The organism is Ruegeria sp. BB7 (assembly GCF_056539365.1).
The window spans coordinates 964,271-1,014,675 of sequence record NZ_JBQFUV010000001.1; the positions used below are offsets into that span (position 1 = coordinate 964,271).

A 50,405-nucleotide genomic window follows, 5' to 3' on the forward strand; every position below is an offset into this window, starting at 1 on the left:
GCGCCGTCGGAACTATTACGAGCCCGCCCATACGCCGACCATGGAACCTGAGCATCTGACGAAGCGCCCATTGGTACGTGTCGATCCACGTGAGGATCTAACGAGCCTGGGCGCTGTCGAGCAGGTTGAGATTGCACCGCCCGTCCGTCCGGTGCCGGCAGGCGGCAACACAACGCCTTATGGTATGGAAGTCACCGATTTCGAACTACATGGCATGACCGAAGCCCTGCTGAAGTCCAGCGACTATGCCGCGCGCAAAGTCGCCATCGAGAAATGGAACACCGAAAACAGTGTAATCAAAAAGGGCATCGCTTTTTCACCAGTCAAGTTCGGCATTTCTTTCACGCTGACGCACCTGAACCAGGCCGGGGCACTGGTGCATGTGTATCAGGATGGCTCGGTCCACCTGAACCATGGCGGTACCGAAATGGGTCAGGGTCTTTTTCAGAAGGTTGCGCAGGTGGCCGCGTCGCGCTTTGGCATCCCGCTGGAGATGGTCAAGATCACTGCCACCGATACGGCCAAGGTTCCCAACACGTCGGCAACGGCGGCATCCTCGGGCAGTGACTTGAATGGTATGGCGGTCAAAGCCGCCTGTGATACGATCCGCATCCGGATGGCCGACTATCTGGCCGAACGGCATCAGGCTGATCCATCGACGGTCGTCTTCTCGGATGGCCACGTATCAGTTGGCGACGAACGCTATACCTTCGCAGAAGCTGCAGCACTGACCTATCAAGGCCGGGTCAGCCTGTCGGCGACCGGATACTACAAAACGCCGAGAATCGAATGGGACCGGATCAAAGGCCGCGGTCGTCCGTTCTTCTACTTCGCTTATGGCGCATCAATAACCGAGGTTGCCGTCGATACTCTGACCGGCGAGAACCGCATCCTGCGCACGGATATCTTGCATGACGCGGGCGCATCTCTGAACCCGGCGCTGGACATCGGACAAGTCGAAGGCGGTTACGTACAAGGCGCGGGCTGGCTGACGACCGAAGAACTGGTCTGGGACGGCAAGGGCAATCTGCGGACCCACGCGCCCTCGACCTACAAGATTCCGGCCTGCTCGGACCGGCCTGATATCTTCAACGTCGCGCTTTGGCATGGTGAGAACCGCGAAGACACGATCTATCGCTCAAAAGCGGTGGGTGAACCGCCCTTTATGCTTGGCATATCGGCATGGCTGGCGCTGTCCAATGCGGTGGCGGCCTGCGGTGACAGCTACCCTGCATTGGATGCGCCAGCAACTGCCGAGGAAATCTGGCGCGGCGTCCAAAGGGTAAAAGGAGGAACCTGATGGGATTTGATCGAGAGGCTTTGAGGGAGGCGGTCAAAACCCACGGGAAAGTCACTCGGGTGGTCATCGCTGCCATCAAGGGGTCCTCCCCGCGCGAAGTCGGCGCCGCCATGCTGGTTTGGGAGAACGGGCAAAGCGGGACTATCGGAGGCGGCACGCTGGAATACCAAGCAACAGAGGCTGCACGATCCCAAACCGCGCCAGCCAAGCTGACGCATCATGCCCTTGGGCCTGATATGGGCCAATGCTGCGGCGGCGTGGTCTCACTACTGAGCGAGGTTTATAACCTAGAGGCCGTTGATGCGCTGGACGATACAGTTATCGCGCGGTCTCAGACATGCAAAGACATGCCCCTGTCGGATAAACGCCTGCAGGCAGCGGCGCGAGGTCAGGGCATCGCGCCGGAACCGCAACTGGTGGACGGTTGGATGGTGGAACCGGTACATAAACCCACCCGTAATTTGTGGATCTGGGGCGCAGGCCATGTCGGCCGTGCGTTGGTGGATGTTCTGTCCCCACTGCCCGATCTTGCAATCACATGGGTCGATACCGGGCCGGCACGGTTTCCGGGTGCGATTCCAGCCGGAGTGACTCCGGTGCCAGCCGCAAAACCAGCCGAACTGGTCCGTCACGCGCCACGCGATGCCGAGCATCTAGTGCTGACTTATTCACACATTCTGGATTTAGAGCTGTGCAACCGGCTGCTTTCGCATGATTTTCGCTTTGCTGGCCTGATCGGCTCGGCTACGAAATGGGCGCGATTCCGATCGCGGCTAGCGACACTTGGGCATTCGCCCGAACGGATCAGCCGGATCACCTGTCCAATCGGCGAACCCGGTTTGGGCAAACACCCGCAGATGATCGCCGTTGGCGTCGCAGCGCAGCTCTTGCGCCCGGCCCGACATAACGAATTGAAGAAGGACCTGAGCGCGTGACTACTCCACTGTTAAGCTTGCAAGGGCTGACCAAGGCCTATCCCGGCGTCGTGGCCAATGATCAGGTGTCTTTCGACATCGGTGAAGGCGAAGTTCACGCCCTGCTGGGTGAAAACGGCGCGGGGAAATCCACGCTGGTAAAAATGATCTACGGTCTGGTGAAGCCCGACAGCGGCACGATGCTGCTGCGTGGACAACCCTTTTCGCCACCCGAGCCCCGTGCGGCACGGGCCGACGGGATTGCAATGGTGTTCCAGCATTTCTCGCTATTCGACGCGTTGAACGTGGCCGAGAATATAGCGCTGGGAATGGAGAACCCTCCACCGATGAGCGATCTGGCCTCGCGTATCCGCGAAGTGTCTGAGACTTACGGCTTGCCTCTGGACCCGTATCGCACGGTTGGCGACCTGTCCGCCGGTGAGCGTCAGCGGGTCGAGATCATCCGCTGCCTACTGCAGGACCCCAAGCTGCTGATCATGGATGAGCCAACCTCGGTTCTGACCCCGCAAGAGGTCGATATCCTTTTTGAAACGCTGAACAAATTGCGGTCCGAGGGGACCTCGATCCTGTATATCTCGCACAAGCTGGAAGAAATCCGCACCCTGTGTGACCACGCCACGATCCTGCGGCTTGGCAAGAATGTGGGTGAATGTGTTCCATCCGAGACCTCAGCACGCGACATGGCCGAGATGATGGTCGGTTCGACCCTACAGACGCCAGAGCGTTCGGGCCGTGAGTTCGGCGAGGTCGCACTGGATGTCAGCGGGTTGTCTGTACCGTCTCCGTCGGAATTTGGAACCACCTTGAAAAACGTCCACATGACGGTGCGAAAAGGCGAAGTACTAGGTATCGGCGGTGTTGCCGGTAACGGCCAGGACGAATTGCTTGGTGTTTTGTCGGGTGAAATCCCGACAACCGCCGACGCGATCAAGTTCAACGGGCAGCAGATCGGTAAATTCGGCCCAACCGCAAGGCGAAAGCTGGGTATTTTGACGGCACCAGAGGAACGTCTGGGCCACGCGGCTGCTCCGGACATGAGTCTGACCGAGAACGCCCTGCTGACCGGGTCGGTGCGTGAAGGGTTGGAAAGCAACGGCTTCCTGAAATGGGCTGAGACAAAAAGCTTTGCTGAAAAGATCATCAGCGCCTTCGATGTCCGAACGCCAGGGCCAGAGAATGCAGCCCGGTCGCTGTCCGGCGGCAACCTGCAGAAGTTCGTGATCGGTCGCGAAGTGCTGCAAAACCCTGACGTGCTGGTGGTGAACCAGCCAACATGGGGTGTGGATGCTGCGGCTGCGGCCTCGATCCGGCAGGCCATTCTGGATCTGGCCGCCAAGGGAACGGCGGTGATCTGCATTTCGCAGGATCTGGACGAGTTGATGGAAATATCGGACAGCTTTGCCGCGTTGAACGAAGGTCGCCTGAGTGCTCCGCGTCCTACCACCGGCCTGACGGTTGATGAAATCGGCCTGATGATGGGTGGCGCGCACGGAATGGAGGTGGCGCATGTGTGATCTGTGGTGCCGCCTTCGGCGAGAGTATTTGGAAAAAGATGAAAAACGCTGGGGGATGAGGGGATGATTGTGTTGGAGAAACGGCCTCAGCCATCCAAGGCGTGGTCTTATGCCACCCCATTGGTCGCGGTTCTGGCAACGATGTTTTTTGGTGGCGTGTTGTTCGCCATTCTGGGCAAAAACCCAATTCAGGCCATCGGCACCATCTTTTGGGAGCCCCTGTTTGGTGAATTTGCCTTTTACTACCGTCCGCAATTGTTGGTGAAGGGTGCGCCGTTGGTGTTGATCGCGATAGGCCTGTCGCTCGGTTTCCGTGCGGGTATCTGGAATATCGGGGCCGAGGGCCAATACATCATGGGGGCCATTTTCGGCGCGGGCGCTGGTCTGGCCTTTTACCCCTTGGATGCGTGGTACATTTTCCCGATTATGGTGATTGCGGGCGCGCTTGGTGGCTGGCTCTGGGCAAGTATACCGGCCCTTCTGAAGGTCCGCTTTGGCACTAACGAAATCCTCGTCTCGCTGATGCTGGTTTATGTGGCCGAGCAGATGCTGGCCTCGGTCTCGCTGGGGCTGCTGAAGAACCCCGAAGGGTTCGGCTTTCCTGGCTCACGCAACCTGCAATCCTATGACAGCGCACATAATGCTGAGCTGATTGCTGGATCGGGGATGCATTGGGGTGTTGTCACGGCTCTGATCGCCGTAATCTTTGCCTATGTTCTGCTGAACCGGCACATGCTGGGATTTCACATCCGTTTGACGGGTGAGGCACCCCGCGCGGCTAAATTCGCCGGTGTGAACCCTGCCCGCCTAATCCTGTTCTGCCTGGGTCTGTCCGGCGCACTGGCGGGTCTGGCCGGGATGTTTGAAGTCTCTGGCCCGTCGGGCGTGGTCAGCATCGACTTTAACGTGGGCTATGGCTTTACCGCGATCATCGTGGCCTTTCTGGGACGCCTGCACCCGGTGGGTATCTTGCTGGCCGGGGGCCTGATGGCGCTGACCTATATTGGCGGTGAAATCGCGCAATCTCAGCTGGGCCTGCCTGCCGCTGCAATTCAGGTGTTCCAGGGTATGCTCCTATTCTTCCTGCTGGCTTTCGATCTTCTGACAAACTACCGCATCCGTGCGGCCCGTAGCGAGGTAGCGTGATATGGACCTTGGTGAGATTAACCCCGTCCTTTTGGTCGCCTCGCTGATGGTGGCGGCAACCCCCCTGCTGCTGGCCGCGATCGGAGAGCTGGTCGTCGAGAAAGCAGGCGTCCTGAACCTTGGCGTCGAGGGTATGATGATCGTCGGCGCGATCAGTGGCTTTGCAATCTCGGTCGAGACCGGCTCGCCCTGGTTGGGCTTTATAGCGGCCGCTATAGGCGGAGCCGTCTTGTCACTGCTCTTCGTACTGCTAACGCAAGTTGCGCTGGCCAATCAGGTGGCAAGTGGCCTTGCCCTGACCCTCTTTGGCTTGGGCTTCAGCGCCCTTCTGGGTCAAAGCTATGTCGGGATCAAACCGCCCAGTATGGGCGACATCCATATCCCGTTGATCAGCGATATTCCGGTGATCGGTCCAATCCTGTTCCAGCATGACCCGATCCTCTATGTCGGCATTGCTTTGACAGCCGCGGTCTGGGCAACATTGAAATACACCCGCGTCGGTCTGATCCTGCGCGCGGTTGGCGAAAACCACGATGCCGCTCACGCATTGGGCTACAAGGTCATCAAGATCCGCGTCCTGGCGATTCTGTTTGGTGGCGCGTGCGCGGGCCTTGGCGGCGCCTATATCAGCCTGATCCGCGTCCCACAGTGGACCGAGGGCATGACCGCCGGTGTTGGCTGGATCGCTTTGGCCCTGGTGGTGTTTGCCAGTTGGAAGCCATGGCGGGCCCTGCTGGGTGCCTATTTGTTCGGCGGTATCACCGTGTTGCAGCTTAATTTGCAGGCAGCGGGCGTTGCCATCCCTGTCGAGTATCTGGCAATGTCGCCCTATATCATCACGATCCTTGTGCTTGTGATCCTTTCGGCCGACAAGAGCAGCGCACCTGCCTCACTGGGCCGTATTTTCCACGCCTCGCACTAGACGGGGCCAACTGAACCAACTTGGGGAGTAACCACATGAAATTCACAACACTTTTGACAAGCGCCGCCATGGCGCTGGGTCTGGCGACAGGTGCCATGGCCGAAGACAAGACCAAGGTCGGCTTTGTCTATGTCGGCCCCGTGGGCGACGGCGGCTGGACCTTTGAGCACAACAAGGGCCGACTGGCCGTCGAAGAAAAATTCGGCGGCAAGGTGGAAACCGTGTTCGTAGAATCGGTGCCCGAAGGCCCCGACGCAGAGCGCGTGATGACTCAGATGGCGCTGGAGGGCGCTGACCTGATCTTCACCACCTCGTTTGGTTACATGGACCCTACCATCAACGTGGCCAAGAAGTTCCCGAACGTGAAATTCGAGCACGCCACCGGCTATAAGACCGCCGACAACGTGTCGGTCTATTCGGCGCGCTTCTATGAAGGTCGCGCAGTCCAGGGCCACATCGCAGGAAAAATGACCGAGTCGAACATCATCGGCTATATCGGGTCTTACCCGATCCCCGAAGTGATCCGGGGTATCAACTCGGCCTATATTCACGCCAAGAAAGTGAACCCGGATGTCGAGTTCAAGATCATCTGGGCCTACACATGGTTTGATCCTGCAAAAGAAGCCGACGCCGCCAGCGTTCTGATTGAACAAGGCGCGGACGTGATCCTGCAGCACACCGACTCGACCGCACCGCAGGCCGCCGCACAAGAGGCTGGCAATGTGATCACCTTCGGTCAGGCTTCGGACATGAGCGAGTACGCACCGCATCCGCGTGTGTCATCGATCATCGACAACTGGGCACCCTACTACATCGCGCGGACCCAGGCCGTCATGGACGGTTCGTGGGAAACCGTGAACACATGGGACGGAATTGCCGAGGGCATGGTTGAAATCGGCGAAATCTCGGACGCTGTTCCTGCCGACGTCAAGGAAGAAGCGCTGGCACTGAAGGCCGCGATGGCAGCAGGTGAGTACCACCCCTTCACCGGCCCGCTCAAGAAACAGGACGGCAGCGACTGGCTGGCTGAAGGCGAGACCGCCGATGACGGAACGCTGGCAGGCATGAACTTCTATGTTGAAGGGCTGGAAGGCGAAATTCCGCAGTAAAACCTGCTCCGAAAATCATCAGAGAGGCCCGCATGTTCTTGCGGGCCTTTTTTGTTCTCATTTGAAAGTTAAATCTGGAACCGTCGCCACCATGAGAACTGGATGCTGCGCGTGCATTTGGCAGTTCTGAGCCCGTAGCCGACCTTGGAGTAGAGGGGTGAAGCTTGTTGTTTAGCGCACCAAGCTAGGAGACAATGGCAGTGCTGTGATACAAGAGGACTGAACGCTCGGTACAAGGCTCCCTGCGCTCATTGTGTCCTATCGGTCTAAGGTTTCAGTACCGAGCTGGTTCATTACGCTTTTTTTGACAAGAAAGTGTCTCAGTATGATTGAGTTCAGCAGGTCTCCACTTTTAGATAGTGTTGCTGCTTGGCTGATGGGGTGCGGTCTTCGCGATACTAAGGCCGAAGATGTGGTGCAAGGCTTTGGCAACCGTCTGGTTACCGCTGGTGTCCCTGTAGCTCGGATCAACGTCGGGGGCATGGTCCTGCACCCAATTTTTGGCGCCTTGAATGTGCTTTGGACGGTCCGCGACGACCAAGCCAAGGCCGAACTTACGCCCAGAGACCAGCTTGCGACACCTGGATTCCGCAATACACCGTTTTTCGATTTGGCGCATAACGGCGGTTCCTATAGGCGTTACAAATTGGAGGATGGGACCGTCGAGAACAGTTTTCCGATCCTGGAAGACCTTCGTTCAGATGGTGCAACGGATTATCTGGTTCAATTTGAAAGCTATCATCGCGATGACGCTAGCCGCTGGTCGGATTTTCCGCCTGGAATGGAGGGCGTTATGATGTCGATTTCTACACGACGTATAGGCGGATTTAGCGACTCTGAAATCAACTATATCCGAGCACTCATGCCTGCCCTTGCGCTGGTTATAAAAAACGCTCAATCGCGCATTCTTGCGCAAGGTCTCATGGATGCCTACCTGGGAAGCTACTCTGGAAACCGTGTCCTGGATGGCGTAATTGAGCGCGGCGATGGAGGGGCAATCGACTGCATTTTGTTTTATTGCGACCTAAGAAACTCCAGTCGGATGGCAGAAAACATGCCATTGAACAGATATCTTGCGTTAATTAACGACTATTTTGATTGCACGGCCGGGGCAGTAGAAGATCACGGCGGTGAGATCCTTAAATTTATCGGCGACGCGGTTATGGCAATCTTCCCAGTGGACGAAAAGTCGAGGCCGGCAGTCGACATGAGCCGTGCCGCATTGTCTTCAGTGTTGGAGTGCTTAGCTCGCGCGAGGGAAAAAAACATCACCTGGCAAAAGCACGGCGGCAGAATTGAATTTGGAATTGCCTTACATCGGGGTTCCGTAATGTATGGAAACGTCGGCACGGAACGTCGGCTGGATTTCACCACGATTGGCCCGGCGGTAAACCAAGTCAATCGGCTTGAGGGTCTGTGTAAGTCTCTAAATACACCTTTGGTAATGTCCTCGGAATTCGCAGCAGATGTTGCAACGCGGCTTGAGCCCTTGGGGCGGCACCAGTTAGCAGGTATGTCACAATCAACACAGGTCTTTACTCTTCCAGAGTTCGCACCACCGGTCGATAAAAGTAGCTCAATCAATCGATCCAAATGAACGATTTATTTGATCTTAAGTTAGTCACTTCGGTTTTCTGCAACAAATAATGAACGACTGCTTTGTCCGGGTAGCTGCGGTCAACGATAACTAGTGCTGCAACCGCAGCGAACATCCACTGTGTGGTCAGCCTTTCCAGAGACCCGAAAGCATCGGCCAGCAAACAACTAAAACTGCGGGCGTTTCGATATCCAGTTGCCGGCGGGTCAACTCATCAGCCGATTGACCCGCCGTAGTAGACAAAGCTTTAGGACGTTGAAATCAATGCCCCGTCAGCACTAGCGTGTTCACCGGCATCAGGATCAGGCGCAGACGCAGACCAGCAGCATGCACGACGCCGATCGTATCGATCACATGCAGAACCGCAGTCTGCCAAAAGCCAAGCTCCTCATGCTCCAACCGTTCATGATTGTCGGTATAGACATTGGCCAAACAGTTGCTGCCCGGCGGGATGTCATCAGCCATGTTCTTATAGAGCGGCTCCATGTACACCAATATCGAGCCCGGATTGGTGTTGGATTGCACGTCCCGCAACTCGTCCGAAGGGCGGATTTGGCCAGAGGGGATCACATCCTGCACCTCGACCACGACCATCGGAATCACGGTGAAAGGTTTGGTCATGCAGCCCAGCTCTCCGATCATGCCGGGTTTGATGACCTGAGCTGACATCTGGTTAAACGCAGCCTGGAACCGGTTATGACCGGAATGCGACGGCACCAGAATACCCGCAGGGCGCAGCAGAGGGCTGACATAGTCACCGACCTGAAGGCCGAACTGTTCAACCCGACCTGTCACTCCGGCACTGATCACGGTCTTTTCCAGTTCGGTCAGCGCCGCGTCCAATTGCGCATTGGCGCTGGCCAACTGAGCGGGGATCAATTCCTCGATCTGCTGCACGACTGCGGCACGTTGGGACTCGGCAGCTCGCAATTGAGCCTCACGCTCTGCTACCAGATTTTCCAAACGGTCGATCTCGGCCAAGCGCACAGCGCTGGAGCCTTCGTCACGCAGGGTGGTGTTGCGCTCCAAATCTTCCAGAGACTGATCCAGCGCAGCGCGGGCCCCAGCTATGCCCGCCTCAGCTTCGGCCAGATCGGTCTGGGCCACCTTGAGAGACGCCTGAACCTGCGCAATCTCGGCATGTGCGGCTTCGACCATGGCGGTTTGGGTGAAATCTTCGATCCGGAAGATTGGCTGCCCGGCCACGACCTGCTGATTATTAGAAACATAAACCTCGGAAACACGCCCGCCCAACTGCGGCAGGATCGTAACGGTGCGGAAGTATGAGGCCGCCGTTTTGCTGGCGGGATGAAAATAAAACAACGTAGTGATCACGGTCAGCGCCAGAATGGCGCAGGTGGTCAGCCCCCAGCGCAGCTCGTACCACATGGTGAACAGCGTGATCTCATGCCCGATCCGCTTACCCTGCACATAGCGGCGAAATAAATAGTCAGGCAGCACCGTCACCAGGGCGCACATCAATGTCTCAAGCATATCTTACTGCTCCTGCTGCGCCGTAGGTTCGGTGGTCTGGGTGGGGGCGGGATCTTCCGGGCGCTGATTGCCCAAAGATCGGATCGCATCCGCAATAGCCCTAAGCGGCGCGCCAACATCGGGAAACTGGAACCCGGCCACCAGAATAGCGGCAACCCAAAACAACCCGTTATGGGTGAACAGCGCCAGCAGGGCCAGAATGCCGACCAACTGAAACTGAGGGTGATTGGATTCATGCGCGATTTTTTCGGGGATCGAATGCAGGGTGAAATATCCCACCCCGATCAGAACGATCACCAAAACGGTAAAAACAAACATGAACGTTAAAAGAAAATCACTGCCGTCCGCCTGGGTCACGTAGGACGGAATATGCCCCGTGGCCATCGGGTGTAAATCTGCGGTACTCACCCTACCCTCCTGTTTATGATTGTTCCTCTTTGGATGGGTTGATGCCTAAATTCAAGCCTGCTTAAAGTTGTGAATACAATTTGGACACGTTCACCAGACTGGCAGTCAAGGCGCAGGGCGCCCGCTCAATTGAGGCTATATGATTGATTTCCTTATCATAGGCGGAGGCATCGCCGGACTCAGCGTCGGGGCACGCCTATCACATCACGGACGCGTAGCCCTTATTGAAGCGGAGGATGCCCTTGGCTATCACACGTCCGGTCGATCAGCTGCCATGTTCGAGGAAAGCTATGGCCCGCCTTCGGTGGTTGCACTGAACAAGGCCAGCGCGGCTTACCTGCGCCACCAGAACGGCGGATATCTTACACCACGGGGTATATTACTGATCGGTCGCAAAGATCAGCGCCCGGACTTTGAACATGATGCCACAATGCTGAACATGCAGATTTTACCTGCGGAAGAGGCATTAACCCGCGTCCCGATACTGGACGCCAATAAGGTTGCCCATGCGGCCATCAGCACCTCTGCCTTCGATATCGATACAGACCGGTTGATGCAGGATTTCGCCCGGATCATCCGCACAAATGGAGGCGAGATCGTGACCAAGGCCAGGGTCATTTCCATCCGCAAGGACAGCCACTGGGTTGCCGATGCCGGTCGAGTTTTCGAAGCCCGAAATCTGGTCAATGCCGCAGGGGCTTGGGTGGATGAGATCGCGGTATTGGCTGGGATTGCACCAATCGGAATCACACCAAAACGTAGGTCGATGGCGCGCCTGCCGGCACCGGGTGGGTATGACGTCAGCGGCTGGCCAATGTTGTTTGGCGTCAACGAGGCGTGGTACGCCAAGCCAGATGCGGGAAAATGGATCGTTTCCCCATCCGAGGCTGACCCCGTGCCGCCGCAGGATGCCTATGCAGATGACATGGTGCTGGCCGAGGGTTTGGCCCGCTACGAAGAGATGGTCACCGAGCCCGTCACCCGAGTAGAAACAAACTGGGCCGGGCTGCGCAGCTTTGTATCTGACGGAACATTGGTGCTTGGCCCCGATCCGGCCGATCCCTCGTTTATCTGGTCTGCGGGTCAGGGTGGGTACGGGTTCCAGACCTCTCCGGCCGCGTCACAGTTGGTTGCAGACCTCACAACAGGCGCGACACCCGAACTAGACGCCGAAACCATAGCCGCCCTCAGGCCGGAAAGGTTACGCCGATGAGCAAGAGAACCCTGCCTTCAAACGCCAGCGTGGCCACCGAGGGTCACGACGGACGGCTGATTGCCCCCGCTGCCACCCGCAATGCCGAGGCGCTGTGCGACCTGCTGCAGCACTGGGCCCCAAAAACCGGGCAGGCACTGGAAATCGCAAGCGGCACTGGCCAGCACGTCAGCGCCTTTGGCCGCTCCCTTCCTGACCTTTACTGGCAACCAACTGAAGTTGACCCCGAGCGCCGCGCTAGTATCAACGCCTACACCGCTGATTTGCCCAATGTCGCTGCCTCGGTCATGCTGGACGCTACGGCGCAGGGATGGCACGAGGGCTTCATAGGTCAGAACCTGATTGTTCTGATAAACTTGCTACATCTGATCAGCTGGCCAGAAGCTCAGACGCTGATATCCGAGGTCGCACAAGCGTTAGCTCTTCGGGGGCGCTTTATCCTCTATGGGCCTTTCAAACGGTCGGGCCAACTGACAAGCGACGGTGACCAGAGGTTCCATGACGCGCTGGTTCAGCAGGACCCCGAGATTGGCTATAAGGATGATAGGGACATCGCCAGTTGGATGGCCGCCCAAAACCTAACTATCCTCAAGGTGGTCGAAATGCCTGCGAATAATCTGGCCTTTGTCGTGGAAAAATCTGGCACCTGATCAAGATCAAGGATCGGATTAACGCATTGCATCACATTCCGCTTATCGAATACTAAATGGAATGATGACATGAGCTGGCAGGACAAGATCAAAGACACGCGCAATGGTCTGCGCAACCTCAACGGCGCGATACCTGACGCCACCCGCGCTTTCGGAGCGCTGGGTGCGGCCGTCAAACAAGGCGGAACGCTGGATTACAAGACCAAAGAGTATGTCGCGTTGGGCATGTCTATTGCGATCCGGTGTGAACCCTGCATCACTTTGCATACCGAAGCCTTGATCAAGGCAGGCGCATCCCGTGAAGAGTTCTCGGATGTATTGGCCATGGCCATTCAGATGGGTGGTGGTCCTTCGATGATGTATGCTGCAAAAGCGTTGGAGTGTTTTGATGAATTGAACTCCTAAAAAGGCTTGGCAAACGCAGGTCATCCCAGGGCGGCTACGTAAAGTCCCGCCCTTTTCTGCCGTCCTTTAAACTTTTGAATTCAAAAATTTGCCAAACTCAAGCCAACTTTGCTGAACGCATCAACGAGTTTGAATTCGGTGCGCGATGATGACTTTTTCGCGCTTTCTTGCTAGAATGCGCAAAGAGGTGTAGCCGCGATGAAACTCATACTAGCTATACTGTTAACGCTGTATCCCGCACAGTTACTGGCCCAGGATGATCCGATCAGGGGCAGATTTCACTGTGACGTTCTGGCCAATCGATTTGTACCCTCTGACAATGACCAGACAATTTCCAAGGGCGAGCTTCCTGAAAGTTACGCGCCCGGCACGACTCTGATCGTTGACTATACGCATGACCCGGCAAGCGGCCTGACGATCTATCTCGGGGAGCCGAACCGGGTGAATATCCTGATCGAGGAGCCATTTCCCGAATCCAGTTTCAAAGGGATATCAAAGATTACCCGCAAGGCAGAATACCGTTCGACCTTTAGCGAGGTATCTCTTGGTAAGTTTTCGGTGAACTACAAAGGCGCCGACCAATTGAACATCAAACGATCCTGCAGCGCCGGATGGTCAGGCCACTACGTTCAGACCTATGTCAGCGGACGTTTCTCTCAGGTCGTTTCGCTAAATTGCCGCCCCTTGGTAAACGCGACCGAGGACTTACTGGCGCGCTTGAAGCTGTACAACTAGGCAACACTGGCATGTTGTGACAGGCGGGAAACCTGCCTGACTCCAAAAGCATAAGGCCCCGGACTTATCCGGGGCCTTTGTTTGTTTAACCGTCCTTGCGGATGGTTTCGTTCTTTGGATCGTAGGGGCTGTCGCAGGTGACGACCGCATTCCACAGTTTATCCTGAATCTTGACCTTCAGCTTGGTGCCTTCGACCGCCAGCTCAGGCTTTACGTAACCCATACCGATGGACTTCTCGAAAGCGACCGAGTAACCGCCCGAGGTCAGACGCCCAACGCGTTCACCTTCCGGTGTGTACAGAGCCTCGCGGCCCCACGGGTCGGCATCGTCTGGGCCGTCGATCAGCAGAGTGCAGCATTTCACGCGCACGCCGGTCTCTTCCAGCTTGGCCTTGCCGTTGAAGTCCTTGGACAGGTCGACAAAACGCGGCAGGTCGGCTTCCAGCGGGCTCGCGTCGCGGCCCAGCTCGGTGCCGAAGGCGCGATAGGATTTCTCCTGACGCAGCCAGTTCTGCGCGCGCGCACCGACCAGCTTCATACCGTGCTTCTCACCGGCTTTTTCCAGCAGGTCGAACAGGTAGTTCTGCATCTCGATCGGGTGGTGCAGTTCCCAACCCAGCTCACCGGTATAAGCCACGCGGATCGCGTTGACCGGACACATGCCCAGTTCGATCTGACGGGCCGACAGCCACGGGAAGCGCTTGTTGGACAGAGCGGTTTCCGGATCGGCGTCTTTGATGACCTCTTTCAGAACGTCACGCGACTTGGGTCCGGCGATGGCGAAGACGCCCCACTGAGTGGTCACATCCTGGATCTCGATGTAACCGAACTCCTCCATCTTGTCCTCGGCCGCTTTGCGCAGATAGTCGGCGTCGTACTCGGTCCAGGCACCGGCGGAGACGATGTAGTAGTTGTTCTCGCCGTTGCGGACGATGGTGTATTCGGTGCGGGTGGTGCCGTGCGACGTCAGCGCGTAGGTCAGGTTGATACGACCGACCTTGGGCAGCTTGTTGCAGGTGAACCAATCCAGGAATTGGGTCGCACCGGGGCCTTTGACGACGTGCTTGGTGAATGCCGACGCGTCGATCAGACCAACGCCTTCGCGAACCGCTTTGGCTTCTTCGACGGCATATTGCCACCAGCCGCCACGGCGGAACGAGCGGCTTTCCTTGTCGAAGTTGTCCGGTGCATCGACGGGACCGAAATAGTTCGGACGTTCCCAACCGTTGACCCAGCCGAACTGCGCGCCACGGGCTTTCTGACGTTCATACGCCGGAACGGTGCGCAGCGGACGGCAAGCTTCCCGTTCTTCGTCGGGGTGGTGCAGGATGTAGACGTGCTCATAGCACTCTTCATTCTTGCGCGCCGCGAACTCGGTGGTCATCCAGTTGGACGAGTAACGCTTAGGGTCCAGCGACGCCATATCGATCTCAGCTTCGCCATCGACCATCATCTGCGCCAGATAATAGCCGGTGCCGCCTGCGGCGGTGATACCGAACGAGAAACCCTCGGCCAGCCACATGTTGCGCAGACCCGGAGCCGGACCAACCAACGGGTTGCCGTCGGGCGTGTAGCAGATCGGGCCGTTGAAATCGTCCTTAAGACCGGATTCAGCACAGGACGGCACACGTTCAGCCATTGCCATGTACTGATCGGCGATCCGGTCCAGATCCAACGGGAACAGGTCGGCGCGGAAACTGTCCGGCACGCCATGTTCGAACTGCGCGGGCGCGCCGTGTTCGTAAATCCCCAGAATCCAGCCGCCGCGCTCTTCACGCGCGTAGGATTCGTTATCGGCGTCACGCACAACGGGGTGCTCGGGGTTACCGGCTTCGCGCCATTTGACCAGCTCGGGGTCTTTGTCCATGACGATGAAGGTGTGCTCCACCGGGATGGCAGGCATCTTGATGCCTAGCATCTTGGCGGTGCGCTGCGCGTGGTTGCCCGATGCGGTAACGACATGCTCGGTGGTGATCACCACCTGCTCATCTGACGGAACAAGGTTGCCGCCCTTTTCGACCATCTTGGTGCAGGTGACTTCCCAATGGGTGCCGTTCCAGTGGAAGGCATCAGCCTGCATCTTGCGCACGATATCGACACCGCGCTGGCGGGCACCCTTTGCCATCGCCTGGGTCACATCGGCGGGGTTAATATAGCCGTCTTCGGTGTGGTAGATCGCGCCCTTCAGGTCCGAGGTCTCGATCAGCGGCCAGCGTTCCTTGATCTGCTCAGGCGTCAGCCATTCGTAGGCGACATCGCAGGTCTCGGCGGTGGACGCATAGAGCATGTATTCATCCATACGCTCCTGCGTTTGCGCCATACGCAGGTTGCCGACCACAGCAAAGCCCGCATTCAGGCCGGTTTCTTCCTCAAGCGTCTTGTAGAAGTCGACCGAATACTTATGGATGTGGGTCGTCGCGTAGGACATGTTGAACAGCGGCAGCAGACCCGCCGCATGCCAGGTGGACCCGGACGTCAGCTCGTCCCGTTCGATCAGCATCACATCATCCCAGCCCGCCTTGGCCAGATGATAGGCGATCGAGGTCCCGACGGCGCCACCGCCGACGACCAGTGCTTTGACTTGGGTTTTCATATGCCCGCTCTCCGGATTGAGTCTGTTTGGCAAGGTTTATGCCCAAGCCCGCAGAAATCCGCCAAGTCCATCCGACGCAAAAAAGCGCAAAACCGACGTAAGGCATGCCATTCTGGGCGTTTGTTCAACTGGCATCTGTCTTAATTGAGTATTTCTGAAAAGATGAAGGGAAAATGCGGCTTCATCTTTGGCACAAATTCTTCCTTCGAAGGATTGCAGTTCAGAGGATCTTTCCGGGGTTCATGATATTGTCCGGATCCAGCGCGGCTTTGATGGCCGCCATATATCGGGTCGCAGCACCAAGTTCCTTTTCGAGGTATGGCCGCTTGCCCTGACCGATACCATGCTCACCCGTACAGGTTCCCTCCATCGAGATTGCCATGTCATTCAACCACCCGACAAACCCGTCGGCACAGGCGACTTCGTCTGCATCCTCCATGTCAATCAGCAGCAAAGTGTGGAAATTTCCGTCGCCGACGTGCCCGACGACAGGCGCAATCAGGCCTAGCTTTTCCGCCTTTAACTGCGTTGCAGTGACACATTCCGCCAGACGCGAGATCGGAACGCAGACATCTGTGGAAATTCCCCGCGTGCCGGGGCGTAGTTGAAGGCAGGCCCAATACATATCATGCCGGGCCTGCCATAATTTGTTGCGTTCTTCGATGGTAGAGGTCGCGGCAAAGTCTGAACCTCCAAAATCGTCTGCAATTTGGCCAAAGGTCTCGGCCTGTTCGACAGCACCAGTTTCCGAGCCGTGGAATTCCAGAAGCAACAGTGGCGTTTCCGGTAAGTTAAGGCCGGAGTACGCGTTAGCGGCTTTTACCGACAACTCGTCCAGCAGCTCGATCCGGGCTACGGTCACACCGTACTGAATCGTCATCATAACCGCCTGACAGGCTGCATCGACTGACGAAAAGGAACACCGGGCGGAGGTGATCGCCTCGGGGATACCCTGCAGACGCAATGTGAGTTCGGTGATGATTCCCAACGTGCCTTCCGCCCCAACCAGAAGGCGGGTCAGGTCGTACCCGGCAGACGATTTCCGCGCCCGATGACCGGTGCGGATAATCTGCCCGTCCGGCATCACCGCCTCAAGGCTGAGGATGTTGTCTTTCATCGTTCCATAGCGCACCGCATTGGTGCCTGACGCCCGTGTCGCGGCCATCCCACCCAATGACGCGTTGGCCCCCGGATCGATTGGAAAGAACAGGCCCTGATCACGCAGATGGGTGTTCAGATCTTCGCGTGTCACTCCGGGTTGCACGACACAGTCAAGATCACCGGCATGTACGGCCAGCACCTTGTTCATCTGTGTCAGATCGACTGAAATCCCGCCCGCAGGAGCATTCACGTGCCCTTCCAGCGAAGTACCGGTGCCAAAGGCAATTACGGGCACCTTATGCTGAGCGCAGGTTTTGACGATCTCAGACACTTCTGCGGTTGAATGAGGGTATACCACCGCGTCCGGCGCCTGATTATTGATCCAGGTGGTGGTATGACCGTGCTGTTCGCGGGTCGCCTGACCAGTTTGCAGGCGATCGCCGAACTTCTGCTTGAGGATACCGATAGCCGTTTCAATTCCGGCCTCGTTTCGCGGTAACGCAGCTGCCTGCACCATCTTGATACCCTCTTATTCGCCCAGCGCTATGCCTTCACGGCGCGGATCAGCACCACCGATCAGGACTTCGCCGATCTCAATCGCGTGCAGACCCGAGGTCAGGTCACGTGCGTTCACCTCAAAACCCAGTTCGATCAGTGCATCCGAGAGCCCCTCGGCCGCTGTGCCCTGTTCGACGTCATATGTACCGAAGCGATTGACCAGATGCGGCAATGACAGCGCCTGCTGCACGTCCATATCCCAATCCGCCCAAGCGATGATCGACTTGGCCACATAGCCAATGATGCGGCTGCCTCCGGGTGATCCGATGGCCAGCACCGGCACATCATCCTGCATCACGATCGACGGGCTCATTGAGGAACGCGGGCGTTTACCCGGCTCAAGCCGGTTGGCAATCGGAATGCCGTCACTGTGGGTTTTGAACGAGAAATCCGTGAGCTCATTATTCAGCAGAAACCCGTTGGTCATCAACCGCGAACCAAAGCCGTTTTCGATCGTCGTGGTCATGGACAGCACATTGCCATATTGATCCACGATCGAGATATGCGAGGTCGAGGGCAGTTCCAGCGAAACATCATCCGCCCAGTTCAAAGCGTGATCAAACTCCGGATTGCCCGGTGCAACCTTGTTCAATGCGCCGTCACCGTCCAGTAGCTGACCACGCTCGGACAAGTAGCCCGGATCGAGCAGGCCCTGCGTGGGCATGGGGACAAAATCGTGATCGGCCATGTACCGCCCCCGATCGGCAAAGGCCAAGCGTGAGGCATCACCGATCAAACGCCAGGCATTGGCATCCTCTGGCCCCATCGCCGCCAGATCAAAGCCATCCAACATGCCCAGAATCTGCCCGACAGTCAGCGCGCCAGACGATGGTGGTCCCATGCCGCAGACCTCATAGGCGCGGTAGGCCGCACAGACCGGCTCACGCTCGATCACCTGATAGAGCGCCAGATCAACACCGGACAAAACACCGGGGTTCCCCGGCGCGTTCCGTACAGTGCCTACGATACCAGCGGCGATCTCACCACCATAGAACCCGGCAGACCCTTCACTGGCCAGAACACGCAATGTTTCGGCATAGTCAGGATTCATGAGGCGCTGCCCCTGCTGCAACGGCTCACCGCCGGGCAAAAAATACTCGGCCGTCACCGGAAAGCGTGACAGGCGTTCGGCGTCTGCTGCAACCAGAGTGGCCAGACGTGGAGAAACAAGAAACCCCTCGTCCGCAAGTGCTATTCCATCCTCGAACAGGCTGGGCCAAGGGCTACGGCCCCAGCGACGGTGTGCCTCTTCCAGCAGCGCCGGTGTACCGGGCGTACCAACCGAAAGGCCACCGACCACTGCGTCATAGAATTTCAAAGGCTCTCCGTTTTCATTCTGAAACAGCCGGTGGTTCGCCTCAAGTGGCGCCGTCTCGCGCCCATCGAGCGTGGTCAACTTGCCGGTTGCGGCGTCATACCAGACCAGAAATGCCCCACCACCAAGGCCAGATGACTGCGGTTCAACCAGCCCCAGCACAACCTGCACTGCAACCATCGCATCCGCAGCCGAACCACCGGCCCGCAACACCTTGGCCCCGGCCTCGACGGCCAGAGGATTGGCCGCTGCAACCATCCAGTTTTCAGAGGTAACCGGCTGCCCGGTCATCTTTGCCTCTAGCGAGGCGATCACTTCTTCGGTCAGGCCCTGCACCTGCCCGTCCGTGGCGCCTTCGGGGGCAACCGCATCCGCAGTTTCCTGTGCGAATGCTGCGCCGCCAAAGGTCAGGGCCGTAACAAAAACTCCCGAAATCAGATTTCGTTTCATCGTATCCTCCTGAAAACTGGTCCTGCGGCGCTGATGCGTCACAACATGGATGGTACAACTTGATCCGGCGGGCGGTGCCCGTCTTCAAAGGTCTTGATGTTGATAATGACTTTTTCGCCCATCTCTATCCGCCCTTCCAGCGTGGCCGAACCCATATGGGGCAGCAGCACAACGTTGGGCAGTTGCCGCAAACGTGGATTCACCTGGGTGCCGTGTTCATAAACGTCCAGCCCCGCACCCGCGATTTCACCCGACCGGATGAGACGCGTTAGGGCATTTTCGTCGATCACTTCACCCCGAGAGGTATTGATGACCACGGCGGATGGTTTCAGCAACTTAAGCCTCCGGGCGTTCATAAGATGGAAGGTCGATGGGGTCGACGGACAATGGATCGAAATCACGTCCATGCGCGCCACCATCTGGTCAAGGCTTTCCCAATAAGTGGCGTCCAGTTCCTGCTCGATCTCGGGACGTAGCCTGCGGCGATTGTGGTAATGCACCTGCATCCCGAACACACTTGCGCGGCGCGCCACGGCCTGACCGATCCGCCCCATGCCCAGAATTCCCAGTCGACGCCCACCAATTCGCCCGCCTAGCAGCGCAGTTGGCGCCCAGCCTGACCAATCGCCCTGCTGCATCAGGCTCACGCCTTCCGGAATACGCCGCGTTACAGCAAGGATCAGAGCCATTGTCATATCGGCGGTGTCATCGGTCAAAACGCCGGGCGTGTTCGACACCAGAATGCCCCGCTGCCTTGCCGTCGAGACATCGATATTATCTACCCCGGCCCCATAGTTGGCAATCAGACGCAGGTTTTCACCTGCCTGCCCCAGCAGCCCACCATCAATCGTATCGGTAACCGTCGGCACAAGCACATCCGCGGTTTGAACCGCTGCGATGAGTTCTTCTCGTGACATTGGGGAATCATCGTCGCGCAGTTGCACATCGAACAATTCGCACAGTCTGGTTTCCACGGCCTCGGGCAACCGTCGCGTAACGACAACACTCAGACGTTCTCTTGGCACCTTCGTCCTCCCATCGCTTTGCAAAACTTCGCGCGCCATGGCATCGTGGCGCAGGATAAGGCGGGGCACAAGAACCCCTATTGCATTGAAACGACCTTTTTTCGAAACCAGATCAACGGGCATAAGAGCAGGCAGTCAGTGAGTGGTTTTCTAACGGTTAAACGCCGCCTTTTGGTGGTTTCGTCCGTATTTCTTATGGTGCTGGGCAGTCTGGCTGCCAGCGCGCAAGACAAGCGTGGCCCGGTGACCAACTTGCCCTTGCCGCGTTACGTCTCGATGAAGGCCGCCGAGGGTAACGTCCGTCGAGGTCCGTCTCTGACGCATCGAATCGACTGGGTCTTCAAACGGCGCGGTATGCCGCTGCAAATCACGGCCGAATACGGTAATTGGCGCAAGGTTCAGGACCGTGACGGTGCCGGAGGATGGGTACACTACGCATTGTTATCGGGTGTTCGTACCGTGCTGATCGAATCCGAGTTGCTGCCCGTTTACACCAATCCCGATTCCAACTCGCAGATCGCCGCGCAATTCGAATCCGGAGTTGTGGCACGGTTGGGCAGTTGCAGCGTGGACTGGTGCCACATCTCGGCTGGCGGCTATCGCGGCTGGGCCCAGAAGTCGAACCTTTGGGGCGTTGATCCGTCAGAAATCCGCGAGTAGCAAGTTCACTTCACGTCTTCTGCCCTTCGCCATAATTCTCGATGAGTTCAGGGATTGCCATCGACGCCCCGATAACTATTTTTCTGTTTCAATATTAATGAGTTGAAGAAATTTATCTCCACCCGCTCTTATCATACTGGAGCCACCCCATAGCACCCAGATGTAAGTGAGCGTTAGAACAGTCAGCGAGCAATTTTCCGTAAGACGCTACTCTAACAGACGCAATTCAATCCAAGCTCCAAACACCGAAGAGCATCCGAAAATAAAATTTACTCCAAGCCGTTTTTTTCGCCGAAAAGCTCTTGAACCCTCCAACCAACAATCGTAGATAGCGCCTCACCGTTGGGGTGTAGCCAAGTGGTAAGGCAGCGGTTTTTGGTACCGTGTATCGTAGGTTCGAATCCTACCACCCCAGCCAGTATATCCTTGAAATTAAACAATAAAATACCTCTCCCGGTATTCTCGCGACATGTCCGCGGGTTACGGAAGCCGGTTCGGAACAGAGACGCCGATTCACGCCAAAACCAGGCCTGAAATGGCCCCGAGTCTCTGTTTTGAATTCCCACGGTACGAGTTTGCGGGCAATCCGGTAGTTTGCCACATTGCAGTTGCGCCCGACTTATTTCACCGGGCCGAAATCCGATTTACCGAGACTTGAATGACAAAAAGCCAAAGCTTCAGCCCGTCCGAACTGTACGACCTCGTGTGGTCCAAACCCATGTCAGTGCTGGCAAAGGAGTTTCGAATCTCCGATCAGGGACTGGCAAAGATCTGTCGCCGGAATGGCATCCCAACGCCTGAGAGAGGATACTGGGCCAAGCTTCAGGCTGGCAAACAGGTCCATGTACCACCGCTTTCCACGCATCTTCGCGTCAGCAAGACTAAGATCACTATTCGGGCCACAGAGCCCAGGCCAATGCTGAAACCCGCGCCCAAAACGGAGAAATCGTCGGGCAGAATATCGGTCAAGATTTCGGCAGACCTGAACCGTTTGCATCCGGTGGTGGCCAGATGGATCAAAGACCATAAAGCTGAGCAGGCGAAGCGCCAAAAAGAAAATCGTCGAAGCAGGAACGATATGTGGCTCAGACCACGCGAACTCGCCGATCTGACCGACAAAGACCTGTATCGCTTTCGGGTGACAAGTGCCTTCCTGCAGGCAGCAAGTGACACCGAAATTCGGGTTCTTGGTGGCAAAGTAAATGGTACGCTGAACATCAGCGTTTCCGGTCATAATTTCGAAATCAAGATTGTCCAGAAGATGCGCCAGGTTCTCAGACGGGCGCCGGAGGATGAGAGCTGGACAGCTTTTCCCGAGCATCACAATTCAGCATTGTCACCAACAGGGAAGCTGCGCTTCGCGATCGTCACCTACTTTGGCGGCAGCCACACAAACGAGTGGGTTGCGAGCGACAAATTCCCCGCGGGACAGATGATCCCACATTTCATCGAGCAGATCCTCGAAGCTGTAGCCATCCGCGAAGAATGGTACAATCGTCTCGAGGAACAGCGGCTTGAGAGGCAAAGGGAAGACGCGAAAAGGCTGGAGGCTCAGCGCCTAGCCAGGTTGGAGAATGAGCGCTGGGAACGATTTCGTGCAAGCGCCGCCCAGTGGCGGGAAGCAGAGATCCTTCGGTCGTTCTTAACTGCACTCGACAGCGCGACACATGGCTCAGGTGACATTGATGGGATGCCACGGGGTGAGTTCCTTGATTGGGTGTCAGGCAAAATTGATGAATTCGATCCATTGGTACCGGACGCCGCGAAAGAAAAAGGCGATTAATCCCATAGGGAGCGCCGTAGCTCCATGCCTGCTGCTAGACGAGCACTGGGAGACAGAAATATTTAGATATTTCCAATGGTTACTTTATTCGACGTTTGAAGTTTCAACGAAAATCAAAGACCTAGAAGTTCGAATGTCGCAGGTTCGCGTCCTACTTGCCCAGCCACGATTTCCCCTTAAATCACGCACTGAATAATTGGTCGCCTATTACCGCGTGTTTTCCGCAGGTTATCATCCGGCTATTCCAGCTGAGACCCGAGTTTATGCGCAACAATGGTCGATTTCGGGCCGCAGTCTCAGTTCGCGATTCCGCCGGTACGAGTTTGGTGGCTATGGATGAGTCTGTAGATCAGAGTGCAGAGAACTGCTTGTGCTGATCTGACCAGATAGCCGGGAAGCCCGACTTGATCAGGTAGTCCGTTGTCAGGCCATCAGGTTGTTCGCCCGCAGCGATGGCATCCAGAACATCAGGCGCCAGCATTGCCAGATCGATCACATCCTGCACCCGGCGTTTGGACGTGCCTTCTTCTTCCGCGATTTCTGGAAAAGTTCTGCCATCAATGATCATCGCCAACCACCGGCGCGCTTTGATGACATTGCGGACAAGTGTTTGATCGATCTCAGGCGGTGCATCGCCCAGGTGCAGTTTCAGCTCCACGCCTCTACGGCGCATCCGGAATGGCGCTTCGATCGTTAGTTCTTTGGCATCGACCTGATCCGCCCTGCACTCCATCGTTCGGGCGAGTGCCCGGGGATCCAGTTGCACGGCCAGGGACCCCTGTCGCAGATCTGCCCGCGCAATCAGGCCGAGGCATTTCCTGATGGACTGGCAATCTCTGAGATGCTCCGCTGCTGAAGCAATTTCGGCCGCCGGCATATCCAGCGCCATTGATGTTACGACGTTCGATCGGCTCAGATGTTGTCTGACCACTTCGGCCAGGAGGCTCTCAAGCTGTTCTGCCGGCAGCCGCCACGCATCCGGATGCTTCTGACTGCGATCCGTCACCAAGCGTCCGGAGATGTAGTAACGCAGACGTTTGCCGTTCTTCCGGCTATGGCTGGGCGTCAGCCTATCTCCGGTCTCATCAAAGAGCTTTCCAGCCAATAGGGATCGCGTTGCTTTCTGCTTTACGCCACGCTCCCTGGCCGCTCTATCTGTCAACAACCGTTGCACGTGGCTCCAGACTTCCGGGTCGATGATGGCAGGGTGCTGCCCCTCAAAGACCTGACCCTTGTGTCGGATACGGCCGGCATAGATCGGATTGCTGAGCAAATGATGGATGTGTCCGCGATCAAAGAACTTACCGCATGTCACGCGTCCGCCCGGGCATTCCCGGCGGCGCGAACGGAGACCCAGCGCCTCTGCCTGCTCTTTCACATCCAGAATGCTCTGATGCTCCAGATAGAGATCGTAGAGTGCCCTTATTGTTGCCGATTCCTTTTCGTCGATTTTAAGCGTCCGGCCATCCGCCTGATACCCAAGCGGAACATTCCCGCCCATCCAAAGCCCCCTGCGTTTCGAGGCTGCAATTTTATCCCGGATACGTTCAGCAGTCACTTCACGTTCGAACTGAGCGAAGCTAAGCAATACGTTGAGTGTCAGGCGCCCCATACTGGTAGACGTATTAAAGGACTGGGTAACGGACACAAACGATGCGTCGGCTGCGTCGAGACGTTCGACCAGTTTCGCGAAGTCTGCCAGCGAGCGCGTCAGCCGGTCGATCTTGTAGACAACGATCTGGTCCACGCGTTTCTCGTCAACAGCCTGTATCAGTCGCCGCAACGCCGGGCGGTCAAGATGACCACCCGAGATACCGCCATCATCATAGTGATCCGGCAGTAACTCCCAACCCTCATGTATTTGGCTGGCTATATAGGATTCGCAGGCTTCCCGCTGGGCATCGAGTGAGTTGAAATCCTGCTCCAACCCCTCCTCCGAGCTTTTCCGAGTGTATACGGCGCAGCGGATACGTCGCATCACTGAACTCCGAAGAAGCGCGGACCTGACCAGTGTGCTCCGGTAATGTGCTTTGCGATGGCTGACAGGGAGCGCCACATCTTGCCGCCCATGATGAAACCACCATCCACAACTTCGACCTGATAGGTGCGTCCGTTCCATTCCCGCACCAGATGTGATCCCGGTTTCAGAGCAGGTGGCGGTGTTTTTCCCAACGCGATTTGCTGCAGTCGACGCTCTGTTTTCGCAGACAACCCACCCAGTTCCCGTTTCTGTAGTTCCCAGATCAACACTCTTTTCATGAATTGTGGCGACAGGTATTTTGGCGGGGGCCGACCGAACACCGCCCGCCATCGATAGAGGCACCTAGGGCGATCCAAGTGTTCAATATCACAGAATTCCTTCGCAAGGTCACGATCCGCGTGAGTGGCATCCATGGCGATCACACCTCCTTCACGATCCGATAGACCGTACCTTTGTCAGATCCTGATCGCTCAACATTATGTCCCGCCTTGCGCATCATCGAAATCGCCGCGCGTGCAGAATGCGGTTGCCAGCCAAAGGCCTTCTGAATCTGCGCAATTGTGGCACCTGCTATACGGGACAGCAGTTTCTGTAACTGTTGCTGACGCGTGGGACCACTTCGGGCCAATTTGGCAGGTGACGTTTTGGTTTTTGTTCCGGATGCAATTGTCATCGTTTTCTCCACTTTGCAGACACAGACCGATCCTGCGCCCTGTACTGAGTGGAGCCCAGGCGCCCCGGGCGAATCTTGACCGTCGTCAGTACCGCTTCCGAACAGCCCAAAGTCCAGTTGTTTACGGTAAAATGGCGGATAGAGGACCTTCGCAGCGCTCGCACATTTAGTTGCGAAAGACATCTGGAGCAGGCTTTTCCAAGGCTGGTACCATTGGCAAGTCGTCATGTAATGTTTGACGCGCGCAGCAGTGTGATCCGCTCAACGCCATTTCCAATCAAGCGGCGTCTCTGAGGGGAGGTCGATCAGGTTTTGGGCAGAGTCCTGATCTTTGCCGTCGATGAGATTTAGTTCTTTCAGTTGGTCAATTAGTTCCGAACGCTTCCAAACAGATTTCGGCCAAATGTGATGCGCCTGAGTTTCCATAACACAGTCCCTATATTAAACTTTTTTTGATGTATTTTAGATGCTTACCGCTCTTCTGCGGGAGCGCGCTCTAGATATTGAAGCTTTCGCTTCCTGTAGAGCCCCATGAAGTCATCAGAGATGAAGAAACTGGCGCGAAGATACTTCGCCCGCCAAAGATGCTTTCCAGAGATAATATCTTTCTTCAGCACCATTCCTTCATGGGATATTTTTTCAGGGGAGAAGTATGCAATTCTGCCATCTTCCCAACGATCCACACTGACACCGCCCTGTTCGTAGTCAATACAGTCACACAGGGTCATGATATTCATGACATAGTACTGCTGTGGAGCGGGATCACCACGTTTTCCGTTGCGCAACTGGAATGGGAAAAATTCATGGAGGCCCGGTTCCAGTTCCTCAACAATCTGCCGGAAATTCTCGGAAACAAATTGGAGATCCCAACGATCAATATAGTCTGGAATACGCTTACGCGGCTTTTCAGTGTATCCACTGGTCGGCAACGGACCAGCTTCTGGACTATAGGCCGTAGCGCTCTCCAAACCTAGCTTACCAGCATTGCCCGGCTTATCGCCATCGAACTCAATATTGACATACCAAGGCGGGTTAACTGTCCCCCAGACGTTATAAGCCATTACTCACCCTCAACCCCGACTACTCCATTGATCTCCATCCGAATAATCGGCGCATTGACCCTTCGACCCTGATCCTGGAACGTCAAACGGATTGCCTCTTTTCGATCTCCGATCGTATCGCCATCTTTCATGAACATCCCATCCTGAAGTATCCACGCTATCAGCCCGGTCATCCGCAGCATGATCTCCTGCGGATCACCGCTAACGGGTTCCATTTCAATCTCACGTCCAACAAATGGCTCCAGGCCAAATGTGTACCCGCCGACATGCAACGCCCTGGCGGTGCTGGCCGATCCTTTGAAGAATTGTGGATTGACCCAGAGGAAGTCAGGATTTTCACCCTGCAACTCAATCTGACTGGCCCTGCCCAAATCCTCGGCCACCCACACTTTGCGTGCAGGCAACCAGATTCCATGAGTCGAGTCCAAAACCTGAGCAGTTACCGCTGCAAGAATTGAAAGTGCTTTGGCAGCTTCCAGCGCCGCTTTGTGGTCTTCTATTGAAGAAACAACACTCAGATAAACGTGCGCCTGATCGCTTTCGAACAAGTCTGCGGCAACTTCCGGACGACGATCCAGTGACACCGCACCGCCCGTCAATTCAGCAGGGACAGGCGTGGTGAACATTCTTACGGAAATAGTAACGGTGCCGTAACCGATCATCGTGGCGATTGATGCCCCTACAGGCAACAAGGCACGAAACTCACTGCCGTTCGGCAGGTACTTATTTGCCTGGTTAACTACAGCAACAGGATCTAGTTCAGAGGGCTCGGAGAGGCTCAGAATAGCTTCAAGCGCTTTGGCCATTTTGCATTCTTTCGTTTGTCAAAGTCTTAGGTCAACGCACTTATAAGTCTATATTTTTCGTCACGACAGCTGCAATCTCTCTGACGTTGCAACGACGATTGAGCCACGATTTTTCTTTCACGTGAACACCTTTGGGAAGAGTAGGCATCACCGGAAACAACTTAATGTAAGAGGCTTTGGTATTGTGAGAGGTAGTGCGAATGGGCTCTGTTGCAGACTTTTGACCTTCATGGATTTAGCGCCTGTCTGGCAAATAGCCTTAACCTCGGCCGGGAGACCCCTGCGCGGGAACACCACTATCCCAACCCGCACTACCAACCGAAAATAGCGGCGGTGGTAAAACAGGAGTTTGGAGGATCATACAAGACAATGAAGAGGGCCATGAGATGGGCAGGAGCTCTAGGCTGCTTGTTCAAATACTGAAAACGGCGGAGGAAATCGTAGGGAGATATGCCTGAAGAAGCTAGCCTTTCCCTGCAAGAGCACAAATTTTCACTGAAGGTACGTCAGAATTTCCCTGTTCCGATGCTCAGGGAAGTCGCCCGCAACGCACAGATTTATCTACACGTTTCTGGTCTGCGCGCTGCAATTACCGCCAAAACGGTGCGTTTTCCCTGTAAAAATCTCTGTTTTTAAGGAATTTTTAGGCGAGACTGGGTAGCTGCAAACTGCCTGCACAGCCAGTTCATCAGAACATGGAACGACGACAGGCACTTGGGGCTAAACCCTCCGAGAAATGCCCCCGTTTATGCCCCAGTGGTTTCGGGTGTTCTGACGTCCTCTGACCTCTCCTCTTTCCTGATCGCTAGCGGAGGTTCTATGGGGGTGGGGAATAGGTATAAGTAATGAATAGAAACCGGAGGATAGAGAGACCCGAGTATCCTCGTTCCTGATCCATAATACATAGAGGGAGGAGGAGGTTATGGGGGAGATAGAGGACCCGTGGCACTCGCGACCGATCGACGTTCACCGCTGGTCGGATCACCTAGAGGTCGCTGACTTGGTCGACCGCATCTGGTATGAGCGCCTGTTTTGAATGGGGGTGGAAAAGGCACCTAGAGACGCAAGTTCCGAACCCAATTCGGACGTCTGCTCTTTCGCAGGTGCGTCTTGATCACTTAGCATTGCTGCAGCCTATGAAGTAACTATAGGGCCGTAGCAATCAGGCTCGGCATTATGACTTGAACCGTTGTATCTCGGGAGTTGATCAACAACGTCGAACCAATTTAGGCGTTCTCCGAACATCACGTGTCTGTCAGGAGTGAATTTTTCTGGATAATCCAACGTGCTCACATAAAATTCGATGATGGAATGCCCTCCCCACTCGCCCTCATAAGAAAGGGGAGTCCCGCAATCCCCGCAGAACGTTCGATTAACGTCGGGAGACGAATGGTAGTTATTACGCTCCCCCTTGGTAAATCGCACTGATCTGGCGTCAAAATTCACAAAAAGCACAATTGGCGCGCCAGTAGTTCGGCGACAAGAATTGCAATGGCAGTACGGTACGTAGAGCGGTTCTCCAATCGCTTCATATCTGACTGCGCCACAATGGCAGCCTCCGGCGATATGTTTTTCGTTCTCGTTCATTTGCAGGAACCTCTCTGACTTGGGCTTGCTTGAGTGTTTGCCTCGAGCAACCAAGAATTGCACTCAGATCTTCCGTTCAGTCAAACGGCGGCCTTTCCCGTGACTCACCCCATTGTTTATTGGCTATCTCGATCCACTTAATTTAGCCGCGTCAATTATGAGTGGCAAACGGCACCACCTCTCGCCCCGTTCTTCGCTCATGTTCCGCCAACCGTTGAAGATACCCCTCTGACCGGGCCGTCTGCCGCCAAATCACGTAGTCTTTCACATGGTCGGCATTGGGGTCGGCCTGTTCGTCCAGCCCATAGAACTGGTTCGACGTTGGCAACGGAGCACCGGCCACTTCCTCCGAAGCCTTGGCCATCACCCGCTTCACTTCTCCAACTCGGGTACTCTGATATGGCCGCGGACATGATCGATGCAGGCGCGACGACGAGCGGGGCTCAATAGTTTCACTTTGCGGCTTCCGTCAGGATCAGCTTGTCCAACGTCAGATCAGAAACCGCCCGCCGCAGCCGCTCGTTCTCTTTCTGAAGCCGCTTCAGTTCTTTCAACTGATCTACGCCCATTCCGCCGTACTTCTTTCGCCAGCGGTAATAGGTTTGTTCAACAACGCCAATCTGCCTGATCGCATCAAGACGGGACATGCCTTGCCCCATCAGAACTTCAACCTGCCGTAACTTCGAGACAATCTCTTCCGGCTTCGGTCGCTTGTTCGCCATGTGGTTCCTCCGTTTTCTTAACCATAACGGCGGACCACTTCAGAGGGGGAGGATCAGTGATGCGTTAGGTGTTCGCAGAGTTTAGCGCAGCTTGCGGGACAACTGTCTATTTCTGCATAGTGACAAGCTAGGCCTGCCAACCTATCACTTCCTGCAAACCGACGACACTGACTTCGAAATCCTCGGCAGGGTTGTCTGGTCGTCTAGAACTTGGCCCACATAGTCGAAGAATTAGTTGCAACCTTCATATGGTCGACTTCAGATTTGTCGGGACGGTTTGCGCCTTGTGCTATTGATACATTGGCGAGTTTCGCGATGCGCATTCGCGGGTGGCAACTCAGTTGCTACCTTGTCAGCGGCGACCTTTCAAAGCCCTGCGTGGTTTTGAAAGGCTATTGGCCTTCTGAACGCCTTATTTCACTGCCTTTTGAAACCGTTTTGAAATGTCTTCAAAAGCCGCTCGAAGCTGAAGTGAAAATGACAGATCAAGTTTGCCATCGCCCGGATTTCGCCCTGTGTTTCCAGTTCAAGTTTTTCGCGCGCCTTGATAGGTTTCCGAGCAATATGCCCACAATCGCCTTGTTTTGTTAGGCTTCCGGGTAATACCGTGTGAAACCACTTAATCCCGTGTAGTTGTCAATTCATATGTTTCGTAACACTGGCATCTCAATTGCGACAAGAAACTAAGGAATTTGTGCGACCTAGTCCTGCAGGCAATAATCTGAGTTCTTGTTTGAATTTTTCGAATGCACACTGATCAAATCAGCGAGTTCCGGCCGACATGAACCGCAGTTCGTTCCAGCTAGAAGAGCTTTACCGACTTCGTCCACATCGATCAAATTTTGGCCTTGAATAGCCCGAATAATGGATTTCAATCCAACTCCCAAGCACGAACAGACTATTGGCCCGCAATCTTCCAAATCCGCAGGTGGACGACCGGATAACATCTGTTGGAAGGGGGCTTCGGGCAAAGTTGCTAGGTAGTCTCGCATCAGCAATAAGGGGTTGCGGGATACAAATAGTGCCGCCGATAGGCGTCGCCCTTCTGAGAACGCAATTCTAAATGACCCACGCTTTGAATCTTCAACTGTAGTGGCCGACGCATGGGGTAAGCTGAACCATTCTCGGGCCGTAGTCTCCCAATCATCGACGGCGCAATATCCGGCCAGCTCGATCCTGCAACCCTTGTCCGTTTTGGCCATTGCCCAGTACTCTGCCTTGGGCGAAATAGCAGCGACAGATACCGCGAACCCATACCACGCGGCATTCATGCGGCTAATAGAAACTGCTGTTGCCTTACTCTCTGGTTGTCCGGAAATTGGGTCAGTCACGCTTGGAACAAGCACATCTACGCGGGCTGCCGCGGAAGTTTCACCTGTCCAGTGAATTGGTGCAAACACTTGGCCGGGCGCGATTTTATCTGTGATGCGGAGACGAAATATGCCGGTCCCAATGGCGCTTCTGATTTCGACCAAATCGGCAGAATTGAGATCAAGCCTCCTGACATCCTCAGGGTTAATTTCCACATAAGGTTCGGCAAGATGCGCTGAAAGGCGAGGTGAAAGACCAGAGCGGGTCATAGTATGCCACTGATCCCGGTTCCGCCCCGTGTTCAACAGAAACGGGTATTGCACTGATGTTTCTGCTTTCGGTGGCTTGTGGGTTACGGGAACAAAACGCGCTTTTCCGTCGGAATAAAAGAACTCTCCGTCGCCGAAGAACCGCCCGCCTGAAGAACGCGTCGTTATTGGCCACCGTGTTGGGCTCAGTGTTTCATAGTCTTGGTCATCGATCATTGAGAACTTTGAAATATCGAAGTCTTTGCCAAAGGCTTTGGACAGAGAAGACATTGCAGCATATTCGCGAAAAATTTGGGCTGGAGACTCGTAACTGAAGGGCTTCGTCCAGCCCATGCGACGGCCCACTTCGGCCAGAATATCCCAATCAGCCCGCGATTGCCCCGGTGGTGTCAAAACTGCGCGCTGTCTACTGATAGTGCGATCTGAATTAGTTACCGTTCCACTTTTTTCGGCCCAACCCGCAGCAGGCAGCAAGACATCTGCAAGCCGCGCTGTATCCGTGCACTCGGTAAGATCGCTGACAACAGTGAAGGGGCAGTGTTCGATTGCTGATCGTACTCTGTCAGCGTCTGGCATTGTGACAGCCGGGTTGGTGTGTATTACCCAAAGCGCCTTGATCTGACCGCTCTCAATCGCGAGAAACAGATCGACCGCTTTCAGGCCCTGTTTTTGCGGAATGGCAGGAGCATTCCAGAACCTTTGAACAGCATCGCGATGGTTTTCGTTTTCGATATCCAGATGACAGGCGAGCATATTAGCCAAACCGCCGACCTCTCGTCCGCCCATGGCGTTGGGCTGGCCGGTAACCGAAAACGGTCCCATACCAGGGCGCCCGATACGACCCGTAGCCAGATGGCAATTCAATATTGAATTTACCTTGTCCGTTCCGCTTGAGGATTGGTTTACGCCTTGGCTAAATATGGTGACAACTCGCTCGGTTCTAAGCCAGAGATCGCAGAACGCTTTGATCTCGACTGGATCGAGGCCCGTTGCCGTCTCATCACCCTCTTGCGCGGCGATTAACGCTTCCGAAAACCCAACCGTGTGAGCCAAGAAGTCAGGCGCGACATGTCCCCCATCGGAAATTTTGTTCAACAAGCAGTTGAACAAGGCGACATCACTGCCGGGTTCTAAGGCTAGATGGAGATCCGCCTGATCGCAGCTGGCAGTTCTGCGAGGATCGACGACTACAATCTTGGTGCCACGAGCCTGACGCGCGGCTAGAACCCGCTGATAGAGAACCGGATGGCACCAAGCGAGGTTGGAGCCAACCAATACGACAAGATCAGCCTGATCCAAATCCTCGTAGGTGCCGGGCACTGTATCTGTCCCGAAGGCACGTTTATGCCCTGCTACTGTCGATGCCATGCAAAGCCTGGAATTGGTGTCGATATTGGCGGACCCGATGAACCCTTTCATCAGCTTGTTGGCAACGTAGTAGTCTTCAGTCAGCAATTGTCCCGAGACGTAGAGTGCGACGCTGTCCGGTCCATGCTCGGCAATCGTTGCTGAAAACCGATCAGCTACCAACTGCAATGCATCGTCCCACTTGGCGTCCTCCCCAAAAACACGTGGAGCCAACAAACGGTGGTTCAGCCCTACTGTTTCTCCCAAAGACATACCCTTGGAACACAGGCGGCCATAGTTCGCCGGATGATCCGGATCGCCTTCGACGGTCAGCCCTCCGGCACCGTCGGGGCGAAGCAGAACCCCACAACCAACGCCGCAATACGCACAAGTTGACCGAACCTTTGGCAGACCGGTTCCGTCCATCAGGCCGCACTCCGCTGGGTTACGGCGCTGTCGTCCAGCAGGATGCGCCCATCTTCGAGGCGCACAGGATAGGTGGCGATCCGCCCCTTATCGGCACCCTGCGCTGCACCTGTATTCAGATCGAACACCCAATTGTGAAGTGGACAGGTAACCGATTGACCATGCACGATGCCTTCGGAAAGTGGCCCACCTTTGTGCGGGCAGCTATTAGTGGCCGCAAACACCTTAGTTTCGGCTGTGCGGAAGACCGCAATACAGCCTAGTTGTGTTTTTACCAATCGCGCGCCGCGCAGAGGCACCTCGTCGATGTGTCCGATGTCGATCCAGCTCATTCTGCGGCCTCCAATGTAAAATCAGCTATTGGCGCGTAAGTCTGCGCCTTGTCGCGCACGTGTTCTGCCCATGGGTCCTTGCGATAGATGTTTTGGGACAATTCGAACCGAGCGACCAACGCAGCACGGTTTTCCAGATCTTCGATCACATGGGTTCTGACCCAATCCAAGCCGATCTTATCCAGCCATTTGTACAGACGATCCAGATACTTACCACCTTCACGATAGGCCTGCGTGACGGCCATCACAACTTTGATCGCCTCATCTTCAGTTGGCACTTGACACAGAAACTCGGTCTCTTTCACATCCATTCCGGCGGCACCACCGATGCTGATCTGATAGCCGGAGTCCACGCAGACCACGCCGATATCCTTGCAGGTCGCCTCGGCGCAGTTGCGCGGGCAACCGGACACGGCCAACTTCAGTTTGTGAGGTGTCCAGGATCCCCACAAGATTTTCTCAAGTTTGATACCGAGACCCGTACTGTCCTGTGTGCCAAACCGACAATGAGCGGTACCAACGCAGGTTTTTACCGTTCGCAATCCCTTCGAATAGGCGTGGCCCGAAACCAAGCCAGCCTTGTTCAGATCCAACCATATCGCAGGCAGATCTTCTCCCTTGACCCCCAGCAAATCGATCCGCTGACCACCGGTTACCTTGACAGTTGGAACGTCATACTTGTCGGCAGCATCGGCGATGGCGCGTAATTCCTCGGGTGTCGTGATACCACCCCACATACGCGGCACGACGCTGAAGGTGCCATCCTTCTGGATGTTGGCGTGTTTGCGTTCGTTGACGAACCGGCTTTGTGGATCGTCCTGATATTCCAGTGGCCAGTCCGCCAGTAGGTAGTAGTTGATCGCTGGGCGGCAGACATGGCAGCCGTTTGGTGTGGTCCATCCGAGTTCCTGCCAGACAGCGGCCTGACTCTTCAGTTCTTGCCCTTTGATCAAACGGCGCACATCCTCATGCGTCAGATCGGTGCAACCACAGATCGGTTGCGCCGCTGGCATCTGGAAGTCATCGCCCAGAGTGACTTGCAAGACTTGCTCAACCAGCCCCGTACACGTCCCGCAGGAAGCGCTGGCCTTGGTGCTTGCACGCACCGCGCCCAGATCGCTGGCCCCTGCATTGATCGCCTCAACAATCTCGCCTTTGCATATGCCGTTGCAGCCGCAAATCTCCGCCTCAAGCGACAATGCTGCAACGGCTGAGAGAGGGTCCGAGGTGTCGCCTCCCTGATAAGCCGGGCCGAAGATCAACGTCTCACGCGTGTCTTCGATGCTGGTGCCGTCCTTAATCAGGCCGAAGAACCAGTTGCCGTCAGCGGTGTCGCCGTACATCACGGCGCCGATCAGACGGTCCTGTTCGATCACAAGCCGCTTGTAGACCCCGCGCGACGGGTCTCGGAATACGATGTCCTCTCGTTCGGGGCCCTCGGCGAAGTCCCCTGCGCTGAAAAGATCACAGCCGGTGACTTTCAGCTTGGTTGAGAGCGTTTTTTGAACAAAAGCGGTGTCCTCCGCCATCAATGCCTGCGCTGCAACCTTCGCCTGATCATAGAGCGGCGCGACAAGGCCGAAGACCTCTCCGTCGTGTTCGACACATTCACCCACCGCATAGACGTCCGGGTCCGAGGTCAACATTTGGTCATCCACGTGTATGCCGCGAGCGGTGGCGAGGCCGGTCTCTTGCGCCAGTGTGGTGTTGGGTCTGATACCCACTGCCATGACCAACAGGTCACAGGGCAGTTCGGTTCCGTCTTCCAGCAATAGCGCGCGGACCTTTCCATTCCGGCCGAGGATTTCTTTGGAGTTCGCCTGCAGGCAAATCTTGATGCCTTTGTCTTCCAGTGATTTCTTCAGCAGGTAGCCTGCGGCTTCGTCCAACTGGCGCTCCATGAGGTGGCCCATGATGTGCACCACGGTGACATCAACGCCATGTGCTGCCATACCGGCCGCGGCCTCAAGACCCAGTAACCCGCCGCCAATGACGACCACCTTATTGTCAGGGCCCATGCCCATCATCCGCTGGGTGTCTTCCAGATCGCGATAGGCGATCACTCCCTCCAGATCGTGGCCGGGCAGCGGAATCATGAACGGGTTCGATCCGGTCGCGATCACCAGTTTATCGTAGGGCACATGCCCATTCTCGCTCTCGACTACCTTCATCTCGCAATCGACATTGATCACCTGTTCGCCAAAGCGGCAGGCAATTCTGCGTTCGGCATACCAGGCGTCGTCATGGGTGACGATCTCTTCATAGGTTTTCTCACCCGATAGAACCGGGCTGAGCATGATGCGGTTGTAGTTGCCGCGTGGCTCTGCGTTGAAAAGGGTGATTTCGAACGCATCTGGTGCGGCGTCGGTCAGGTGTTCCAGCATCCGGCCTGATGCCATTCCGGCACCTATGACAACAAGTCTTTGTTTCATGGGTTCACTCCGCTGCAATCGCCTTGGGGGCGGGTGTTTTTGGCTTGGCGCCATGTTCATATTCTTCAAGGAAATCGAGGACTTCCTGCCGGTAAGCATAGTAATCCGGGTGCTCCAGCAGGGCTTTGCGCGTGCGCGGACGCGGCAGGTCGACCTTGGTGATCTTGCCGATCGTTGCCTGCGGGCCGTTGGTCATCATCACGACACGGTCGGCCAGAAGGATCGCCTCGTCCACGTCATGGGTAACGCAGATCGCGGTCACCTTGGTGCGGGACCAGACCTCCATCAGCACTTCCTGCAATTCCCAGCGTGTGAGGCTGTCGAGCATTCCAAACGGCTCGTCCAGCAACAGCAGTTTAGGAGACAGGGCAAAAGCGCGGGCGATGCCGACGCGTTGCTTCATACCGTTCGACAGGTCGCCTGCAGATTTGTCCATCGCGTCAGCCAGGCCGACGCGTTCCAGATAGTATTCAACAACATCCTGCCGCTCGGCCATGCTGGCCTTGGGATAGACCTTGTCGACGCCAATCGCGACGTTCTCCTTGGCGGTCAGCCATGGGAACAGGTTCGGCGATTGGAACACTACAGCGCGCTCAGGATCGGCCCCCTCGACGTGACGGCCATCCAGCTTGATCGCGCCTTTCGAGATGTCGTTCAGCCCTGCCGCCATGGTCAAAACCGTGGACTTGCCGCAGCCGGAATGGCCGATCAGCGAGATGAACTCACCCTTGTCGATCTTCAGGTCAAAATCCTCGACCACAGTCAACGGACCTTTGGGCGTCGGGTAAACCTTGTGCAGTTGCGAGAAGTCGAGGAAACGGCTCTCGATCAACCCCTTTTGCGCCTCGGCCACCGCCGTTGGAACCCCGTGTATTGGAGTGACATCCGGAAGAATACGAGAGCCTTCGACCTTGGCCTCGATCCCAACATCCATCAGGTACTTGGTGACGTCCGCGCGCAGGCTCTTGAAGGTCTCATCGTTGTTCATTGCGCCCCGATCACGGGGGCGGGGGATCGAAACGCGGAATTCTTGCCCCAACGTGCCATCGGGGTTCAGGGCGATGATGCGATCTGCCAGAATGATCGCCTCGTCCACGTCATTGGTGATCAGAACGCAGGTTTTCTTGTCGGCTTGCCAGATATGTTCGATTTCGTCGGCCAGATTGGCGCGGGTGAGCGCGTCAAGCGCCGACAGAGGCTCGTCCAGCAATAATACCTCAGGGTTCATAGCCAGTGCGCGCGCGACGTTGACCCGTTGACGCATCCCACCAGACAGCTCGGCTGGGCGGCGCGTGGCAGCATGGTTGAGACCTACCATTTTGACAAAATGCGCCACTTTTTCGGCTTTCTCGGCCTTGGTGAGGCCGGGAAAGACCGTATCCACAGCCAAGCCAACGTTGCCGCTAACGGTCAACCATGGCATCAGCGAATAGTTCTGGAAGATCACGCCACGCTCAGGACCCGGTCCTTTGATCGGGGCGCATTTGAACGTGACATCCCCGCCGGAGGGCGTATCCAGCCCAGCCATCAGGTTGATCAGGGTGGTCTTGCCGGTGCCGGAAAAACCGAGGATCACCAGAAACTCACCCTCTTGCACGTCAAGGTCTATGCCTTTCAACACATCCGTGCGCGCGGTGCCTTCACCGAAGGATTTCGAGGCGTTCTTGAAGCTCAGAATGCTCATCTCGATCACCGGTTATTCGTGAAGGTAAACAGGGATTGCAGCGCGAACATCACCCGATCCAGCAGGAAGCCGATGATGCCTATGGTGAAAACTGCAACCATGATCTTGGCGAGCGAGCTGGACGATCCGTTCTGGAACTCATCCCAGACAAATTTGCCCAGACCGGGGTTCTGCGCCAGCATTTCAGCCGCGATCAGAACCATCCAGCCAACACCAAGCGACAGGCGCAGGCCGGTGAAGATTAGGGGTAGGGCAGAGGGCAGCACCAATTTGGTGATTTTGGTATAGGTGTTCATTTTCAGAACCTTGGAAACATTCACCAGGTCTTTGTCGATGGATGCCACACCAAGCGCCGTATTGATCAGTGTGGGCCACAAGGAACACAAAGTTACAGTGATGGCCGAAATCAGAAAGGACTTGGCGAACCAGCCGTCGTTGGTGACGTAAACGGCCGATACGATCATGGTGACGATCGGCAACCATGCCAGAGGCGAGACCGGTTTGAATATCTGGATCAGCGGATTTAGGGCGGCATTTGCAGTCGGAGACAAGCCAGCTGCGATACCAAGCGGAACCGCGACAGCTGTCGCGATCAAAAATCCAAAGAACACGGTTTTAATTGAGGTCCAGATTTGCTGGTAATAGGTCGGTGCACCTGTGAAGGCGACGTCTTTCACTTTCTCCGGTTGTCCAGCATCAATAAATTTTTGATTACGCTTCTCTACCATTGCCTCGAACTTCGCGCGTTTGGCCGCTTTGGCCTTGGCGTCCTCGTTCAGGCTGACCATTTCCTCCCAAACCTGCGCCGGTCCCGGAACCGCGCCGAGAGAGGTCTGAACCTTGGGTGCCAAAGTCCCCCAGAGCAATAAGAAGGCACAGATCGATAACAGCGGGACAATCAGCAATCGCCAGATCTCAGTCATCTGAGCGCTAGGATTGTCTCCGGCGGCGGCCTTCAGGACTGGCGTGGCCCAGCTGAGACCCAGAACCTGGAACCATTTGTCGGCGGCATTGATGCGGGTGAAAAGGCGGGCACGACGCTCCTCTCGGGCGGCGTCTGCGTTGAATTCGGGGGCGACCGTTGTCATCTCATGTATCCTTGCGCTGGCAGGGCACTGTTGGGGTCACGCCCGACAATTGTCGGGCGTGAAGTTTGCTGGATTATCCTTGAACGTCTGAACCGACGATTTTCTGATCGCCCTTCAGTCCGATGGACAGGCTTTCGAGATAGGCGTTGGGTGTGCGGCCGTCGTAGGCGATACCATCGATGATATCTTCAGCCGGGGTAGGTGGTTTGTAGCCGTCGCTGTCCCAAGGGAAGTCGGCCTCATTTGCCAGCCCTTCATCCACCAGCAGGCGCGCGGCCTCCAGGTAGATCTCGGGCTTGTAGACGGACTTGGCCACTTCGTCATACCAGTTGTCAGGCTTGGCATCGGCGATCTGACCCCAGCGGCGCATCTGGGTCAGGTACCAGACAGCGTCCGAATAAAACGGGTATGTCGCATTGTAGCGGAAGAACACGTTGAAATCGGGGACGTCGCGCTTGTCACCCTTTTCATATTCAAAGGTGCCGGTCATCGAATTGGCGATGACGTCATAATCAGCGCCCACATATTCTGCTCGGCTGAGGATTTCGACTGCTTCGGGCCGGTTGGCGTTGTCGTTCTCATCCAACCACTGGGCGGCGCGGATCAAGGCCTTGGTCACCGCCAACGTGGTGTTTGGATACTCTTCGGCGAACTCGGCTGTGATGCCGAAGACCTTTTCAGGATTGTTCTTCCACAGTTCATAGTCGGTGACGACCGGAACGCCGATGCCCTTGAACACGGCTTGCTGGTTCCATGGTTCACCCACGCAATATCCATAGATTGTACCAGCCTCCAACGTGGCAGGCATTTGCGGCGGAGGCGTAACCGACAAGAAGACATCCGCGCCAATCTGGCCGGTCACGTTTTCAGGGCTGTAGTAACCCGGGTGCAGACCACCTGCGGCCAGCCAATATCGTAGCTCGTAATTGTGCGTCGAGACTGGGAAAACCATGCCCATGTTGAAAGGCTTTCCTTCAGATTTGTACTTCTCGACAACCGGTGCCAATGCCTCGGCGCTGATCGGGTGTTGCGGTCGCCCATCATCCATCAGCGGAATGTTCGGCTTCATCTTTTCCCAGATTTCGTTGGACACGGTGATACCGTTACCGTTCAGATCCATTGAAAACGGAGTTACGATATGCGCCTCTGTCCCATAGCCAATTGTCGCTGCCAAAGGTTGGCCAGCCAGCATGTGCGCACCGTCCAGCTGCCCATCGATCACGCCATCCAGAAGAACCTTCCAGTTGGCCTGGGCCTCGAGCGTCACGAACAGACCTTCGTCCAGAAAATAACCCTGTTCATAGGCGACGGCCAAAGGTGCCATATCGGTCAGTTTGATAAAGCCAAAGGTCAGTTCGTCTTTCTCAAGCTCCAGCTCGGCAATGGCCGGAGACACAAGTGCTGTCGCTGCAGCCAAGCTCAGAAGTAGCTTTTTCATTTCGATCCCTTTCGGTTCAGCCCAACCCCTTGGGCAAACAAAAAAGCCGCCGACACAAACCGCCGGGAGGAGATGGCGGTTGGTCGAGCGGCTTTGCTCTTGTGAGTTGCCCTAGATTTTGGGCGAATTCTGTCGGTGAGCGTCGTTGCCTTCCGATGGGCTCATTAAGACAGTCACGCATCGAGGCGTCATCAGTTTTCGCGAGTTCAGCGCGGAAAATTCTGCGATGCAGCGCAAATCAATGCTGCAGTGCAAAAAAAATGTGCAGACTTATCCGACCGGCTCGAAAATGCGCCGGTCGAAAAACACGTTTCGTGGTAGAATCAGACTGCCATTGGTCGAAGCGACAGCGGTTGACTCGGGCAACGCACCTTCCAGTTTCTCTGATGCACCCGGTGTTTCGACCCCCAAACTGTGCAACTCACGACGATACAGATCGCTACGAAATACCTTTGCTGCCTGACGCTCTGCAGTACTAGCGCCCAGTCCGTTTCGAATCGCGAGTTGATGCGCAACCCATTTCGCCTGACTACGCCAGGGGAAAGTGGCGGCACCATCGAAGAACTCTACAAACCCTTCCACCTGACGCTGCTCTCCGCTCGGTAAAATCGTAAATTCTCCGGTAAGAGCTCTATCGATCAACTCGGGTGAGACATTCAGGTAAGCCTTGCGCGATAGCATCTCAGACGCGGTAGTCCGACTTTCTGGGTTGGAAAGCCAACGCGCCGCGTGCCAAACGGCCCGCATGAGACTGCCCAATAGACGGGGTTCGGTTTCGGCCCAATCGTTTCTAACCGCCAAAACTTTTTCCGGTGCGCAAGTCCAAATCGCATGACCCGGCAGTAGCAAAGCCCCAACATTGTCATCAACGGCGAAAGACCCCCAAGGCTCCCCTACGCAAAACGCATCGATTTCTCCGCTCGCAAGGGCCTGAGCCATCAAAGGCGGTGGAACTGTCCGAATTTCAACTTTTTTCGAGGCAAGCTCGGTTCCTGCAACCCAGTAACGGACCAATTCAACATGCATGGAAAATGGGAAAGGTACCCCGAAGACAAGAATATCATCGGCAGCTTTGGCTAAGACTGCTGCCGCTAATTCGGCATTCATGAAATCGAAATCATACCCCAGATCGGCTAGCCGTCTCGCCAATTTAGTACCAACGCCAATCACGTTGCCATTCAGGGACAGGACGGAAACGGCGGACAGCGGAGTAGAGATGCCACCCAAATCCAATGCCATCGCCACAGGGATCGGGGAAAGCAAATGCGCCGCATCGACGTGGCCAAAGGCTAGCATATCGCGCAGTGATGACCACGAGGGAGCCGGCTGCAGGTCTAATGAGATGCCTTCAGCATGATCAAACCCCATCTCACGCGCCACGATCAATGGCGCTGCATCGACCAAAGGCATATAGGCTACGGGCAAAGTTACTGTTCTCACGACAGCAACCCTGACGCGGTTACTAAGGCTTCGGCGACATCGGCTACGCGCCGGTTCTGGTTCATCGCGGTTTTGCGCAGCAGGGCATAGGCTTCATCCTCCTGGAGACCCTTTGCCCTCATGATCAATCCCTTGGCTCGATCGATCAACTTACGCTCTTCAAGTGCGCGTCGCGTTTCCTCCAATTCCAAGCGCATCTGACGCAGCACCTGAAACCTTGCGATAGCGATATCCATGACGGGTTTAATTCGATCGGCTTGAAGGCCATCTACAACATATGCGGACATGCCAGCTTCAACTGCTGCCTTCGCCAATCCACCTGCCGCTCCGGACACAAACATTGCCACGGGGCGTTCCATTGGACCCGAAGCAACGGTCAACTCTTCCAGCATATCGCGTGATGGATTGTCTATATCGATCAGAACAATGTCCGGGATATGCGTCGCAATTTGACGTGCCAGCCCTGAAACATTACCGATTACAAAGACATCTGCGTCTCCGGACTCTTTCAAGGCATCAACGATTGCGAAAGCTCGTTCTTGGTTTTGCTCAACTACAACAACTGTGAGGTTTTGGGTCATGCGGACTCAGCTGGGGTCAGATTTCTTCGGCCTCAACCAGAAAGCCTTGGGCTTCTGCAGCAAGCTACAGGATTGCACAATTTATTGGCGCTTAAACGCGTTATGCGGAAAGACTGCGCAGTTTTCATTGCGTGTCATGCAAGATGAAATGAACTGTACCGGGTTTCTTGAAATGGTTTGACTTTTTCAGCATTCGAACCGCCCTTTTAATGCAGGGCAACAAATGCGGAAGAGCCCTCTCTCGCAGAAAGCCTGCATTGAGATCAAAGCCAATATCGATGAAGGTCGTTGAGATGCTCTCTGGCAGCCAAATCTGTCATTATTTGGCGAGGGTGCCATTGCCACCCCACCAATTCAATATGTTGTACAGAGTTTTGCAAGGGCTGTATGCAGCAGGCATGCGTCACGATTTAAAGGCTTGCATGAAACACAGCTGAGGCCCATATGACAGGTGCTAACGTTTTTCTTTTTCGACCTGCTGTCTCCCAAATTCGGCGTTCAGTCTTTCGATTCAGACCGACCACGCCGAGTCGCCGCAATGATGCGGGCGACAAAATATTAGGAGACTTCGACCATGGCAAAAGGCACCGTAAAGTGGTTCAACTCGACCAAAGGTTTTGGCTTTATTCAACCCGAAGATGGCAAGCGTGACGTGTTCGTGCACATCTCGGCACTTGAACGTTCGGGCATCAGCGAATTGAAAGATGGCCAGAAGGTCACTTTCGACGTGGAAGCAGGACGGGACGGGCGCGAAAGCGCCGCCAATCTGGCACTCGCCTAACCACTGATGGGCGCCCTCAGGGGCGCCCGTTTGCTAAACAGGCCCTAAAGAGCCGTTGGAGATCAAGCAGTTGCACCCTCAGGAATGGACTCGGACGCTTGCGAAGTACCGCGTGCCCGATACAAAGCGCAGTGTTATCGAACTAGCAGTCACTGTGATCCCTTTTTTTGCGTTATGGGCTGCAGCGTGGTTTGCACTGTCCGTCAGTGTCTGGGCCGCCGTGTTATTGGCTATACTGAATGCGGCGTTTCTGGTGCGAATATTCATAATCATGCATGATTGCGGCCACGGTTCTTTCTTTAAAAACCGAACTGCTTGCAATTGGACAGGTCGAATTCTGGGCGTTTTTGCCGTTACGCCCTATGATGTCTGGCGCCAAAGTCACGCAATTCATCACTCTTCCACTGGCAATCTGGACCGGCGTGGCATGGGTGACATCCCCACACTGACGGTCCAGGAATACGTGCAGCGCAAGTGGGCCGGGCGGGTCGCATATCGATTGGTCCGCAATCCCGTCTTTCTTTTCGGCATTGCCCCGATTTACGTATTCCTTCTGCAAAATCGCCTGCCGCTTGGCTTCATGCAGTCCGGTTGGCTGTTCTGGGCAAGCGCGATGGGAACAAACGCGGCGATTGCAGGCCTTTTGGTCCTGATGTTCTGGGCCGGAGGTTTGGATGTGCTGGTTTATGTTTTCCTACCAACCGTGATGGTGGCAGCCTCAATCGGAGTTTGGCTTTTCTACGTTCAGCATCAGTTCGAGCACACAACCTGGGAGCGCGAAGAGGGTTGGAGCCTTCAGGACGCCGCTTTCTTCGGTAGCTCTCACTATGCACTACCCGCCATCCTGCGCTGGTTTTCCGGCAATATCGGAGTGCACCATGTCCACCACCTGGCCAGTCGCATTCCTTTTTACCGACTGGATGAAGTTTTACGTGACCACGCTGAGTTAAGGGATTGCCAACGCATCACCTTGTTCGAGAGCCTTCATTGCGCACGGCTGCACCTTTGGGATGAAAACAATCAACGCCTGCTTACCTTTTCCGAGGCTTTGTCGAAAACAAAGTCGAGTGAACTGTCAGTTTAATTCGACGCATCTCAGCCAGGTTTCGATAATACCTACACAAGGGGCAGGAATGGCCTCACTCATTGCAGGCTTGATTTGTTCACTCCAAGGACACCCATAGAACCTGAGCGTCTTCCTCACTGGTCGACACACAGCCGTGCCCCATGCTGCTGTCATAATAAAGCGAATCTCCGGCTTTCATCGGCAGCGGGCGATAATGTTCCGAGATGAAAATCAACTCACCTCTTAGGACGTACATGAATTCTTCACCCGAATGGCGAATCCAGGGGTCAAATTCGGAAATATCGCGTGCCCGGATCGTTGCGACGTAGGGCAGCATGCGTTTGCTTGTCAGGTCAGAGCACAACAGCTCGTGCACATAAGTTGCCGTTTCCCGAAATTCGCCCTGCCCCTTTGGCGTAAAATCGCGACGCCCCGTGATCCCGGTTTGACCCGATTGAAAAAACAGTTGCGGCGGCTTCAAGTCCAGCGCCTGGGTCAAACGCCGAACAATTTCGAAGCTGGGTTTGGTCTGATTGTTTTCGATCTTCGACAGGGTCGAGCGACCGATGCCCGCCGCGCGCCCGGCCTCTTCCAGCGTCCAGCCTTTTTCCCGACGCGCTTCGCGGATGGAACGCCCCAAGGCCGCCCCTTCGTCCAGCTCTTCGGGTGGAACACCTTCGTTTCTTTGGTCTTCGCCCATGAAATCCCCCCTGTTCTTTCAAAGTCTACATATTCCCTTAGTTACACGCAACTACGTGAATAGGAGACTTTTATTGACTTAAGGGAATCATTTCCACTATAGGAAACTTAATTTCGGACCGGAGATTCGAAATCAGAGGAGATGACCATGTTCAAAACGTCGCTTACACAGGCCGATCCGACCATCGCTGCATCGATTGCACGCGAGGGCGCACGTCAGGCCGAACAGATCGAACTGATCGCATCAGAGAACATCGTCTCTCAGGCTGTGATTGACGCCCAGGGCTCGGTGCTGACCAACAAATATGCCGAAGGGTATCCCGGTCGCCGCTATTATGGTGGTTGTGAATATGTGGATGAGGTCGAGCAGGAAGCCATCGACCGATTGAAGCAACTGTTTGGCTGTGAATATGCGAACGTTCAGCCGCATTCGGGCGCACAGGCCAACGGAGCAGTCAAACTGGCGCTGCTCAGCCCCGGGGACACCATTCTGGGCATGTCGCTGGACGCGGGCGGTCACCTGACCCACGGCGCGAAACCGGCACAGTCTGGCAAGTGGTTCCGTCCGATCCAGTATGGCCTGACCGAAGCAGGGTTGATCGACTATGATCAAGTTGAAGAACTGGCAAAGGCTGAAAAGCCCCAACTGATCATTGCCGGTGCATCTGCCTATTCGCAAAAAATTGACTTTGCCCGCTTCCGCGCAATTGCCGATGAAGTTGGCGCCTGGTTGCTGGCCGATATGGCTCATATCGCTGGTCTGGTTGCGACCGGCCTGCACCCCTCGCCTATCGGACATGCACATATCGTGACATCGACCACACATAAGACCCTGCGCGGTCCGCGCGGTGGCATCATCCTGACAAATGACGAGGCACTGGCCAAAAAGATCAATTCGGCCGTCTTCCCCGGACTGCAGGGCGGTCCGCTGATGCACGTGATCGCAGGCAAGGCGGTTGCCTTCGGAGAGGCGCTGCAGCCTGAGTTCAAGGAATACATGCAGCGCGTTGTCGACAGCGCCTCAGCTCTGGCGAACGTGATGATGGCACGCGGTTGCGACATCGTCTCGGGTGGCACCGAAAACCACCTGATGCTGGTCGACCTTCGCCCAGTTGGCGTGACCGGCAAGGACGCCGAGGCTGCTTTGGAACGTGCTGGCTTTACCTGCAACAAGAACAGCGTGCCGGGCGACCCTGAAAAGCCCACAATCACCAGCGGTATCCGTCTGGGTACTGCAGCTGGCTGCAGTCGCGGTTTCGGACCGGAAGAGTTCAAACAAATCGGCCACCTGATTGGTGACGTGCTGGATGCGCTGGCAGAGAACCCGAACGGTGATGAGGCCGTCGGAAAAGCAACCCGCGACAAGGTCCGCACCCTGTGCGCAAGCCACCCGATCTACTGAAAGACGACCACATGACCTACGATCTTATCGTTATCGGAGGCGGACCGGGCGGCTATGTCGCCGCGATCCGCGCGGCTCAGCTGGGACTGAAAGTGGCCTGCGTCGAAGGACGCGGGGCACTTGGTGGAACCTGTCTGAATGTGGGATGCATCCCCTCCAAAGCGTTGCTGACCTCCTCGGCCAAGTATGCCGAACTTGCACATCTCTCCTCCCACGGCATTGCGGTCGAGGGGGCCAGCATCGACGTACCCGCGATGATGGGACGCAAAGACAAGATCGTAGGCGACCTGACCAAGGGCATCGCGTTTCTGTTTAAGAAAAACGGTGTTGATCTGATTGAAGGCTGGGCAAGTATTCCTGCGGCCGGTCAGGTCAAGGTGGGCGATGAAGTACATGAAGCCAAGAATATCCTGATCGCCACCGGATCCGAACCGACCTCTTTGCCTGGGATCGAGATTGACGAACAGGACATCCTGAGTTCAACCGGTGCGATTGCGCTCGAAAACGTACCGGAGCATCTGGTTGTGATCGGCGCAGGCGTGATCGGTCTGGAGCTGGGTCAGGTTTGGGCCCGTTTGGGCGCAAAGGTCACCGTGGTCGAGTATCTGGACCGCGTTCTGCCGGGCATTGATGGTGAGATCGCCAAGCTGGCGCAGCGCGCGCTATCCAAGCGTGGGTTGAAATTCCAACTGGGCCGTGCATTGAAATCGGTCGATAAGACTGATGCTGGCCTGACCCTGACCGTTGATCGTGTTGGTAAGGACAAGGAAGAGGTGATCGAGGCCGACAAGGTTCTGATCGCCGTTGGCCGCCGTCCGGTCACCCGTGGGCTGGGCCTGGAAGAACTGGGCGTTGCGGTAAACCAGCGCGGTTTCATCGAGGTGGATGAGACGTTCCAGACCTCGGTTCCCGCAATTTACGCTATTGGCGACTGCGTGCCCGGCCCGATGCTCGCACACAAGGCCGAAGAAGATGGCGTCGCGTGCGTGGAAACTCTGGCAGGTCAAGCTGGTCATGTCGATTACAACACAGTACCGGGCGTCGTCTACACCGACCCCGAGGTCGCGTCAGTTGGTCTGACCGAAGAGGCGCTGAAAGAGGCAGGCACCGAGTACTCGGTCGGAAAGTTCGCCTTCATGGCCAACTCGCGCGCCCGCTCGACCGGCGAAACCGACGGCGCGGTCAAGGTTCTGGCTGATCCGAACGGCAAAATCCTGGGCGCACACATTTGCGGCGCTCATGGTGGTGATCTGATCGCAGAACTGGTTCTGGCCATGACCAAAGGCGCCACCGTCGCCGAGGTCGCCGCCACCTGTCATGCACACCCGGCCATGGGCGAGGCGGTCAAAGAGGCCTGCCTTGACGCCATGGGCCGCGCAATCCACGCCTAAGAGGGAACCGCCAGATGACTATCCAGCTTCGCCCCCGCCACCCGGAAAAAGCCAAGAAGGCTGACAGTGTCATCCCGCGCAAACCCAAGTGGATTCGAAAGAAAAAGGGTGACAGCGCCGAGTATTACGAAACCCGTCGCCTGATGCGCGACCACAATCTGGCAACGGTGTGCGAAGAGGCCGCCTGCCCCAATATCGGTGAGTGCTGGTCCAAGCGTCACGCGACGATGATGATCATGGGTGAGATCTGCACCCGTGGCTGTTCCTTCTGCAACGTGGCCACCGGCCGCCCCGATGCGCTGGACGCGTTTGAGCCGGGTCGGGTTGCAGCGGCGGTCAAGAAACTGGGACTGCGCCATGTGGTGATCACCTCGGTCGATCGCGATGATCTGGCCGATGGCGGAGCGGAACATATCGCCCAGACGATCCGCGCCGTGCGCCATCAGAACCCCGGCACCACGGTCGAGGTTCTGACCCCGGACTTCTTGGGCAAAGGCGACGCTGCCGATATCGTCTTCGAAGCAGCCCCGGACGTGTTCAACCACAATCTGGAAACTGTTCCACACCTTTACCCATCGGTTCGTCCCGGCGCGCGCTACTACACATCGCTGCGGCTGCTGGACGACGCAAAACGCGCAAACCCCGGAATTTTCAGTAAATCTGGTCTTATGGTAGGGTTAGGAGAAACCCTAGACGACGTGCGTCAAGTGATGGACGACCTTCGCGCGGCCAATGTCGATTTTCTGACGGTCGGCCAGTATTTGCAACCGACCCCGAAACACCATCCAATCGACCGTTTCTGGTCACCGGAAGAGTTCGCCCAACTGGAACGGATCGCACGCTCCAAGGGCTTTCTGCACGTGTCGGCCACGCCGCTGACCCGTTCATCGTTCCACGCGGACGAAGATTTCGCTGCTCTCAAGCAAGCCCGCCAGCGGGCCATCGCAAACGGGGCTTAACCAAACGCAAATGGGAGGGAAACCATGGAAGCGTTAAATTCAATCGTAGGGGCCATCAATGGCGTCGTGTGGGGGCCGCTGATGCTGGTCCTCATTCTTGGCGTTGGCTTCTTCCTGCAGGTCGGCCTGAAATTCATGCCGATCCTGCGCATTGGCACAGGCTTTAGCCTGCTATTCAAAGGCCGTGAGGGTCAGGGCGAAGGGCAGATCAGCCCGTTCAACGCGCTGATGACCTCACTGTCGGCGACCATCGGTACAGGTAATATTGCCGGTGTGGCCACTGCTGTCTTCCTGGGCGGTCCAGGCGCATTGTTCTGGATGTGGATGACCGCCCTGGTGGGCATGGCCACCAAATATGCCGAAGCCGTCTGCGCGGTTAAATACCGTGAAAAAGATGAACTGGGCAACTATGTCGGCGGCCCGATGTACTATATCAAAAACGGCCTCGGCGCGAAATGGGCCTGGCTGGGCGTCGCATTCGCCCTGTTCGGCGCAATCGCGGCTTTCGGCATCGGCAACGGTGTTCAGGCCAACGGTGTGGCACAGGTTCTGGAAGCAAACTTCGGCGTAAACACTTCGGTCACCGGAGTTGTTCTGATGGTCCTGACCGCAGCCGTTATCCTGGGTGGCATTACCCGCATCGGTGCAGTTGCCGGTAAGCTGGTTCCGGCCATGGCAATCGCATACATTGTCGCTGGTCTGCTAGTTCTGATCATCAACATCGGCGAAATCGGCAACGCCCTGTCGCTGGTCTTCACCTATGCCTTCACCCCATCCGCCGCCGAAGGTGGCTTCGCAGGCGCAGCCGTCTGGGCCGCTATCCGCTTTGGTGTGGCACGTGGCGTGTTCTCGAACGAAGCTGGTCTGGGCTCGGCTCCGATTGCACACGCAGCGGCTGAGACCAAAGGTCCGGTTAACCAGGGCCTGATCGCGATGCTGGGTACGTTCATCGACACCATCATCGTCTGCTCGATCACCGGTCTGGCGATCATCTCGACAGGCGCATGGACCTCAGGTGAATCGGGCGCTGCCCTGACCTCTCTGGCATTTGCAACCTCTCTGCCGGGCGGTGGTCACCTGATCGCAATCGCGCTGTCGATCTTTGCCTTCACCACCATCCTAGGTTGGTCGTTCTATGGCGAGAAATGCGTCGAGTTCCTGCTGGGTGTCAAATCCCTGCTTCCCTACCGGGTGCTGTGGATCGTCGCGATCTACTTTGGTGCAACCGCGGATCTGGGCTTTGTCTGGCTGCTGGCGGATACGCTGAACGCCATGATGGCAATCCCGAACCTGATCGCCTTGGCCTTGCTGAGCCCGATCGTCTTCAAGCTGACGAAAGAGTTCTTCGCATCGGGCGGTCAGTCCGAAGAGCCCGGCGGCAAGCCTGCCGAATAAACCCGGCCCTGACAAAACGGGGGGCCAAGCCCGGCCCCCCGCCTTTGAAACAAATTCCCCTATCTCGAGGAGAGACGTGATGGCCACGAAAATCCTGCTGCCTATTGATCACACCGACGACCGTTCGTGGAAAAATGCCCTGCCAGTCGCATTGGAACAGGCAAAATTCTACGGTGCCGAATTACACGCGGTTGCCGTCATCCCCGAGATCATCCAGCTGCCGAACCTGCCGGCCAACTATGGCGCCGGTGCCAAAGAGCACGTGCGCAAAGCGGTTCAGGCCATTCTGGATCATGGCAATGCCTCCGACGTGGCAATCCACATTGAAGAAGGCAGCGTTTACCGCGAAATCCTGAAGCTCGCTTACAAAGACGGCTTCGACCTGATCGTCATGGCATCGACCAAAGGCGATTTCCCGAATTATGAGATTGGCCCGAACCTGGCCCGTGTCGTGCGCAACGCGCATTGCACTGTCATGGTTGTTCGCGACCAGTCCCGCTGATTGAAAGGTTAGAACGATGACCACACCGAAACGCACGCCTCTTTATTCACTCCACGTTGAGTTGGGTGGTAAGATGGTTGATTTTGCTGGTTGGGAGATGCCTGTTCAGTATCCTTTGG

General features: G+C 56.0%; 44 protein-coding genes, 1 tRNA gene and 1 pseudogene (1 of these 46 cut by a window edge). 22 read left to right on the forward strand and 24 right to left on the reverse strand.

Annotated features, from left to right (window positions below; all coding sequences use genetic code 11):
• The 7 genes from xdhB to ACR0D7_RS04835 all read left to right on the forward strand — a co-directional run.
• A protein-coding gene (gene xdhB / locus ACR0D7_RS04805) for a xanthine dehydrogenase molybdopterin binding subunit (protein WP_480677955.1) crosses the window boundary here: on the forward strand, nucleotides 1–1,300 show its 3' portion. It extends 1,115 nt beyond the left edge of the window; only the last 1,300 of its 2,415 coding nucleotides appear in the window; its start codon lies beyond the left edge, outside the window; its stop codon occupies nucleotides 1,298–1,300.
• Nucleotides 1,300–2,235, forward strand: coding sequence for a xanthine dehydrogenase accessory protein XdhC (gene xdhC / locus ACR0D7_RS04810; RefSeq protein ID WP_480677956.1), 936 nt, complete (start codon nucleotides 1,300–1,302; stop codon nucleotides 2,233–2,235). The genes xdhB and xdhC overlap by 1 nt, the downstream gene beginning before the upstream one ends.
• A complete protein-coding gene (locus ACR0D7_RS04815; RefSeq protein WP_480677957.1) occupies nucleotides 2,232–3,749 on the forward strand; it encodes an ABC transporter ATP-binding protein in 1,518 nt (505 codons plus the stop codon). The genes xdhC and ACR0D7_RS04815 overlap by 4 nt, the downstream gene beginning before the upstream one ends.
• A 63-nt stretch (nucleotides 3,750–3,812) precedes the next feature.
• Nucleotides 3,813–4,895 (forward strand): ABC transporter permease, encoded by a 1,083-nt coding sequence (locus tag ACR0D7_RS04820; RefSeq protein WP_480677958.1) that lies wholly within the window; start codon nucleotides 3,813–3,815, stop codon nucleotides 4,893–4,895.
• Between the two features lies 1 nt (nucleotide 4,896).
• Complete coding sequence (locus tag ACR0D7_RS04825) at nucleotides 4,897–5,817, forward strand: ABC transporter permease (RefSeq protein WP_170573567.1); 921 nt, start codon at nucleotides 4,897–4,899, stop codon at nucleotides 5,815–5,817.
• Between the two features lie 35 nt (nucleotides 5,818–5,852).
• A complete protein-coding gene (locus tag ACR0D7_RS04830) occupies nucleotides 5,853–6,926 on the forward strand; it encodes a BMP family ABC transporter substrate-binding protein (protein WP_480677960.1) in 1,074 nt (357 codons plus the stop codon).
• A 325-nt stretch (nucleotides 6,927–7,251) separates the two neighbouring features.
• Complete coding sequence (locus ACR0D7_RS04835) at nucleotides 7,252–8,523, forward strand: adenylate/guanylate cyclase domain-containing protein (protein WP_480677961.1); 1,272 nt, start codon at nucleotides 7,252–7,254, stop codon at nucleotides 8,521–8,523.
• A 261-nt stretch (nucleotides 8,524–8,784) separates the two neighbouring features.
• Here the strand turns inward: ACR0D7_RS04835 and ACR0D7_RS04840 are convergent, their stop codons facing one another.
• Both ACR0D7_RS04840 and ACR0D7_RS04845 read right to left on the reverse strand, forming a co-directional pair.
• The gene (locus ACR0D7_RS04840) at nucleotides 8,785–10,017 is read right to left on the reverse strand and encodes an HlyD family secretion protein (RefSeq protein WP_480677962.1); all 1,233 of its coding nucleotides are present in this window, start codon (nucleotides 10,015–10,017) and stop codon (nucleotides 8,785–8,787) included.
• 3 nt (nucleotides 10,018–10,020) lie between these two features.
• Entirely contained in the window at nucleotides 10,021–10,401 is a 381-nt protein-coding gene (locus tag ACR0D7_RS04845; protein ID WP_480678007.1) for a hypothetical protein, read from the reverse strand.
• Between the two features lie 163 nt (nucleotides 10,402–10,564).
• Between ACR0D7_RS04845 and ACR0D7_RS04850 the strand changes: the two genes are divergently transcribed.
• From ACR0D7_RS04850 to ACR0D7_RS04865, 4 genes are all read left to right on the forward strand, one after another.
• Nucleotides 10,565–11,638 carry an NAD(P)/FAD-dependent oxidoreductase gene (locus ACR0D7_RS04850; RefSeq protein WP_480677963.1) on the forward strand — a complete coding sequence of 358 codons (1,074 nt, stop codon included), beginning with the start codon at nucleotides 10,565–10,567 and terminating at the stop codon, nucleotides 11,636–11,638.
• Nucleotides 11,635–12,288, forward strand: a complete 654-nt coding sequence (locus ACR0D7_RS04855; RefSeq protein WP_480677964.1) for a DUF938 domain-containing protein — start codon at nucleotides 11,635–11,637, stop codon at nucleotides 12,286–12,288. Before ACR0D7_RS04850 ends, ACR0D7_RS04855 begins: the two co-directional genes overlap by 4 nt.
• A gap of 69 nt (nucleotides 12,289–12,357) precedes the next feature.
• Nucleotides 12,358–12,693, forward strand: coding sequence for a carboxymuconolactone decarboxylase family protein (locus ACR0D7_RS04860; RefSeq protein WP_480677965.1), 336 nt, complete (start codon nucleotides 12,358–12,360; stop codon nucleotides 12,691–12,693).
• A 198-nt stretch (nucleotides 12,694–12,891) separates the two neighbouring features.
• Entirely contained in the window at nucleotides 12,892–13,428 is a 537-nt protein-coding gene (locus ACR0D7_RS04865; protein ID WP_480677966.1) for a hypothetical protein, read from the forward strand.
• Nucleotides 13,429–13,513: 85 nt separating this feature from the next.
• On the opposite strand, the gene ACR0D7_RS04870 is transcribed toward ACR0D7_RS04865, so the two are convergent.
• The 4 genes from ACR0D7_RS04870 to ACR0D7_RS04885 form a co-directional block, all read right to left on the reverse strand.
• Nucleotides 13,514–16,021, reverse strand: a complete 2,508-nt coding sequence (locus ACR0D7_RS04870; RefSeq protein WP_480677967.1) for a GcvT family protein — start codon at nucleotides 16,019–16,021, stop codon at nucleotides 13,514–13,516.
• Between the two features lie 220 nt (nucleotides 16,022–16,241).
• Complete coding sequence (locus ACR0D7_RS04875; RefSeq protein ID WP_480677968.1) at nucleotides 16,242–17,639, reverse strand: FAD-binding oxidoreductase; 1,398 nt, start codon at nucleotides 17,637–17,639, stop codon at nucleotides 16,242–16,244.
• A gap of 12 nt (nucleotides 17,640–17,651) precedes the next feature.
• Nucleotides 17,652–19,445 carry a gamma-glutamyltransferase gene (gene ggt, locus ACR0D7_RS04880; RefSeq protein WP_480677969.1) on the reverse strand — a complete coding sequence of 598 codons (1,794 nt, stop codon included), beginning with the start codon at nucleotides 19,443–19,445 and terminating at the stop codon, nucleotides 17,652–17,654.
• Nucleotides 19,446–19,483: 38 nt separating this feature from the next.
• Nucleotides 19,484–20,470: a 2-hydroxyacid dehydrogenase gene (locus ACR0D7_RS04885; protein ID WP_480678008.1), complete on the reverse strand. Its 987-nt coding sequence runs from the start codon at nucleotides 20,468–20,470 to the stop codon at nucleotides 19,484–19,486.
• Nucleotides 20,471–20,665: 195 nt separating this feature from the next.
• Here ACR0D7_RS04885 and ACR0D7_RS04890 point away from each other — a divergent pair, with 195 nt between their 5' ends.
• The 3 genes from ACR0D7_RS04890 (at nucleotide 20,666) to ACR0D7_RS04900 (ending at nucleotide 22,913) form a co-directional block, all read left to right on the forward strand.
• The gene (locus ACR0D7_RS04890; RefSeq protein WP_170383816.1) at nucleotides 20,666–21,130 is read left to right on the forward strand and encodes an SH3 domain-containing protein; all 465 of its coding nucleotides are present in this window, start codon (nucleotides 20,666–20,668) and stop codon (nucleotides 21,128–21,130) included.
• Nucleotides 21,131–21,473: 343 nt separating this feature from the next.
• Nucleotides 21,474–21,548: transfer RNA gene (locus ACR0D7_RS04895), tRNA-Gln, on the forward strand.
• A gap of 240 nt (nucleotides 21,549–21,788) precedes the next feature.
• Nucleotides 21,789–22,913 carry a hypothetical protein gene (locus ACR0D7_RS04900; RefSeq protein WP_480677970.1) on the forward strand — a complete coding sequence of 375 codons (1,125 nt, stop codon included), beginning with the start codon at nucleotides 21,789–21,791 and terminating at the stop codon, nucleotides 22,911–22,913.
• Between the two features lie 349 nt (nucleotides 22,914–23,262).
• On the opposite strand, the gene ACR0D7_RS04905 is transcribed toward ACR0D7_RS04900, so the two are convergent.
• The 6 genes from ACR0D7_RS04905 to ACR0D7_RS04930 all read right to left on the reverse strand — a co-directional run bounded on the left by ACR0D7_RS04905 (nucleotide 23,263) and on the right by ACR0D7_RS04930 (nucleotide 27,434).
• Nucleotides 23,263–24,891, reverse strand: a complete 1,629-nt coding sequence (locus tag ACR0D7_RS04905; RefSeq protein WP_480677971.1) for a recombinase family protein — start codon at nucleotides 24,889–24,891, stop codon at nucleotides 23,263–23,265.
• Nucleotides 24,891–25,307, reverse strand: a complete 417-nt coding sequence (locus ACR0D7_RS04910) for a DUF2924 domain-containing protein (RefSeq protein WP_480677972.1) — start codon at nucleotides 25,305–25,307, stop codon at nucleotides 24,891–24,893. Before ACR0D7_RS04910 ends, ACR0D7_RS04905 begins: the two co-directional genes overlap by 1 nt.
• 5 nt (nucleotides 25,308–25,312) lie before the next feature.
• A complete protein-coding gene (locus tag ACR0D7_RS04915; protein WP_480677973.1) occupies nucleotides 25,313–25,567 on the reverse strand; it encodes a DUF3489 domain-containing protein in 255 nt (84 codons plus the stop codon).
• 261 nt (nucleotides 25,568–25,828) lie between these two features.
• A complete protein-coding gene (locus ACR0D7_RS04920; RefSeq protein WP_480677974.1) occupies nucleotides 25,829–25,993 on the reverse strand; it encodes a hypothetical protein in 165 nt (54 codons plus the stop codon).
• Between the two features lie 44 nt (nucleotides 25,994–26,037).
• Nucleotides 26,038–26,628, reverse strand: a complete 591-nt coding sequence (locus ACR0D7_RS04925; RefSeq protein WP_480677975.1) for an imm11 family protein — start codon at nucleotides 26,626–26,628, stop codon at nucleotides 26,038–26,040.
• Nucleotides 26,628–27,434, reverse strand: a complete 807-nt coding sequence (locus ACR0D7_RS04930; RefSeq protein WP_480677976.1) for a DUF4261 domain-containing protein — start codon at nucleotides 27,432–27,434, stop codon at nucleotides 26,628–26,630. The genes ACR0D7_RS04925 and ACR0D7_RS04930 overlap by 1 nt, the downstream gene beginning before the upstream one ends.
• A 450-nt stretch (nucleotides 27,435–27,884) precedes the next feature.
• On the opposite strand from ACR0D7_RS04930, the gene ACR0D7_RS04935 reads away from it, so the two are divergent.
• Nucleotides 27,885–28,070 (forward strand): hypothetical protein, encoded by a 186-nt coding sequence (locus tag ACR0D7_RS04935; protein ID WP_480677977.1) that lies wholly within the window; start codon nucleotides 27,885–27,887, stop codon nucleotides 28,068–28,070.
• A gap of 498 nt (nucleotides 28,071–28,568) precedes the next feature.
• Here ACR0D7_RS04935 and ACR0D7_RS04940 read toward each other — a convergent pair whose 3' ends face one another.
• The 11 genes and pseudogenes from ACR0D7_RS04940 to ACR0D7_RS04990 all read right to left on the reverse strand — a co-directional run bounded on the left by ACR0D7_RS04940 (nucleotide 28,569) and on the right by ACR0D7_RS04990 (nucleotide 42,091).
• Nucleotides 28,569–29,021: a GFA family protein gene (locus tag ACR0D7_RS04940; protein ID WP_480677978.1), complete on the reverse strand. Its 453-nt coding sequence runs from the start codon at nucleotides 29,019–29,021 to the stop codon at nucleotides 28,569–28,571.
• Between the two features lie 151 nt (nucleotides 29,022–29,172).
• Entirely contained in the window at nucleotides 29,173–29,385 is a 213-nt protein-coding gene (locus ACR0D7_RS04945; protein WP_480677979.1) for a hypothetical protein, read from the reverse strand.
• A gap of 20 nt (nucleotides 29,386–29,405) precedes the next feature.
• Nucleotides 29,406–29,743 (reverse strand): annotated as a pseudogene (locus ACR0D7_RS04950) (transposase); the annotation flags it as partial.
• Between the two features lie 701 nt (nucleotides 29,744–30,444).
• The gene (locus ACR0D7_RS04955) at nucleotides 30,445–33,096 is read right to left on the reverse strand and encodes a molybdopterin-dependent oxidoreductase (RefSeq protein WP_480677980.1); all 2,652 of its coding nucleotides are present in this window, start codon (nucleotides 33,094–33,096) and stop codon (nucleotides 30,445–30,447) included.
• The gene (nirD, locus tag ACR0D7_RS04960; RefSeq protein WP_480677981.1) at nucleotides 33,096–33,428 is read right to left on the reverse strand and encodes a nitrite reductase small subunit NirD; all 333 of its coding nucleotides are present in this window, start codon (nucleotides 33,426–33,428) and stop codon (nucleotides 33,096–33,098) included. Before nirD ends, ACR0D7_RS04955 begins: the two co-directional genes overlap by 1 nt.
• Nucleotides 33,425–35,860: a nitrite reductase large subunit NirB gene (gene nirB, locus ACR0D7_RS04965; RefSeq protein ID WP_480677982.1), complete on the reverse strand. Its 2,436-nt coding sequence runs from the start codon at nucleotides 35,858–35,860 to the stop codon at nucleotides 33,425–33,427. Before nirB ends, nirD begins: the two co-directional genes overlap by 4 nt.
• A gap of 4 nt (nucleotides 35,861–35,864) precedes the next feature.
• Complete coding sequence (locus ACR0D7_RS04970) at nucleotides 35,865–37,544, reverse strand: ABC transporter ATP-binding protein (protein ID WP_480677983.1); 1,680 nt, start codon at nucleotides 37,542–37,544, stop codon at nucleotides 35,865–35,867.
• A gap of 5 nt (nucleotides 37,545–37,549) precedes the next feature.
• Complete coding sequence (locus ACR0D7_RS04975) at nucleotides 37,550–38,632, reverse strand: ABC transporter permease (RefSeq protein ID WP_480677984.1); 1,083 nt, start codon at nucleotides 38,630–38,632, stop codon at nucleotides 37,550–37,552.
• A gap of 73 nt (nucleotides 38,633–38,705) precedes the next feature.
• Nucleotides 38,706–40,070 (reverse strand): CmpA/NrtA family ABC transporter substrate-binding protein, encoded by a 1,365-nt coding sequence (locus ACR0D7_RS04980; protein WP_480677985.1) that lies wholly within the window; start codon nucleotides 40,068–40,070, stop codon nucleotides 38,706–38,708.
• A 270-nt stretch (nucleotides 40,071–40,340) separates the two neighbouring features.
• Nucleotides 40,341–41,510, reverse strand: a complete 1,170-nt coding sequence (locus ACR0D7_RS04985; RefSeq protein ID WP_480677986.1) for an ABC transporter substrate-binding protein — start codon at nucleotides 41,508–41,510, stop codon at nucleotides 40,341–40,343.
• Nucleotides 41,507–42,091, reverse strand: a complete 585-nt coding sequence (locus tag ACR0D7_RS04990) for an ANTAR domain-containing response regulator (RefSeq protein ID WP_480677987.1) — start codon at nucleotides 42,089–42,091, stop codon at nucleotides 41,507–41,509. The genes ACR0D7_RS04985 and ACR0D7_RS04990 overlap by 4 nt, the downstream gene beginning before the upstream one ends.
• Nucleotides 42,092–42,665: 574 nt before the next feature.
• Between ACR0D7_RS04990 and ACR0D7_RS04995 the strand changes: the two genes are divergently transcribed.
• Entirely contained in the window at nucleotides 42,666–42,872 is a 207-nt protein-coding gene (locus ACR0D7_RS04995) for a cold-shock protein (protein WP_480677988.1), read from the forward strand.
• A 112-nt stretch (nucleotides 42,873–42,984) separates the two neighbouring features.
• A complete protein-coding gene (locus ACR0D7_RS05000) occupies nucleotides 42,985–43,956 on the forward strand; it encodes a fatty acid desaturase (RefSeq protein ID WP_480677989.1) in 972 nt (323 codons plus the stop codon).
• A 79-nt stretch (nucleotides 43,957–44,035) separates the two neighbouring features.
• Here ACR0D7_RS05000 and ACR0D7_RS05005 read toward each other — a convergent pair whose 3' ends face one another.
• On the reverse strand, nucleotides 44,036–44,638 hold the full coding sequence (locus ACR0D7_RS05005; protein ID WP_480677990.1) for a helix-turn-helix domain-containing protein: 603 nt from the start codon (nucleotides 44,636–44,638) through the stop codon (nucleotides 44,036–44,038).
• A 147-nt stretch (nucleotides 44,639–44,785) separates the two neighbouring features.
• On the opposite strand from ACR0D7_RS05005, the gene glyA reads away from it, so the two are divergent.
• The 5 genes from glyA (at nucleotide 44,786) to ACR0D7_RS05030 (ending at nucleotide 50,286) form a co-directional block, all read left to right on the forward strand.
• On the forward strand, nucleotides 44,786–46,039 hold the full coding sequence (gene glyA / locus ACR0D7_RS05010; protein ID WP_480677991.1) for a serine hydroxymethyltransferase: 1,254 nt from the start codon (nucleotides 44,786–44,788) through the stop codon (nucleotides 46,037–46,039).
• A gap of 11 nt (nucleotides 46,040–46,050) precedes the next feature.
• Nucleotides 46,051–47,430 carry a dihydrolipoyl dehydrogenase gene (lpdA, locus tag ACR0D7_RS05015; RefSeq protein WP_480677992.1) on the forward strand — a complete coding sequence of 460 codons (1,380 nt, stop codon included), beginning with the start codon at nucleotides 46,051–46,053 and terminating at the stop codon, nucleotides 47,428–47,430.
• A gap of 14 nt (nucleotides 47,431–47,444) precedes the next feature.
• A complete protein-coding gene (gene lipA, locus ACR0D7_RS05020) occupies nucleotides 47,445–48,389 on the forward strand; it encodes a lipoyl synthase (protein ID WP_480677993.1) in 945 nt (314 codons plus the stop codon).
• 24 nt (nucleotides 48,390–48,413) lie between these two features.
• Nucleotides 48,414–49,784: an alanine/glycine:cation symporter family protein gene (locus ACR0D7_RS05025; RefSeq protein WP_170387808.1), complete on the forward strand. Its 1,371-nt coding sequence runs from the start codon at nucleotides 48,414–48,416 to the stop codon at nucleotides 49,782–49,784.
• Nucleotides 49,785–49,863: 79 nt separating this feature from the next.
• Nucleotides 49,864–50,286: a universal stress protein gene (locus ACR0D7_RS05030; RefSeq protein ID WP_480677994.1), complete on the forward strand. Its 423-nt coding sequence runs from the start codon at nucleotides 49,864–49,866 to the stop codon at nucleotides 50,284–50,286.
• The last annotated feature ends 119 nt before the right edge of the window (nucleotides 50,287–50,405 follow it).

Coding starts and splice junctions, on each gene's coding strand:
- ACR0D7_RS04845 (WP_480678007.1), bottom strand. CDS start 10,401: ATGGCCACGGGGCATATTCCGTCCTACGTGACCCAGGCGGACGGCAGT.
- ACR0D7_RS04825 (WP_170573567.1), top strand. CDS start 4,897: ATGGACCTTGGTGAGATTAACCCCGTCCTTTTGGTCGCCTCGCTGATG.
- ACR0D7_RS04925 (WP_480677975.1), bottom strand. CDS start 26,628: ATGGCTTATAACGTCTGGGGGACAGTTAACCCGCCTTGGTATGTCAAT.
- ACR0D7_RS05025 (WP_170387808.1), top strand. CDS start 48,414: ATGGAAGCGTTAAATTCAATCGTAGGGGCCATCAATGGCGTCGTGTGG.
- ACR0D7_RS04980 (WP_480677985.1), bottom strand. CDS start 40,070: ATGAAAAAGCTACTTCTGAGCTTGGCTGCAGCGACAGCACTTGTGTCT.
- ACR0D7_RS04915 (WP_480677973.1), bottom strand. CDS start 25,567: ATGACAATTGCATCCGGAACAAAAACCAAAACGTCACCTGCCAAATTG.
- ACR0D7_RS04890 (WP_170383816.1), top strand. CDS start 20,666: ATGGTGCTGGGCAGTCTGGCTGCCAGCGCGCAAGACAAGCGTGGCCCG.
- ACR0D7_RS04910 (WP_480677972.1), bottom strand. CDS start 25,307: ATGGATGCCACTCACGCGGATCGTGACCTTGCGAAGGAATTCTGTGAT.
- ACR0D7_RS04835 (WP_480677961.1), top strand. CDS start 7,252: ATGATTGAGTTCAGCAGGTCTCCACTTTTAGATAGTGTTGCTGCTTGG.
- xdhC (WP_480677956.1), top strand. CDS start 1,300: ATGGGATTTGATCGAGAGGCTTTGAGGGAGGCGGTCAAAACCCACGGG.
- nirD (WP_480677981.1), bottom strand. CDS start 33,428: ATGAGCTGGATCGACATCGGACACATCGACGAGGTGCCTCTGCGCGGC.
- ACR0D7_RS04930 (WP_480677976.1), bottom strand. CDS start 27,434: ATGGCCAAAGCGCTTGAAGCTATTCTGAGCCTCTCCGAGCCCTCTGAA.
- ACR0D7_RS04920 (WP_480677974.1), bottom strand. CDS start 25,993: ATGGAAACTCAGGCGCATCACATTTGGCCGAAATCTGTTTGGAAGCGT.
- ACR0D7_RS04970 (WP_480677983.1), bottom strand. CDS start 37,544: ATGAGCATTCTGAGCTTCAAGAACGCCTCGAAATCCTTCGGTGAAGGC.
- ACR0D7_RS04870 (WP_480677967.1), bottom strand. CDS start 16,021: ATGAAAACCCAAGTCAAAGCACTGGTCGTCGGCGGTGGCGCCGTCGGG.
- glyA (WP_480677991.1), top strand. CDS start 44,786: ATGTTCAAAACGTCGCTTACACAGGCCGATCCGACCATCGCTGCATCG.
- ACR0D7_RS05005 (WP_480677990.1), bottom strand. CDS start 44,638: ATGGGCGAAGACCAAAGAAACGAAGGTGTTCCACCCGAAGAGCTGGAC.
- lpdA (WP_480677992.1), top strand. CDS start 46,051: ATGACCTACGATCTTATCGTTATCGGAGGCGGACCGGGCGGCTATGTC.
- ACR0D7_RS04905 (WP_480677971.1), bottom strand. CDS start 24,891: ATGCGACGTATCCGCTGCGCCGTATACACTCGGAAAAGCTCGGAGGAG.
- ACR0D7_RS04945 (WP_480677979.1), bottom strand. CDS start 29,385: ATGGCCAAGGCTTCGGAGGAAGTGGCCGGTGCTCCGTTGCCAACGTCG.
- ACR0D7_RS04990 (WP_480677987.1), bottom strand. CDS start 42,091: ATGACCCAAAACCTCACAGTTGTTGTAGTTGAGCAAAACCAAGAACGA.
- ACR0D7_RS04865 (WP_480677966.1), top strand. CDS start 12,892: ATGAAACTCATACTAGCTATACTGTTAACGCTGTATCCCGCACAGTTA.
- ACR0D7_RS04850 (WP_480677963.1), top strand. CDS start 10,565: ATGATTGATTTCCTTATCATAGGCGGAGGCATCGCCGGACTCAGCGTC.
- ACR0D7_RS04840 (WP_480677962.1), bottom strand. CDS start 10,017: ATGCTTGAGACATTGATGTGCGCCCTGGTGACGGTGCTGCCTGACTAT.
- ACR0D7_RS04975 (WP_480677984.1), bottom strand. CDS start 38,632: ATGACAACGGTCGCCCCCGAATTCAACGCAGACGCCGCCCGAGAGGAG.
- ACR0D7_RS05030 (WP_480677994.1), top strand. CDS start 49,864: ATGGCCACGAAAATCCTGCTGCCTATTGATCACACCGACGACCGTTCG.
- ACR0D7_RS04940 (WP_480677978.1), bottom strand. CDS start 29,021: ATGAACGAGAACGAAAAACATATCGCCGGAGGCTGCCATTGTGGCGCA.
- ACR0D7_RS04995 (WP_480677988.1), top strand. CDS start 42,666: ATGGCAAAAGGCACCGTAAAGTGGTTCAACTCGACCAAAGGTTTTGGC.
- ACR0D7_RS04875 (WP_480677968.1), bottom strand. CDS start 17,639: ATGGTGCAGGCAGCTGCGTTACCGCGAAACGAGGCCGGAATTGAAACG.
- ACR0D7_RS04935 (WP_480677977.1), top strand. CDS start 27,885: ATGCCTGAAGAAGCTAGCCTTTCCCTGCAAGAGCACAAATTTTCACTG.
- ACR0D7_RS04855 (WP_480677964.1), top strand. CDS start 11,635: ATGAGCAAGAGAACCCTGCCTTCAAACGCCAGCGTGGCCACCGAGGGT.
- nirB (WP_480677982.1), bottom strand. CDS start 35,860: ATGAAACAAAGACTTGTTGTCATAGGTGCCGGAATGGCATCAGGCCGG.
- ACR0D7_RS04860 (WP_480677965.1), top strand. CDS start 12,358: ATGAGCTGGCAGGACAAGATCAAAGACACGCGCAATGGTCTGCGCAAC.
- ACR0D7_RS04955 (WP_480677980.1), bottom strand. CDS start 33,096: ATGGACGGAACCGGTCTGCCAAAGGTTCGGTCAACTTGTGCGTATTGC.
- ACR0D7_RS04820 (WP_480677958.1), top strand. CDS start 3,813: ATGATTGTGTTGGAGAAACGGCCTCAGCCATCCAAGGCGTGGTCTTAT.
- ggt (WP_480677969.1), bottom strand. CDS start 19,445: ATGAAACGAAATCTGATTTCGGGAGTTTTTGTTACGGCCCTGACCTTT.
- ACR0D7_RS04900 (WP_480677970.1), top strand. CDS start 21,789: ATGACAAAAAGCCAAAGCTTCAGCCCGTCCGAACTGTACGACCTCGTG.
- lipA (WP_480677993.1), top strand. CDS start 47,445: ATGACTATCCAGCTTCGCCCCCGCCACCCGGAAAAAGCCAAGAAGGCT.
- ACR0D7_RS04830 (WP_480677960.1), top strand. CDS start 5,853: ATGAAATTCACAACACTTTTGACAAGCGCCGCCATGGCGCTGGGTCTG.